The 57,671-nt window shown below is 36.7% G+C and carries 45 protein-coding genes and 2 pseudogenes; 46 read left to right on the top strand and 1 reads right to left on the bottom strand.

What is annotated here, in order from left to right; all coding sequences use genetic code 11:
- Positions 1-564 precede the first annotated feature (564 nt).
- The 36 genes and pseudogenes from ACTNDN_RS05125 to ACTNDN_RS04950 all read left to right on the top strand — a co-directional run bounded on the left by ACTNDN_RS05125 (position 565) and on the right by ACTNDN_RS04950 (position 44,484).
- Positions 565-1,341, top strand: coding sequence for an isoprenyl transferase (locus ACTNDN_RS05125; protein ID WP_031534544.1), 777 nt, complete (start codon positions 565-567; stop codon positions 1,339-1,341).
- A 17-nt stretch (positions 1,342-1,358) separates the two neighbouring features.
- Complete coding sequence (locus tag ACTNDN_RS05120) at positions 1,359-2,141, top strand: phosphatidate cytidylyltransferase (RefSeq protein ID WP_031534546.1); 783 nt, start codon at positions 1,359-1,361, stop codon at positions 2,139-2,141.
- Between the two features lie 38 nt (positions 2,142-2,179).
- Positions 2,180-3,322, top strand: coding sequence for a 1-deoxy-D-xylulose-5-phosphate reductoisomerase (gene dxr / locus ACTNDN_RS05115; protein ID WP_031534547.1), 1,143 nt, complete (start codon positions 2,180-2,182; stop codon positions 3,320-3,322).
- A 15-nt stretch (positions 3,323-3,337) separates the two neighbouring features.
- Positions 3,338-4,603, top strand: coding sequence for an RIP metalloprotease RseP (rseP, locus tag ACTNDN_RS05110; RefSeq protein WP_031534548.1), 1,266 nt, complete (start codon positions 3,338-3,340; stop codon positions 4,601-4,603).
- Between the two features lie 120 nt (positions 4,604-4,723).
- The gene (locus ACTNDN_RS05105) at positions 4,724-6,430 is read left to right on the top strand and encodes a proline--tRNA ligase (protein ID WP_441130818.1); all 1,707 of its coding nucleotides are present in this window, start codon (positions 4,724-4,726) and stop codon (positions 6,428-6,430) included.
- A gap of 155 nt (positions 6,431-6,585) precedes the next feature.
- A pseudogene (locus ACTNDN_RS05100) lies at positions 6,586-9,504 on the top strand (PolC-type DNA polymerase III); the annotation flags it as partial.
- A gap of 737 nt (positions 9,505-10,241) precedes the next feature.
- The gene (locus tag ACTNDN_RS05095; protein ID WP_031534554.1) at positions 10,242-10,460 is read left to right on the top strand and encodes a hypothetical protein; all 219 of its coding nucleotides are present in this window, start codon (positions 10,242-10,244) and stop codon (positions 10,458-10,460) included.
- 179 nt (positions 10,461-10,639) lie between these two features.
- A pseudogene (locus ACTNDN_RS05090) lies at positions 10,640-12,043 on the top strand (PolC-type DNA polymerase III); the annotation flags it as partial.
- Positions 12,044-12,319: 276 nt separating this feature from the next.
- Positions 12,320-12,793: a ribosome maturation factor RimP gene (rimP, locus tag ACTNDN_RS05085; RefSeq protein WP_192840931.1), complete on the top strand. Its 474-nt coding sequence runs from the start codon at positions 12,320-12,322 to the stop codon at positions 12,791-12,793.
- A 98-nt stretch (positions 12,794-12,891) separates the two neighbouring features.
- Positions 12,892-14,022, top strand: coding sequence for a transcription termination factor NusA (gene nusA, locus ACTNDN_RS05080; RefSeq protein ID WP_031534559.1), 1,131 nt, complete (start codon positions 12,892-12,894; stop codon positions 14,020-14,022).
- 15 nt (positions 14,023-14,037) lie between these two features.
- Positions 14,038-14,322: an RNase P modulator RnpM gene (gene rnpM / locus ACTNDN_RS05075; RefSeq protein ID WP_031534561.1), complete on the top strand. Its 285-nt coding sequence runs from the start codon at positions 14,038-14,040 to the stop codon at positions 14,320-14,322.
- Complete coding sequence (locus tag ACTNDN_RS05070) at positions 14,319-14,621, top strand: YlxQ family RNA-binding protein (protein ID WP_016201165.1); 303 nt, start codon at positions 14,319-14,321, stop codon at positions 14,619-14,621. The genes rnpM and ACTNDN_RS05070 overlap by 4 nt, the downstream gene beginning before the upstream one ends.
- 19 nt (positions 14,622-14,640) lie before the next feature.
- Positions 14,641-16,812 (top strand): translation initiation factor IF-2, encoded by a 2,172-nt coding sequence (infB, locus tag ACTNDN_RS05065; protein WP_031534562.1) that lies wholly within the window; start codon positions 14,641-14,643, stop codon positions 16,810-16,812.
- Entirely contained in the window at positions 16,809-17,090 is a 282-nt protein-coding gene (locus ACTNDN_RS05060; RefSeq protein ID WP_031534563.1) for a DUF503 domain-containing protein, read from the top strand. Before infB ends, ACTNDN_RS05060 begins: the two co-directional genes overlap by 4 nt.
- A 21-nt stretch (positions 17,091-17,111) precedes the next feature.
- Positions 17,112-17,477, top strand: coding sequence for a 30S ribosome-binding factor RbfA (rbfA, locus tag ACTNDN_RS05055; RefSeq protein ID WP_031534565.1), 366 nt, complete (start codon positions 17,112-17,114; stop codon positions 17,475-17,477).
- Between the two features lie 317 nt (positions 17,478-17,794).
- The gene (gene truB / locus ACTNDN_RS05050) at positions 17,795-18,712 is read left to right on the top strand and encodes a tRNA pseudouridine(55) synthase TruB (RefSeq protein WP_031534567.1); all 918 of its coding nucleotides are present in this window, start codon (positions 17,795-17,797) and stop codon (positions 18,710-18,712) included.
- 78 nt (positions 18,713-18,790) lie between these two features.
- The gene (ribF, locus tag ACTNDN_RS05045) at positions 18,791-19,738 is read left to right on the top strand and encodes a bifunctional riboflavin kinase/FAD synthetase (protein WP_031534569.1); all 948 of its coding nucleotides are present in this window, start codon (positions 18,791-18,793) and stop codon (positions 19,736-19,738) included.
- A gap of 316 nt (positions 19,739-20,054) precedes the next feature.
- Positions 20,055-20,324, top strand: a complete 270-nt coding sequence (rpsO, locus tag ACTNDN_RS05040) for a 30S ribosomal protein S15 (RefSeq protein WP_016201171.1) — start codon at positions 20,055-20,057, stop codon at positions 20,322-20,324.
- A 229-nt stretch (positions 20,325-20,553) separates the two neighbouring features.
- Entirely contained in the window at positions 20,554-22,674 is a 2,121-nt protein-coding gene (pnp, locus tag ACTNDN_RS05035; RefSeq protein ID WP_235247679.1) for a polyribonucleotide nucleotidyltransferase, read from the top strand.
- A 196-nt stretch (positions 22,675-22,870) separates the two neighbouring features.
- Positions 22,871-23,827: a polysaccharide deacetylase family protein gene (locus tag ACTNDN_RS05030; protein ID WP_441130817.1), complete on the top strand. Its 957-nt coding sequence runs from the start codon at positions 22,871-22,873 to the stop codon at positions 23,825-23,827.
- 344 nt (positions 23,828-24,171) lie between these two features.
- A complete protein-coding gene (locus tag ACTNDN_RS05025; RefSeq protein WP_031534573.1) occupies positions 24,172-25,410 on the top strand; it encodes a M16 family metallopeptidase in 1,239 nt (412 codons plus the stop codon).
- A gap of 467 nt (positions 25,411-25,877) precedes the next feature.
- Positions 25,878-26,774 carry a dipicolinic acid synthetase subunit A gene (dpaA, locus tag ACTNDN_RS05020; protein WP_235247678.1) on the top strand — a complete coding sequence of 299 codons (897 nt, stop codon included), beginning with the start codon at positions 25,878-25,880 and terminating at the stop codon, positions 26,772-26,774.
- Between the two features lie 2 nt (positions 26,775-26,776).
- Complete coding sequence (gene dpaB, locus ACTNDN_RS05015) at positions 26,777-27,373, top strand: dipicolinate synthase subunit B (RefSeq protein WP_031534577.1); 597 nt, start codon at positions 26,777-26,779, stop codon at positions 27,371-27,373.
- A 208-nt stretch (positions 27,374-27,581) separates the two neighbouring features.
- The gene (asd, locus tag ACTNDN_RS05010) at positions 27,582-28,628 is read left to right on the top strand and encodes an aspartate-semialdehyde dehydrogenase (RefSeq protein ID WP_031534579.1); all 1,047 of its coding nucleotides are present in this window, start codon (positions 27,582-27,584) and stop codon (positions 28,626-28,628) included.
- Between the two features lie 365 nt (positions 28,629-28,993).
- On the top strand, positions 28,994-30,211 hold the full coding sequence (gene dapG, locus ACTNDN_RS05005; protein WP_031534580.1) for an aspartate kinase: 1,218 nt from the start codon (positions 28,994-28,996) through the stop codon (positions 30,209-30,211).
- A gap of 47 nt (positions 30,212-30,258) precedes the next feature.
- A complete protein-coding gene (gene dapA, locus ACTNDN_RS05000; RefSeq protein WP_031534581.1) occupies positions 30,259-31,122 on the top strand; it encodes a 4-hydroxy-tetrahydrodipicolinate synthase in 864 nt (287 codons plus the stop codon).
- A 298-nt stretch (positions 31,123-31,420) separates the two neighbouring features.
- The gene (locus tag ACTNDN_RS04995; RefSeq protein ID WP_235247677.1) at positions 31,421-32,758 is read left to right on the top strand and encodes an amino acid permease; all 1,338 of its coding nucleotides are present in this window, start codon (positions 31,421-31,423) and stop codon (positions 32,756-32,758) included.
- 194 nt (positions 32,759-32,952) lie between these two features.
- Positions 32,953-34,626: a ribonuclease J gene (locus tag ACTNDN_RS04990; RefSeq protein ID WP_031534585.1), complete on the top strand. Its 1,674-nt coding sequence runs from the start codon at positions 32,953-32,955 to the stop codon at positions 34,624-34,626.
- A gap of 432 nt (positions 34,627-35,058) precedes the next feature.
- Positions 35,059-35,796, top strand: coding sequence for a ClpP family protease (locus ACTNDN_RS04985; protein ID WP_031534587.1), 738 nt, complete (start codon positions 35,059-35,061; stop codon positions 35,794-35,796).
- Positions 35,793-36,005, top strand: coding sequence for a YlzJ-like family protein (locus tag ACTNDN_RS04980; protein ID WP_349204033.1), 213 nt, complete (start codon positions 35,793-35,795; stop codon positions 36,003-36,005). The genes ACTNDN_RS04985 and ACTNDN_RS04980 overlap by 4 nt, the downstream gene beginning before the upstream one ends.
- A gap of 97 nt (positions 36,006-36,102) precedes the next feature.
- Positions 36,103-38,436 (top strand): FtsK/SpoIIIE family DNA translocase, encoded by a 2,334-nt coding sequence (locus ACTNDN_RS04975; protein WP_031534590.1) that lies wholly within the window; start codon positions 36,103-36,105, stop codon positions 38,434-38,436.
- Positions 38,437-38,817: 381 nt separating this feature from the next.
- Positions 38,818-39,549 carry a GntR family transcriptional regulator gene (locus ACTNDN_RS04970; protein ID WP_031534591.1) on the top strand — a complete coding sequence of 244 codons (732 nt, stop codon included), beginning with the start codon at positions 38,818-38,820 and terminating at the stop codon, positions 39,547-39,549.
- Positions 39,550-39,610: 61 nt separating this feature from the next.
- Complete coding sequence (locus ACTNDN_RS04965) at positions 39,611-40,678, top strand: BMP family lipoprotein (RefSeq protein WP_031534593.1); 1,068 nt, start codon at positions 39,611-39,613, stop codon at positions 40,676-40,678.
- 255 nt (positions 40,679-40,933) lie between these two features.
- On the top strand, positions 40,934-42,463 hold the full coding sequence (locus ACTNDN_RS04960) for an ABC transporter ATP-binding protein (RefSeq protein WP_031534595.1): 1,530 nt from the start codon (positions 40,934-40,936) through the stop codon (positions 42,461-42,463).
- Positions 42,463-43,521 (top strand): ABC transporter permease, encoded by a 1,059-nt coding sequence (locus ACTNDN_RS04955; protein ID WP_251627940.1) that lies wholly within the window; start codon positions 42,463-42,465, stop codon positions 43,519-43,521. Before ACTNDN_RS04960 ends, ACTNDN_RS04955 begins: the two co-directional genes overlap by 1 nt.
- The gene (locus ACTNDN_RS04950) at positions 43,522-44,484 is read left to right on the top strand and encodes an ABC transporter permease (protein ID WP_441130816.1); all 963 of its coding nucleotides are present in this window, start codon (positions 43,522-43,524) and stop codon (positions 44,482-44,484) included.
- A 324-nt stretch (positions 44,485-44,808) separates the two neighbouring features.
- On the opposite strand, the gene gpmA is transcribed toward ACTNDN_RS04950, so the two are convergent.
- Positions 44,809-45,600 carry a 2,3-diphosphoglycerate-dependent phosphoglycerate mutase gene (gene gpmA, locus ACTNDN_RS04945; RefSeq protein WP_048717276.1) on the bottom strand — a complete coding sequence of 264 codons (792 nt, stop codon included), beginning with the start codon at positions 45,598-45,600 and terminating at the stop codon, positions 44,809-44,811.
- 614 nt (positions 45,601-46,214) lie between these two features.
- On the opposite strand from gpmA, the gene yfmF reads away from it, so the two are divergent.
- The 10 genes from yfmF (at position 46,215) to rny (ending at position 57,515) form a co-directional block, all read left to right on the top strand.
- Positions 46,215-47,495 (top strand): EF-P 5-aminopentanol modification-associated protein YfmF, encoded by a 1,281-nt coding sequence (yfmF, locus tag ACTNDN_RS04940; protein WP_235247672.1) that lies wholly within the window; start codon positions 46,215-46,217, stop codon positions 47,493-47,495.
- Positions 47,495-48,778 carry an EF-P 5-aminopentanol modification-associated protein YfmH gene (yfmH, locus tag ACTNDN_RS04935; RefSeq protein WP_031534602.1) on the top strand — a complete coding sequence of 428 codons (1,284 nt, stop codon included), beginning with the start codon at positions 47,495-47,497 and terminating at the stop codon, positions 48,776-48,778. Before yfmF ends, yfmH begins: the two co-directional genes overlap by 1 nt.
- Before the next feature lie 83 nt (positions 48,779-48,861).
- Complete coding sequence (gene ymfI / locus ACTNDN_RS04930) at positions 48,862-49,584, top strand: elongation factor P 5-aminopentanone reductase (protein ID WP_031534603.1); 723 nt, start codon at positions 48,862-48,864, stop codon at positions 49,582-49,584.
- Positions 49,585-49,677: 93 nt separating this feature from the next.
- Complete coding sequence (locus tag ACTNDN_RS04925) at positions 49,678-49,935, top strand: DUF3243 domain-containing protein (RefSeq protein WP_031534605.1); 258 nt, start codon at positions 49,678-49,680, stop codon at positions 49,933-49,935.
- Positions 49,936-50,394: 459 nt separating this feature from the next.
- Positions 50,395-51,186, top strand: coding sequence for a DUF3388 domain-containing protein (locus ACTNDN_RS04920; RefSeq protein WP_441130815.1), 792 nt, complete (start codon positions 50,395-50,397; stop codon positions 51,184-51,186).
- Between the two features lie 19 nt (positions 51,187-51,205).
- Complete coding sequence (locus ACTNDN_RS04915; protein ID WP_441130814.1) at positions 51,206-52,093, top strand: helix-turn-helix domain-containing protein; 888 nt, start codon at positions 51,206-51,208, stop codon at positions 52,091-52,093.
- 116 nt (positions 52,094-52,209) lie between these two features.
- A complete protein-coding gene (pgsA, locus tag ACTNDN_RS04910; protein WP_441130813.1) occupies positions 52,210-52,788 on the top strand; it encodes a CDP-diacylglycerol--glycerol-3-phosphate 3-phosphatidyltransferase in 579 nt (192 codons plus the stop codon).
- 99 nt (positions 52,789-52,887) lie between these two features.
- A complete protein-coding gene (locus ACTNDN_RS04905) occupies positions 52,888-54,126 on the top strand; it encodes a competence/damage-inducible protein A (protein WP_031534610.1) in 1,239 nt (412 codons plus the stop codon).
- A gap of 201 nt (positions 54,127-54,327) precedes the next feature.
- On the top strand, positions 54,328-55,371 hold the full coding sequence (recA, locus tag ACTNDN_RS04900; RefSeq protein WP_284561325.1) for a recombinase RecA: 1,044 nt from the start codon (positions 54,328-54,330) through the stop codon (positions 55,369-55,371).
- 572 nt (positions 55,372-55,943) lie between these two features.
- Entirely contained in the window at positions 55,944-57,515 is a 1,572-nt protein-coding gene (gene rny, locus ACTNDN_RS04895; RefSeq protein ID WP_235247713.1) for a ribonuclease Y, read from the top strand.
- The last annotated feature ends 156 nt before the right edge of the window (positions 57,516-57,671 follow it).

Here is a 57,671-nt window from a genome sequence, read left to right as displayed (position 1 = left end):
AAAAGCAAGTGTGTCTGGAGCGGAAATCAACGAGATTTGTTTATATGTTGATGAAACCCTCTACTATATAGGGGGTTTTTTTCTTCATCAAATTCATGTCTTTCTTTTCTAAAATTACTTTTTGTCTATTTAAGAGTAAGTTGTTTAAAGCAGATAAGAGAGGGAATAACTTCCTCCAGCTAGCAAGAATAGTGTTAAGTGATTACGTATAAATAAATCAATTTGAAAAGGATCAAAATTGTCCAAAATATTAATTTTTGTCCAAAAATAGCCAAAACTAGCTAGTTTTTTAATTCTTAGTTGCTTAAGCTGACTATTTTCCTATAATATAGAAAGGGAACTTATTGTGTTATCTTACTAGGGGATATGATAGGTTTATGGACACGAAGAATTTAATAGAAAAGTCGATCCTTGTATTATGCAATATCGTTATTATGATGATTATCTTAAAGCTAGTTGTTTAGTAGAGAATATAAACAGATACAGTTTAAATCATATACTGTATACATATAATCACTGTTAATAGTAAGATACGAAAGGGATCTATTTTGGAGGAGCTATTTTATGTTTAACAAAATAAGGTTATGGAAAAAGAAACCAATTTCTTCTAATTTCCAAGACCGCATATCTGCATTAAAAATGCGAAATATTCCAGAGCATGTTGCGATTATCATGGATGGTAATGGGCGATGGGCGAAAAAAAGAAAATTGCCGAGAATTGCTGGACATCATGAAGGAATGAAATGCGTTAAGCGGATTACAACCATCGCAAATGATCTTGGAATTAAAGTGTTAACTCTATATGCCTTTTCTACAGAAAATTGGAAAAGGCCAAAATCGGAAGTGGATTATATACTGTCCCTTCCAGAACAATTTCTTGGTACATTTTTGCCGGAATTAATAGAGAAAAATGTTCGTGTAACAGCGATTGGCTATACAGAGGGATTGCCTGAGTCTACACTTAATGCCTTAAATCGTGCTGTGGAACAAACAAAGCATAATACTGGTCTTCAATTAAACTTTGCCTTGAATTATGGTTCTCGAGCCGAAATCATAGACGCTGTTAAAGGTGTTGTAAAAGATAGTCAATCGGGGAAAATAGAGATAGACAACTTATCAGAAGAAATGTTTGCCTCTTATTTAATGACAGAAGAGATAATAGAGCCTGATTTATTAATTCGTACAAGTGGGGAAATAAGAATAAGTAATTTTATGCTATGGCAAATAGCTTATTCGGAACTTTATTTTACAGAAGTCTTATGGCCAGATTTTAGTGGCCAACATTTAATAGAAGCAATCGAAGAATTTCAAAACAGACAACGCCGTTTTGGCGGTGTCTGAAGAGAGTTGGTTTAGAGATGAAGCAAAGAATAATTACAGCAATTATTGCAATAGCCGTATTTTTGCCGTTCGTTTTAATCGGAAAGCTACCACTGGTACTTTTCACTTTTCTACTAGTCGGAATCGGCATATTTGAAATGTTTCGGATGAGAAAAATACCGTTTCTTTCTATTCCGGGAATTATTTCTTTAGTTACTGTATGGTTGATGGTACTACCTAACCATTATTTAAATATCACAAAAGTTGAAATAGGATTAATCGCTGTTTTATTGTATTTAACGTATATGGTTTTTTCTAAAAATAAATTTACATTTGATGATGTCGCATTTTCGATATTGGCTGTTATTTACATAGGAACTGGATTTCATTTCTTTATTGAAATTAGAGAAACACAATTAGCGTATCTTATTTATTCGTTATTTATTATTTGGGCAACAGACTCTGGGGCTTACTTTATAGGCAGAGCTATTGGAAAGCGAAAATTATGGCCAGAAATCAGTCCAAATAAAACAGTCGAAGGATTTGTTGGAGGGATTATCAGTGCTTTAGTGGTAGGGGTTCTATTTAGTGTGTTTGGCTACATAGAATGGTCTATAGGCTTTGCTTTTACTACCATTATCTTATCCATTTTTGGACAAATTGGGGATTTAACAGAATCAGCTTTAAAGCGCCATTATGATGTGAAGGATTCTGGTAGATTATTACCAGGACACGGTGGGATTCTGGATAGGTTTGATAGCCTTATCTTTGTCTGGCCACTGCTTTATTTTATCTTTGAACGATTTCTTGATTTAATTTAAAATAAAAGGTAGGAAATAATGGGTGTAGGAGTGAGGTAGTGAAGTATATTAGTTTGCTTGGGGCGACTGGATCGATTGGAACACAAACGTTGGATGTTATTAAAAATCATCCTGATATGTTTCAATTAGTTGCCTTTTCATCAGGAAGAAATTTAGAACTTACAAAAAAGATTATCGAAGAATTCAGACCATCACTTGTTTCCGTTTCAGAAAAAAGCGATTATGAGCAATTAAAACAAATTTTTCCGACCATTCATTTAAGCTATGGAATGGAAGGTCTAACGGAAGTAGCTGTCTTTGATAAAGCAGATATACTAGTTAATGCAGTAATTGGTAGTGTTGGGCTACATCCAACCTTACAAGCAATCGAAGCAAAAAAGGTTATAGCGATCGCAAATAAGGAGACATTAGTAACAGCAGGGCATATTGTGATGGAAGCTGCTGCAAAATATAATGTACCTATTTTACCAGTTGATAGTGAGCATTCGGCTATTTTTCAATGTTTACAAGGGGAAAATCAAAAGAATATTGAGCGCCTAATCATTACAGCCTCGGGTGGGAGCTTCCGAGATTTAAGCAGAACAGATTTAGAACAAGTGACAGTAGAAGATGCTTTGAATCATCCGAACTGGTCAATGGGTGCAAAAATTACGATAGATTCTGCAACAATGATGAATAAAGGATTGGAAGTAATTGAAGCACACTGGTTATTTGGGCTTCCGTATGAGAAAATAGATGTATTATTACATAAAGAAAGTATCATCCATTCGATGGTAGAATTTCATGATAGTAGTGTGATTGCTCAATTAGGGACACCAGATATGCGAATACCAATCCAATACGCCCTTTCCTATCCAGAGCGCCTTTCTGTTGCGAATGGGAAACGATTAGATTTGGCTACAATAGGAAAATTGCATTTTCAAGAAATGGATATGGAGAGATTTAAATGTCTTCATTTTGCTTATGAGGCAGGAAAAGCAGGCGGCACATTGCCAACCGTTTTAAATGCAGCAAATGAAGTGGCGGTTCAAAAGTTCTTAAATAACGAAATTAGCTTTCTGCAAATTGAAGACTTAATCGAAAAAGCACTAAATAGTCATCAGAATATACTAAACCCTAGTCTTGAAGTGATCCAAGAGGTTGACTTAGAAACAAGAAAAAGAGTAAGCACACTTCTATAAAAAGGTGGTTAAATTTTGTATACAGTTATAGCTTTTATCATCATTTTTGGTGCGTTAGTATTTTTTCACGAATTAGGGCATTTCGTTTTAGCTAAGCGTGCAGGTATTTTATGCCGTGAATTTGCAATTGGAATGGGACCTAAAGTTCTTTCCTTAAAAAAAGGAGAAACCGTATATACGATTCGTCTTCTACCAATTGGTGGCTATGTCCGTATGGCAGGGGAAGATCCAGAAATGGTCGATATTAAACCTGGCCATCGAATCGGTTTAATCCTAAATGAAAAGGAAGAAGTAACCAAAATCATTATTAATAATAAAGAGAAGTATCCAAATGCACGTGTTATTAATGTTGAGGATGCTGATTTAGAACATAAGCTCTTCATTAAAGGCTATGTTGAGGATGACTTGGAGGAAAAACTGCTTGTTTTTCCTATTAAAAAAGACGCGGTCTTCGTTGAGAATGGTGTTGAAACACAGATTGCGCCATATGACCGTCAGTTTGCAAGTAAGTCATTAGGACAACGAACGCTTGCTATTTTTGCAGGTCCTGCCATGAACTTTGTACTAGCTTTCCTTATTTTTATCGTTATCGCTCTATTACAAGGGATTCCTTCGAATGAAGCTAAGCTTGGTAAGCTAACAGATGATGGGGTGGCAATTAGTGCTGGGTTACACGAAGGTGATAATGTAATAAGTATTGATGGCCAGTCGGTTGGATCATGGAAAGAAGTTGTTTCTATCATTCAAAAGAGTCCAGGGGAAAATTTAGAATTTCTTATTGATCGTAATGGACAAGAAATGACGATTGATGTTACACCGAAGGAAACAGAAGTAGATGGGAAAACAATTGGGCTTGTTGGTGTATACAGCCCAATGGAAAAATCCCCATTAAAATCTATTCAATATGGAGCAACACAAACCTATACATGGACGAAAGATATTATTGGAGCAGTTGGAAAACTAGTAACAGGCCAATTTTCGATTGATGCATTAGGTGGTCCTGTAGCTATTTATCAATCAACAGATACTGTTGCTCAATCAGGCGTCTATTCCTTAATGAATTGGGCGGCTGTCTTAAGCATTAACTTAGGAATTATGAATCTACTTCCATTACCGGCATTGGATGGTGGACGCCTATTATTCTTTGCAATCGAAGCAGTTCGCGGTAAACCAATTGACCGACAAAAAGAAGGGTTGGTCCATTTTATTGGATTTGCTTTACTCATGCTGTTGATGATCGTTGTCACTTGGAATGATATCCAACGATTTTTTATACAGTAGGATACTTTTCATTCCCCTTTTATAAGGGGAATGTTGTTTTGTGGAGAAAAAATCAATCTAATCTATAGCTTTCTTCACAATAATAACAAACACATAAAAATATTAGAGGTGCAAACATAGATGAAGCAAAGTAAAATGTTAATTCCAACATTAAGAGAAGTACCAGCAGATGCTGATATTAAAAGCCATCAGCTATTATTAAGAGCAGGATATATTAGACAAAATGCAAGTGGTATCTATTCCTATTTGCCACTAGCAAATAAAGTAATAAAGAAAATTGAACAAATTATTCGCGAAGAAATGGATGCTGCAGGAGGAGTAGAACTTTTGATGCCTGCCTTGCAACAAGCCGAATTATGGCAGGAATCAGGCAGATGGTTTACTTATGGACCAGAATTAATGCGTCTTAAAGACCGCAATAGTCGTGAATTTGCATTAGGTGCAACCCATGAAGAAGTCATCACAAGCTTAGTTCGTGACGAAGTAAAATCGTATAAACGTCTGCCACTTACCCTTTATCAAATCCAAACGAAATTCAGAGATGAGAAAAGACCACGTTTTGGAATCTTGCGCGGCAGAGAGTTTATTATGAAGGATGCATACAGCTTCCATTCTTCCCATGAAAGCTTAGGGGAAGTTTATGATGCGATTTTCAAAGCATATTGCAATATTTTCGAGCGTTGCGGCTTAAATTATCGTGCAGTTATCGCAGACAGTGGTGCAATGGGCGGGAAGGATACCCATGAGTTCATGGTATTATCTGATGTAGGAGAAGATACTATTGCGTATTCAACAGAATCCAATTATGCTGCAAATATTGAAATGGCTCCTGTTATTAATTCCTACGAAAAAATGAACGAGCCTGCAAAAGAACTAGAAAAAGTAGAAACGAAAGAGCAGAAATCAATTGAAGAAGTTTCTTCTTTCTTAAATGTAGCAGCAGATAAATGCATAAAATCTCTTTTATTTAAAGTAGATGAAAAGTTTGTTCTAGTATTAGTTCGTGGAGACCATGAAGTAAATGATATAAAAGTGAAAAACTTATTAGAAGCAAATAGTGTAGAATTAGCAGATCATGCAGATACGGAAGCTGTTTTAGGAAGCAAGATTGGTTCATTAGGTCCAATTAATGTAAAAGATGTAGAAGTAATTGCCGATCATGCTGTGAAAGCAATTGTTAATGGTGTTTGTGGGGCAAATGAAGAGCATTTCCACTATGTGAATGTGAATCCTGAACGTGATTTTGCGGTTGATCAATATGCAGACATCCGTTTCATTCAAGAAGGGGACCTTTCACCAGACGGAAAAGGCACAATTACTTTTGCAAAAGGGATTGAAGTAGGACATGTCTTTAAGCTTGGTACTCGATATAGCGAAGCAATGGGTGCAACATATTTAGATGAAAATGGCAGAAGCCAGGCGCTTATTATGGGCTGCTATGGAATTGGTGTATCTAGAACGATGGCAGCAATTGTAGAGCAATTTAATGATGACAGAGGAATTGTATGGCCAAATACTATAGCTCCATTCGATGTTCATTTAATCACTGTCAATACAAAAGACGAAGCACAAAATGAATTAACAGATAAATTATATGCATCATTAAAAGCAAATCGTTTTGATGTATTAGTCGATGACCGCGCTGAGCGTGCTGGTGTGAAATTTGCTGACTCTGATTTAATTGGTTTACCAATTCGAATAACAGTTGGGAAAAAAGCATCTGAAGGAATCGTAGAAGTGAAAGTGAGAAGTACAGGAGAAATGCTAGAAGTTCATGAAAGCGAGCTTGCAGCTACCATTCTTCGCTTAACACAAGTAGAAGGATAATTGAAAAAGATAAAAAGAAAAAGATTTAGCAATTGGCTAAATCTTTTTCTTTTTGTGTATTCGATTGTATGCTAAACTGCATTAAGTAAAAGAACAGATTTTCTGTGCTATAATTATTTTTATAGAATTTAGTAAGATTGGAAGGAGCGACATAAATGAGTGATATACAGGGGAAAGTAGATCGTTTCCAGATTTTGTTGCAGCAATTGCAATTCACAGACGACCAATATATTTCCCATTTTCGCAACGCCAGCATTGAAAAAATTGTTGTCGAAAAGCGATCCAAGAAATGGCATTTTCATTTTTTGTTTGACGATATCATTCCATTTCAAGTCTATCAATTATTTACTGCAAAGTTAAGAAGTAGCTTTTCTCATATTGCTACTATTACGTATGATATTCGAGTAAGAAATGGAATCGTCACAGATGTATTAATTCGTGACTATTGGTCTGCATGTATAGAGGAAATGCAAGGAATCTCTCCACCGCTTTTAAAATTATTAAATGAGCAAGTGCCTCAATTTAATGGAAATAAGCTAACCATTCAAGTGAGAAATGAAATGGAAGGTTTAGCGATTAAACGAAAATATGCTAACTTGATTACCGATGCCTATCAATTTTTTGGCTTTCCTACAATGAGTTTAGATACAGAGATTGTACAGGAAAAATCGAATTCAGAGTATGAACAATTTTTACTAGCGAAGCAAAAAGAGGATGAGGAGAGAGGAAAGCAAGCATTATTAGACATTCAGAAGATGGAAGCTGATAAAGAAGCCGGCGATTCTCCAATACCTAGTGGTCCATTAACAATCGGATTAACGATTAAGGATGATAGTGACTATCGTCGTATGGAAGAGATAGTGGATGAAGAAAGACGTGTGACGGTCCAAGGCTATGTCTTTTTTGCTGAAACAAAAGAGCTTCGTAGTGGACGGACACTTCTAACCTTTAAAATTACAGATTACACAAGTTCTATTCTCGTAAAAATGTTCTCTCGTGATAAAGAAGATGCAGCACTTTTCCAATTAGTCAAAAAAGGTATGTGGCTCAGAGCGCGTGGAAGTATTCAAAATGATACCTTCGTTCGTGATTTAGTGATGATTGGAAATGATTTAAATGAAATAAAGGCTGTTGAACGGAAAGATACAGCAAAAGAGGATGAAAAGAGAGTAGAATTGCATCTTCATACTCCAATGAGTCAAATGGATGCAGTTTCATCTGTTGCTACACTTGTTGGGCAAGCGAAAAAATGGGGGCATAAAGCGATAGCTATCACAGACCACGCTGTTGCGCAATCATTCCCAGAAGCGTTTGGAGCTGGAAAGAAAAACGATGTCAAAATTCTTTACGGAGTAGAGATGAATCTAGTGGACGATGGCGTACCGATTGCCTATAATCCAAAGGATATCGTGCTAGAGGATGCCACGTATGTGGTATTTGACGTTGAGACAACAGGACTTTCAGCCGTATATAACACGATTATTGAGCTTGCAGCAGTGAAGATTCATAATGGGGAAATCATTGATCGATTTGAGTCATTTGCAAATCCGCATCATCGCCTTTCTGCGACAACGATAAATTTAACCGGTATTACTGATGATATGGTAGAAAGTGCACCTGAAATTGATATTGTCTTACGTAAGTTTGCAGAGTGGACAGGCGATAGTATTTTGGTTGCCCATAATGCTTCGTTTGACGTTGGGTTTTTAAATGTCGGTTACCAGAAAGCGGGATTGCCAAAATCGACAAATGCGGTCATTGATACATTGGAATTAGGTAGATTCTTATATCCGGAAATGAAAAATCACCGGTTGAATACATTAGCGAAGAAATTTGATATTGAATTAACCCAGCATCACCGCGCGATATATGATGCAGAGGCGACGGGGTATCTTGCGTTGAAAATGCTGAAGGATGCTTCTGAAAAGGGAATTCTTAATCATAATCAATTAAATGATAATATGGGGCAGGGAAATGCATACCAAAGAGCTCGTCCTTATCACTGTACCGTCCTTGCACAAACCGAGGTTGGCTTAAAAAATCTATTTAAGCTCGTATCAATTGCCCATATTAATTACTTCTATCGTGTTCCCCGTATTCCGAGATCTGTGTTGGAAAAATATAGAGAAGGTTTGCTAGTAGGCTCAGCCTGCGATAAAGGGGAAGTCTTTGAAGCGATGATGCAAAAGGCTCCTGAAGAAGTAGAAGATATTGCCCCATTTTATGATTATTTAGAGGTAATGCCAAAAGAGGTTTATGCTCATTTAATCGAAATGGAGCTAGTGCAAGATGAAAAAGCATTAGAAGAAATAATCGGTAATATCGTAAAGCTAGGCGATAAATTAGACATACCTGTTGTCGCAACGGGAAATGTTCATTATCAAAATCCAAATGATAAGATTTATCGAGAAATTTTGGTTGGATCACAAGGTGGAGCGAATCCACTGAATCGCCATAAGCTTCCAGATGTACATTTTAGAACAACGAATGAAATGTTAGACTGTTTCACCTTCCTCGGCAAAGAAAAGGCAAAGGAAATAGTCGTCACAAATACAAATAAAATCGCTGATATGATTGATGTCATTAAACCAATCAAGGATGATCTTTATACACCAAAAATTGAAGGCTCTGAAGAAGAAATGCGGGAAATGAGCTATGGAATGGCAAGAAGGATTTATGGGGATGAACTTCCTGAAATCGTAGAAGCCCGTTTGGAAAAAGAACTGAAGAGTATTATTGGTCATGGATTTGCCGTTATTTATTTGATTTCTCATAAACTCGTGAAAAAATCATTAGATGATGGATATTTAGTAGGTTCCCGTGGATCTGTTGGTTCTTCTTTTGTCGCCACGATGACAGAAATAACCGAGGTTAATCCGCTTCCTCCTCATTATATTTGCGCAGAATGTAAATATTCGGAGTTCTTTAACGATGGTTCTGTTGGGTCTGGATTTGACTTGCCGGATAAAAATTGTCCTAACTGTGGGGCGCGGTTGAAGAAAGATGGTCATGATATTCCGTTTGAAACTTTCCTTGGATTTAAAGGGGATAAGGTACCTGATATTGATTTGAGTGCGCCACGTTATCAATTGAAAAGATTGGTCACTAGCTTTTGCTAGGAGAACTGTTAACTCAAAGTGTGGAATGATAGGGTAACGCCTTGAAACACACTCACTGAATCTGCGGCAAGCGAAGGAAATAATGTAAATAGTTAAACTCGTTTGAAGCCCGCTAAAGTCGGCTGAAGTTTACCCTAACACATAATGGTGAGGCAAGACCCTAATAGAGTTGTAAACGATAGGCCGGGTGTCTACAAAACTTCTATGGTTAGTATGGATAGAGTTATCTGGACGAATCCTCGACTGACTCTTCGTGAATGTCACTAAGTAGAAATGCTTAGGGGTCCTAATAGGACTTTCTAGTGTGGATGAGTAAACGTTAGGTTATGAAAATCCATATAGCTTTATAGGAGCTATCAAGCTAGACGGAGTTTAGAGGAAACCTACGGAAGTATGTATAGATAGAGTTAACGGAACGTGGGAAGCTTCGGAGACTTGAGGTGATTACACACCGATTGAAAGTCGTTCTTCAAAAAGCTCAGCTTGAGTATAATGAAGATTTGTCGAAGTGGCAGTAAAGCCGTAGTACCGATTGTAGGAACTGCTGATGACGACCAAATATACTGAATAGGTCCGAGGGAAAAACAGTTCTGAGGGAAGGGCTTGAGTAGTCTTTTACGATACAAATCCTACACAAGTCAGTATTCTTGTATGACTAAATAGAAACGAAAGCCTTTCTTGGAGGTGATTAGTTGGCTGACTTAATGGTTCAAAAGCTAAGAAATAACGAATATTTCAATGTTCAAGACACATTTGACCATTTGTATGCTGAAAGTAAAAATGGAAGGTATTTTAATAAGCTGTACGATTTAATCATCTCAGAAGAAAATATTCTTCTCGCTTTTCAAAACTTGAAAAGGAACACTGGAAACAGAACAACTGGTCAAACTATTATCATGTCAATACACTAGACGCCAAAGCATTAAAGAAACTCAATGCACTACGCAAGGTAGTAGGATTCCGAGCGTTAGTGATCTAATTATCGTAAATATAAAGACGATAGAGCGCCGTATGACACCGAAAGGGTCACGTACGGTGTGGGGCAGGGGAAAAGCTAGAGATGACATCAAAGGCTTACCTATTGCCATATTTTTCCGGTGAATATCAGCCAATCGCCCATAACTACACAAAAGTACTGTTTGGTGATGAGTATGTATACCGTGCAGGAACAATAGGTACTGTAGCTGATAAAACAGCATATGGTTATGTTAAGGCATATCAAAACGATAATAATTTGCAAATTCGCGGTGCGGAAATTGACCGATTAGCATCTGGCTGTACGGGTGTTAAGCGAACAACTGGACAGCATCCAGGGGGAATCATTGTTATTCCGGATTATATGGATGTTTATGACTTTACGCCGATTCAATTTCCAGCAGATGATCGAAATTCCGAATGGAAAACAACCCATTTTGATTTCCATTCTATCCATGATAATGTACTGAAGCTTGATATTCTAGGACATGATGATCCGACTGTTATCAGAATGCTTCAAGATTTAAGTGGGATTGACCCTAAGACAATTCCGACAGATGATCCAGAAGTAATGAAAATATTCAGTGGTACGGAGTCACTTGGGGTAACCCCAGAACAAATTTATTGTAAAACAGGTACATTTGGTATCCCTGAGTTTGGAACAAAATTTGTTCGACAAATGCTAGAAGATACAAAGCCGACAACGTTTTCTGAGTTAGTACAGATATCTGGTCTATCTCACGGTACAGATGTTTGGCTAGGCAATGCCCAAGAACTTATTCATAATAATATTTGTAACTTAAGTGAAGTAATAGGATGTCGTGATGACATTATGGTTTATCTAATCTATCAAGGACTGGATCCAAGTTTCGCTTTCAAAATCATGGAAAGTGTGCGTAAAGGGAAAGGTCTATCAGATGAGATGGAAGAAGAAATGAGAAAGAACGAAGTACCAGAATGGTATATTGATTCTTGCAAAAAGATAAAATATATGTTCCCGAAGGCGCATGCCGCTGCTTACGTATTAATGGCAGTAAGGATTGCTTATTTCAAAGTGCATCATGCATTGCTTTATTACGCTGCATATTTCACTGTTCGTGCCGATGATTTTGATGTTGATGCAATGGTGAAAGGCTCCCATAGTATTAAAGCAGTAATAGATGATATAAGTGCAAAAGGGTTAGACGCATCAACGAAAGAGAAGAACTTATTAACTGTAATGGAGCTAGCCTTTGAAATGGTAGAAAGGGGCTATTCCTTCAAAAAGGTTGATTTATATAAATCTAGTGCTACTGAATTTATTATTGAAGGTAATTCTCTTATTCCACCATTCAATAGTATCCCAGGATTGGGAACAAATGCTGCAATAAATATTGTGGAAGCTAGAAAAAATGGGGAGTTTTTATCAAAAGAGGATTTACAGCAACGGGGAAAAGTTTCTAAAACCATTATGCAATATCTTGACAATCACGGTTGCTTGGCAGATATGCCAGACCAAAATCAGCTTTCCTTATTCTAATAGATTTTTTAGAAGTCGGAAGAAACGTTGTAATAACGGACTTTCATTTGCATAAATGAAGTGGTTATGGTATAGTTTAATTGGAAATACTAAGGATAACTTTCGCGAATGGAGAGTGGGGCAACCCACTCTTTCCTGTTTGTATTAGGGTTTTTTCCTAAAATCAGAAGTGAATGGTATCACACTAATTTGAGAATTGAGCAACAAGTGTACATATTTTAGTTTACTAAGTTGACTCTAAAAACATAATAAGGTTCCTTGCTTAAGGAGGGAAAAATTTTGAGCAAAGTAACACAAATAGTGGAAGAAATGGCACATCCCATTTTAGATGAACTACATTTAGAATTAGTAGATGTTGAATATGTAAAAGAGGGACCAAACTGGTTTTTACGTGTTTACATTGACAAAGAAACTGGCGTGGATATTGATGAATGTGCAGTTGTTAGTGAAAAACTAAGTGAAAAGCTAGATGAAGTCGATCCGATTTCAGAGAACTACTTTTTAGAGGTTTCTTCACCTGGAGCAGAACGACCATTAAAAAAAGACAAAGATTTCGAAAAGGCAATCGGGAAAAATGTTTATATTAAAACATATGAACCAATTGAAAACGAAAAAACCTTTGAAGGAATCTTAACAGCTTTTGATGGAAAAATGGTGACAGTCGAAGTCAAAATAAAGACAAGAAAGAAAACGATTGAGATCCCATACGAAAAAGTTGCTAAAGCTAGGCTTGCAGTTACTTTTTCATAATTTATAAAGGACTTTAATTAAGAAGCTTTATGAAAAAGCTTCGCTAACTTACGGTCATTTCATTATTGATAATAGAGAATAAAGGGGGATACACGCTCATGAGCAGTGAATTAGTTGATGCTCTAGTGTTACTTGAAAAAGAAAAAGGAATATCACGAGAAGTGATCATGGATGCAATGGAAGCGGCTTTAATCTCTGCTTATCGCCGCAATTTTAACCAGGCACAAAATGTACGAATTGATTTGAATTTAGGTGCAGGTTCTATGCGTGTATTTGCTAGAAAAGAAGTAGTAGATGAGGTATTTGATCCACGTCTGGAAATTTCTTTGGAAGATGCACAAAAAATTAATCCGAACTATGAAGTAGAAGATATTGTGGAATTAGAAGTTACACCAAAAGATTTTGGTCGTATTGCAGCGCAAACTGCAAAACAAGTAGTTACACAAAGAGTTCGTGAGGCAGAAAGAGGAATTATCTATTCCGAATTTATCGATCGCGAAGAAGACATCATGACAGGGATTGTTCAACGTCAAGATAGCAAATTTATTTATGTAAGCTTAGGAAAAATTGAAGCAATCTTGCCTACAAATGAACAAATGCCAAATGAGCATTATAAACCACATGATAGAATCAAAGTGTTCTTAACAAAAGTGGAAAAGACAACAAAAGGTCCACAAATCTTTGTTTCTAGAACACATCCAGGTTTACTAAAAAGATTATTTGAGATGGAAGTGCCAGAAATTTATGATGGCACAGTAGAAATCAAATCGGTTGCTCGTGAAGCTGGAGATCGTTCCAAAATTTCCGTTCATTCAGAAAATGAAGAAGTAGATCCAGTAGGTTCATGTGTAGGTCCTAAAGGAACTCGTGTGCAGACGATTGTAAATGAGTTAAAAGGGGAAAAGATTGATATTGTTAAGTGGTCTAGTGACCCAACAGTATTTGTCGCAAATGCATTAAGCCCTTCAAAAGTATTAGAAGTAATTGTGAATGAAGAAGACAAAGCAACTACTGTGATTGTTCCAGATTATCAATTGTCATTGGCAATTGGTAAGAGAGGCCAAAATGCACGCTTAGCAGCGAAGCTTACTGGCTGGAAAATTGATATCAAATCTGAATCGGAAGCAAGAGAAGTTGGAATTTATCCAACAGAAAATTCATTAATTAAATTTGATGATGAAGTAGAAGAAGAGGATGATTTTCGTTTAAGCACGGAAGATTTCGAGTGATAGAGGTGAATGTGTGTGAACAAACCAAGAAAAGTACCAATGCGTAAATGTGTTGCTACCGGTGAAATGAGGCCGAAAAAAGAATTAGTTCGCATCGTTCGTTCCAAAGAAGGGGATGTATCCGTCGATTTAACAGGGAAAAAATCCGGTCGTGGAGCATATCTTTCATTGGATAGAGAAGCAGTACTATTAGCCAAGAAGAAGAATATTCTTTCTAATCAGCTAGAAGTTACAGTAGATGATTCTGTCTATGAAGAGCTGTTAGAACTAATAGATAAGGAGCAAAGACAATCCAAATGAACGATAACAAGTGGATGTCATTACTTGGCTTAGCAAATCGAGCACGGAAAATTACCTCAGGTGAGGAATTGACCGTAAAAGAAATTAGAAGCGGTAATGCAAAGCTAATATTATTGTCGGAAGATGCGTCACAAAACACGACAAAGAAAATCACAGATAAATGCCGTTCCTATAAAGTGCCAGTAAAGCTTGTTTCAAATAGGGAAATCCTAGGGAAAGCGATAGGGAAAGAGCAACGAGTGGTTGTCGCTGTTTTGGATAATGGATTTGCAAAAAAACTTTTAACGCTGCTCGATTAATTCTAGCGGGGGTGAAATGATGAGTAAAGTGCGAGTATACGAATACGCAAAACAATATAACATTTCAAGCAAGGATGTTATTGCTAAATTAAAAGAGATGAACGTAGAAGTCTCAAACCATATGACAACATTGGAAGAGGAAGCAATAAAAAAACTAGATCGTGTATATAATAAAAAGAACGAAGAAAATAAGCCAAAAACACCGGCTCAAAAAGCGGTTGCTAAAAATATCGCAGACGAGTATGAAAAAGAAAGCGATGAAATGGCTGAAAAGGGGAAAGTAAATCAATCTGTGAAAAATACTAAAGATAATAAACCAGGGTTTAATAAACCAAAAAACAATAACAACAATAATAACAAAAATAGAAATAACAATCGCAAAGGGAAGCAAAATGCTGCTCCAGTTGCACCACCTGCTCCGAAAAAAGAAAAAGAATTACCAGAGAAAATTACATTCAGTGAGTCTTTAACTGTTGCTGAATTAGCAAAAAAATTACATCGTGAACCATCTGAAATCATCAAAAAATTATTCCTACTTGGTGTAATGGCAACGATCAACCAAGAATTAGATAAAGATGCGATCGAGTTAATCTGTACAGATTATGGGGTAGAAGTTGAAGAAGAAATTAAAATCGATACAACGGACCTAGAAGTATACTTTGCAGATGATGAAAATGCAGAATTAATAGAGCGCCCATCTGTTGTTACAATCATGGGACACGTTGACCACGGGAAAACAACATTACTTGACAGTATCCGTAATACAAAGGTAACAGCAGGAGAAGCTGGTGGTATTACCCAGCATATCGGTGCATACCAAATTGAGGAAAATGGCAAGAAAATTACGTTTCTTGATACACCAGGACACGCAGCCTTTACTACAATGCGTGCACGTGGTGCCAAAATTACAGATATCACCATTCTTGTTGTAGCTGCTGACGATGGTGTTATGCCACAGACAATCGAAGCAATCAACCATGCGAAGGCTGCTGAGGTTCCTATTATTGTTGCAGTCAATAAAATGGATAAACCAACTGCAAATCCTGATCGAGTAATGCAGGAATTAACAGAACATGGATTAGTACCAGAAGCTTGGGGTGGGGAAACTATCTTTGTTCCACTTTCCGCATTAACTGGTGAAGGTATTGATTCTTTACTGGAAATGATTTTATTAGTAAGTGAAGTAGAAGAATATAAAGCTAATCCAAATCGTAATGCGGTTGGAACGGTTATTGAAGCAGAGCTAGATAAAGGGAAAGGTTCTGTCGCAACTTTACTAGTTCAAAATGGTACATTGCGCGTAGGAGATCCAATTGTAGTTGGAAATACATTTGGTCGCGTTCGTGCAATGGTTAACGATTTAGGTAGACGTGTGAAATCAGCAGGACCATCAACACCTGTTGAAATTACTGGTTTAAACGAGGTTCCACAAGCTGGTGATCGATTTGTTGTCTTCAATGATGAGAAAACAGCAAGACAAGTCGGAGAAGCTCGTTCTACACAAGCAATTCAAGCTCAAAGATCAGAAAAAACAAGAATCAGTCTTGATAATCTGTTTGAACATATGAAACAAGGGGAAATGAAAGATATTAATATCGTTCTTAAAGCCGATGTTCAAGGTTCAGCAGAAGCATTAGCTGCCGCTCTTTATAAAATTGAAGTAGAAGGCGTAAATGTTAAAATTATTCATACTGGTGTAGGTGCCATTAATGAATCAGATATTACACTTGCAGCTGCATCTAATGCAATTGTTATCGGATTTAACGTTCGACCTGATGTTAATGCGAAAAGAGCTGCAGATGCTGAAGAAGTAGATGTACGTTTACACCGTATTATCTATAAAGTAATTGAAGAAATCGAAGCGGCAATGAAAGGGATGCTTGACCCTGAATTCCAAGAAAAAATTATTGGTCAGGCTGAAATTCGTCAAACTTTCAAGGTTTCTAAAATCGGTACGATTGCAGGTTCCTATGTAACAGACGGAAAAATTACAAGAGATAGCGGCATTCGCTTAATCCGTGACGGTGTTGTAATTTTTGAAGGCGAAATCGATGCATTAAAACGCTTTAAGGACGATGCAAAAGAAGTAGCTCAGGGTTACGAGTGTGGGATTACAATCAAAAACTTTAACGATGTTAAAGAAGGCGATATTATCGAAGCATATGTTATGGAAGAAATTGAGCGTAAATGATAATTGGTTTAATGACAGTGGAATGCATTATTTATGATGCCCACTCATTAAAAGAAAAGCGGGCGGTCCTACAAAGGATTATGACCCGCTTAAAGCAAAAATACAATATCTCTATTTCAGAGGTAGACTTTCAAGATACTTGGCAAAGAACAAAGATTGCTATCGTTACAGTTGCTTCTGCACGTGTCTCCGTTGAAGGTGTGTTGCAGCAAGCACAGCAGTTTATCGATTCTTTCCCAGAAATAGAGAGAACGGTAACAGATATAGAATGGCTTTAATAAAATGAGGTGAATTGCGCGATGAGTCTAAGACCAAATCGTGTTGGTGAACAAATGAAGAAGGAATTGGGCGAGATTATTACTCGTAAGATAAAAGATCCTCGCATCGGCTTTGTAACCGTTACAGATGTTAACGTTACAGGTGACCTTCAACAAGCAACTGTGTATATTTCCGTACTTGGCGATGAGGAACAACGTGAAAATACACTAAAAGGATTAGCAAAAGCGAAAGGTTTTATCCGTTCAGAGATTGGACAACGCATTCGTTTACGCAAAACTCCTGAGATTACTTTTGAATTTGATGAGTCGATAGATTACGGAAATAGAATTGATACATTATTGCATCAAATCGCAAAAGAAAATCCGTCTAGCAACGACGAAAGATAAGATGTAAAAATAAGTATGCTCCTATCGGACTTTTTCCATGATGGTTATGGATATGGACGATAGGAGTTTTTTTATAGAGGCTTAAATAAAGTTAACTTTCGAACAAAGCGCGTTGATTTCCGTTACAGGAACTTGCTTTCCGCGGGGAGGGATGAGAGCCTCCTCGGCTTTGCCTGCGGGTCTCTTATTTCCCTCATCTCCCGCAGGAGTCAAGTTCCCTCAATCAACTCAGAATTTTAAATGACATTACAAGTAAAGAGCAAGATCTATTTTCGCATTAATTATTTAAATTTATAAATGAATAAAGGATGAGGTATATGGAAGGGATTTTACCGTTATGGAAGCCGAAGGGGCTTACTTCGCATGATTGTGTTTTTCGTTTGCGAAAGATATTACATATGAAGAGGATTGGTCATACTGGCACACTCGATCCAGATGTAACAGGGGTATTGCCGATTTGTTTAGGAAGAGCGACGAAAGTAGCGGAATATATAACAGATGCTGGCAAAGAATACGTAGGAGAAGTAACGATAGGCTACTCTACTACTACAGAAGACCGTTCTGGAGAAAAGGTAGAGGAAAAGGAAGTAACAGAAACGATTACGAGAGAAAGAATCGAGGCAATATTACAAGAATTAACAGGGACAATTACGCAAACACCGCCAATGTATTCTGCCGTAAAAGTAAATGGAAAAAGGCTTTATGAATATGCAAGACAAGGATTAGTGATTGAACGACCTTCAAGACAAGTGACTATTTATTCTTTAGAATTAATAGAAGAATGGAAAGAATTAAAGGGTGATATCGTATCCTTTCGATTTAAAGTAAGCTGCAGTAAAGGAACATATATCAGAACGCTCGCTGTGATGATTGGAGAAAAATTAGGGTATCCTGCCCATATGTCAGACTTAAGTCGAACACGTTCTGCAACATTTACGGAAAAAGAATGTGTGACCTTTGAAGAGCTTGAAGAATATGTAGAAAAAGGGATTGTTGATAAGCTTATTTATCCGATTGAAGACGCGCTTTTACATTTGCCGAAATATGAAATAAATGATACATTAGCAATGAAGGTACGAAACGGAACGGTATTAGAAACTCCTGCTCATTTAGTAGAAGAACAGGAGCCAATTGTCATTCAAACAACAACAGGTGAAGCGTTAGCTATCTATGTTCAGCATCCAACAAAAAATGGTTTAATAAAACCGTCAAAAATATTGAAAATTTTGGAATAGTGAATAATGCGTCGTACACCTTGAAACAGTGTGACAAAAGGGATAAAGAAATTAGAGCTAGAAAAGGTGAGTAGCGTAGTGAAAATAGTTAGAATCAATCATTCAGAACGAAATAAAGAGCAAGATTATCCGCCAATTTCCATTGCGTTAGGTTCTTTTGATGGTGTACATCTTGGTCACCAAAAAGTAATCGGAGAAGCAAAAAATATAGCAGATCAAAATGGATGGAGCAGTGCTGTTATGACGTTCGATCCCCATCCTTCTATCGTGCTAGGTGGAAAAACGAAAAAAGTAGAGTATTTAACCTCTTTTGAATCCAAAGTGGAAGAATTAGCAAAATTAGGAATTGATTATTTATTCATTGTTGATTTCACTATTGAATTTGCTAGTTTGCCACCGCAAGAATTCGTAGATACGTATTTAATTGACTTAAATGTGAAGCATGTTGTAGCAGGTTTTGATTATACTTATGGCAAGAAAGCTCAAGGAACGGCTGGAACACTTTCGGAACATTCACGAGGTAAATATGAAACAACCATTATTGGAAAAGAAACCATTGGGGGAGAGAAAGTAAGTTCCACATTGATTCGTTCCCTTATTAATAATGGAGATATGGAAAAAGTTCCTTCCCTATTAGGCAGATATTATACGATAAAAGGCACTGTCATTCATGGCGATAAGCGGGGAAGAACAATCGGTTTTCCTACAGCAAACGTAAAGCAAGCAAGTGATGTTATTTTGCCACCACTTGGTGTATATGCGGTCCGATTATTAGTAAATGGAAAGTGGTATGAAGGGGTATGTAATTTAGGCACAAAACCAACCTTCACTCCAGAAGAGAAAACAGCCAGCATTGAAGTCCATATTTTCGATTTCCATCAAGACATCTATGGACATTCCGTAACAGTAGAATGGCATAAACGAATCAGAAGTGAACAAAAATTCAATGGAATCGATGAACTAGTAGCCCAAATAGAAAAAGACAAGCAAACGGCATTACAATATTTTTATGATAACGCACAATAAGAAAAAAATGAAAGTAATACGGAATATTCTAAATAGATTTGGAAATACTGGTTAAATATATTCCAACAGGTAAATAGAAAGAAACAAGTAATAGTAAGGAAACTTTTATTTGTTTCTATTAGAATCGATGTTTGGCCAGACTCTCTTTTGTGTTCTTTGCTTATTTTAAAAAATAAAAGGTTATGTCTTGATTTTTCACAAGAAAACAGGTATTCTTAAATACGTACTAAAAACAACCTTTGCTTGGCAAATCGAATCACCAACGTTTTGCTCGGTAAATGGGGATTAGTGTAATAGAAATAGGAGGTGAAACAGGATGGCAATCACTCAAGAACGTAAAAACGAACTTATCAATGAGTACAAAACGCATGAGAACGATACTGGATCTCCAGAAGTTCAAATCGCTGTCCTTACTGAGTCAATCAATAACTTAAATGAACATTTACGTACACATAAAAAGGATCATCACTCACGTCGTGGTCTTTTGAAAATGGTAGGTAGACGTCGTAATCTTTTAACTTACCTACGTAATAAAGACGTTCAACGTTACCGTGTTTTAATTAACAAACTTGGTCTACGTAGATAGTTAAAAAAGCGGGATATTTTTCCCGCTTTTTTATTGTAAATAAATGCGAATCTAACATATGGTTTCTATAGATTACATAAATTAATTTCGTTTTTTAGTTACATAAAATGTGTATACTAGTAGAAGAGAAAATTTAAAGGTAGTATTCTTTATTTTATAAAATAGTAGGTTTTAGGTAGTATTTAACCGGAAACCTCCATGAAGTGAATGAGTAGAGAGGGGTTTATGAATGGGACAAGATAAGCATGTCTATTCCATTGACTGGGCTGGAAGAAAGCTTACAGTCGAAATTGGACAATTAGCAAAACAAGCAAATGGCGCAGTACTTGTACGATATGGTGATACTGCTGTATTAAGCACAGCGACTGCTTCAAAAGAACCGAAAAACTTAGACTTCTTTCCATTAACAGTAAACTATGAAGAACGCCTATATGCAGTTGGTAAAATCCCAGGTGGCTTTATAAAAAGAGAAGGACGTCCAAGCGAAAGAGCGATTCTTGCAAGCCGTTTAATCGACAGACCGATTCGACCATTATTTGCTGATGGCTTCCGTAATGAAGTGCAAGTAGTCAGCATGGTTATGAGTGTGGATCAAGATTGTACATCTGAAATGGCAGCAATGTTTGGGTCATCACTCGCATTATCTGTTTCTGACATACCATTTGGCGGTCCAATCGCTGGTGTATATGTTGGAAGAATCGATGGCGAATTTGTCATCAATCCAACAGTAGAACAAGCAGAGAAAAGTGATATTAATCTTGCTGTTGCAGGTACAAAGGATGCAATCAACATGGTTGAGGCTGGTGCAGATGAAGTGCCAGAAGAAGTAATGCTTGAAGCAATTATGTTTGGTCATGATGAAATTAAACGTCTAATTGCTTTCCAAGAAAAAATTGCTGAAGAGATTGGCAAAGAGAAAACGGAAGTTGTTCTATACGAATTGGATAAAGACATCGAAGCAGATGTGCGCGCATTATGTGAAAACGAAATGCTAGAAGCCATTCGAGTACAAGAAAAGCATGCTCGTGAAGCAGCTATTAAAGTGGTAAAAGATTCTGTTATTGCAAAGTATGAAGCAGAAGAAACAGAAGAAGAAGAATTAAAGCAAGTGAAAGCAATTTTAGATAAATTAGTGAAAAATGAAGTTCGCCGTTTAATTACGGAAGATAAAGTTCGCCCAGACGGACGTGGATTAGAAGAAATCCGCCCACTATCTTCAGAAGTTCATTTATTACCAAGAACACATGGATCTGGTCTGTTCACTCGTGGACAAACGCAAGCATTAAGCATTTGTACATTAGGTGCTCTAGGAGACGTACAAATCTTGGACGGTCTTGGAGTAGAAGAAGAAAAACGGTTTATGCATCACTATAATTTCCCTAACTTCAGTGTTGGTGAAACAGGACCAATGCGTGGACCTGGACGAAGAGAAATCGGCCATGGCGCACTAGGGGAAAGAGCCTTAGAACCGATCATTCCTTCTGAAAAAGACTTCCCATATACTATTCGCCTTGTATCAGAAGTATTAGAATCCAATGGTTCTACTTCACAAGCTAGTATTTGTGCAAGTACGCTTGCTATGATGGATGCTGGGGTGCCAATTAAAGCACCAGTTGCAGGTATTGCAATGGGTCTGATTAAATCTGGTGAACACTACAGTATTTTAACAGACATACAAGGAATGGAAGATCATTTAGGAGATATGGACTTTAAAGTTGCTGGTACTTCTAAAGGGGTTACAGCACTTCAAATGGATATTAAAATTGATGGACTATCTCGTGAAATTTTAGAAGAGGCATTACAGCAAGCAAAAATTGGTCGTATGCAAATTTTAGAATCCATGATGGCAACAATCAATACTCCTAGAGAATCTTTATCTTCTTATGCGCCAAAAATCTTAATGATGTCTATTAACCCAGACAAAATTCGCGATGTAATTGGACCAAGTGGTAAACAAATCAATAAAATCATTGAAGAAACTGGCGTTAAAATTGATATCGAGCAAGATGGTACAGTATTCATTTCTTCTATTGATGATGAAATGAATAACAAAGCAAAACAAATTATTGAAGATATTGTTCGTGAAGTAGTTGTCGGACAAATGTATCTTGGCAAAGTAAAACGAATCGAGAAATTCGGTGCATTCGTTGAAATCTTTAACGGAAAAGACGGCCTTGTTCATATTTCTGAGCTTGCTGAAGAAAGAATTGGCAAAGTAGAAGACGTCGTAGCAATTGGTGATGAAATCCTTGTGAAAGTAACAGAAATTGATAAACAAGGAAGAGTTAACTTATCACGCAAAGCGGTTTTAAAAGAACAAAAAGAACAAGCTGAGAATGCTAAAAACTAACTAAATAACAAAAAGAAAAAGATGACTTTGATAAAAGCTGTTAATGGTTTAACAGATATTTTATCAAGTCATCTTTTTTGTGGAATGAAATGATTCATCTTGAACCAAAATAAAAAATAAGGATAAGCAATGTCCATATTTCTGCGTTCTACCTTGTCCTTGATTATCATATTGTAATAACTAGGGGGGGAAGGTGATGAAGAAAATAGTTTCACTAGTAGGGATTGTTGTTGTCTCTTGGTTTTTAGTTAATAATCCTTTAGCAGATACATATGTTAGCACCTTGCAAGAAAAATCAGTAACCGTAACAGCAAATGGTTCCTTATACACAACTATTAGTGAAAAAGCAAAAGAGTTTGAAAAAGCACCAATAGATGCAAAGTTAGATCCAGTATGGAAAGCAATTCCTGGATTAAACGGGCTAAAGGTCGATATAGATGCATCATATAAAAATATGAAAAAAGAGAAGATATTCAATGAACAAAAATTAGTTTTCCAACAAGTGAAACCAGAAATTACTTTAGCTGATTTGCCGCCTGCTCCTATTTATAAAGGAAATCCAGACAAAGAGACAGTTAGTTTTATTATAAATGTAGCATGGGGCAATGAATTTTTGCCTGATATTCTAGCTACCTTGAAAAAACATCATGTGAAGGCTAGTTTTTTCTTAGAGGGTAGATGGGTTCAAAAAAACCCAGATCTTGCAAAAATGATTGCAGAAGCTGGGCATGAAATCGGAAATCATTCCTATACACATCCTGATATGAGTAAAATTAGTAGCAGCAAAATTCATGAGGAAATAGTTAAAACAAATGATGTGATAGAAGCAACAACAGGAGAGCAAGTCACGTTGTTAGCACCACCAAGCGGATATTTTAATAATGAAGTAGTAAAGATTGCAGATCAGCAGAAGTTGAAAACAGTAATATGGTCTGTAGATACAATCGATTGGCAAAAACCAAGCCCAGATACATTGCTTAATCGAGTTCTTGCAAAAATCCATAATGGGGCACTTATCCTCATGCACCCTACAGAAGTAACGACAAATAGTCTCGAGCGATTAATTATTGAAATTGAGAATAAAGGGTATAAAATTGATACGGTTAGTGACATGCTTAGTGAGGAGCGGGAAAGCTATAATACAAAAAAATAGTAGTTCCATCCATCTTATAGTATTCTATAAGATGAAATGTATTTTAAATGCTGTTGCTTTATTTTTATGAAGGCTTGAATTAATGGATGTGTAAGGAATAGTTTCTTCGGGAATGAAGGAAATGGGAGCGGCGCCAGTAAAGCGGAAATCAACAGGGAGCATACGAAAAGTAAAAATAACATACTTATCTTCTCTTCATACGGGAATGAAACGTTATTCATCTTTTAAACCTTCCTATGTTATGATTATAATCAAACAATGTTTTGGAAAAAATAAGAGGAATAAGATATACTAGCAGTCGCAGCTATATTTAACAACTTGGTAGAAGAACAGGAGGAACATAATTGATCAAAAGATATACTTGCCAAAATGGAGTAAGAATAGTATTGGAAAACATTCCAACCGTTCGCTCTGTAGCTATTGGCGTATGGATAGGAACAGGATCACGGAAAGAGGATGAAAAAAATAATGGTGTATCCCATTTTTTAGAGCATATGTTTTTTAAAGGAACAAAAACACGTAGTGCAAGAGAAATAGCAGAATCATTTGACAGTATTGGTGGTCAAGTAAATGCTTTTACTTCAAAGGAATATACTTGCTATTATGCAAAGGTGTTGGATACACATGCTGATATGGCATTAGAAGTGTTAGCAGACATGTATTTTAACTCAACTTTTGATGAAGAAGAGTTAAAGAAAGAGAAAAATGTTGTATATGAAGAGATTAAGATGTATGATGATACACCAGATGATATTGTCCATGATTTATTAAGTCAGGCAATCTATGATAAACATCCATTAGGCTATCCAATTTTAGGTACAGAAGAGACGCTTGCTACCTTTAATGGAGATACGTTAAGAGAATATATGTTTAATCATTATACACCAGATAATACAGTTATTTCGATTGCTGGAAATATTACAGATACATTTATTTCCCAGGTAGAGAAGTATTTTGGAACATATGAAGCGGGTAAATCAGAAATAGAAATTGTGAAACCTTCTTTCCATGCCAATAATTTTTCTCGAAAAAAGGAAACAGAGCAAGCCCATCTATGCCTAGGCTTTAATGGATTACAAGTGGGCGATGAGAAAATGTATACACTTGTTTCCTTAAACAATATTCTCGGTGGTAGTATGAGCAGTAGACTGTTCCAAGATGTTCGTGAGCAAAAAGGCTTAGCTTACTCGGTTTTCTCTTATCATTCTGCATACCAAGATAGCGGGATTGTAACAATATATGGCGGTACAGGAGCAAAACAGCTAGATGAACTATTTGATACGATTCAAAGTACGCTTGCTACCTTGAAAAAAGAAGGAATTACTGAAAAGGAGCTTCTAAATAGTAAGGAGCAATTGAAAGGTAGCTTAATGCTAAGTTTAGAGAGTACAAATAGCCGAATGAGCAGAAATGGCAAAAACGAATTATTATTAGGTAAACATCGTTCCTTGGATGATATTATTGCTGATATAGACCGAGTTACGAAAGCGGATGTCGATCAAATGGCAAAAGATATTTTCACTGACACATTCTCTGTGTCTTTAATCAGCCCAGACGGACAACTGCCAAAACCACTTCAATAAATGGCACTACATATATAAAATAAAAACTAGGAAACAGAATTTATTTCTGAATTCCTAGTTTTTTTGTGCCCCTACCTTTGAACTAGTAGATTGCTTTCTACAACGAAATGATGGCATTGTTTCGTTTTGTCCTCCATTCTATCCGCTTTTACAACTTCCCGTGGGTAACTTATTTTATGAAGGTAATGAAGAACAGAAAGATAAAGGGATGCATAAATCGAATTAGATGAGAAATTTTGAAGTAAAAAAGGCTTTTAAGTAGCGGACGCTCGAGCTAGTTCGATTAGAAACTAGGACAGGAAGGTTACGAAGCTTTCCCTTCTTAGTTAGTTGTTCTAAATAAAGAAGAAATCCTTCTTTTTGAGGAATTCCTCGAAACAACTCACCTAATAATATGTAATCACATAAGATGTTGAAGTAGCGAGCTATGAAAACAGGATCTTTAAAAAAAAGAAGGTGAAATATTCATGCTGAAAGGGATGAAAATCGCGGTTACCGGCGGTGATGCAAGGCAGCTAGAAATTGTTCGCAAGTTAACCGAACAAGAGGCAATCCTTTCATTAATTGGGTTCGAGCAGTTAGACCATGCATTCACCGGAGCTACAAAAGAAAAAATCGATAACGTAGATTTTTCGAAAATAGATGCTATTATCTTACCCGTTAAAGGTACCGATTTAAATGGGCAAGTTGATACAATCTTTTCGAACGAAAAGGTTTTTTTAACAAAAGAAATACTAGAAAAAACCCCAGAGCATTGCACCGTATATTCAGGAATAACGAATGAATATTTAAATTTGCTAATTAAAGAAACAAACCGAAAACTCGTTCAATTATTTGATCGAGATGATGTAGCAATATTAAATTCCATTCCAACAGTAGAAGGTACGATTATGATGGCAATCCAACATACAGATACAACGATTCATGGTTCTAAAGTAATCGTGCTAGGGCTAGGACGTGTAGGAATGAGTGTTGCTCGAACTTTCCACGCATTAGGTGCGAAAGTAAAGGTTGCAGCTAATCAAAGTGAACATATTGCACGCATTATAGAAATGGGATTAAGCCCTGTACATTTAGATGATTTACAAATCGCGGTGGAAGAGATCGATATATGTATCAATACGATTCCCCATCTTGTCGTAACTTCTGATGTCATTGAAAAAATGCCTCTACACACTTTGGTGCTCGATTTGGCATCTAAACCAGGTGGAACGGATTTTCAATATGCAGAAAAAAGAGGGGTTAAGGCATTACTTGCACCAAGTTTACCAGGAATTGTAGCCCCGAAAACAGCAGGGAATATACTCGCAGATGTCTTAGCTCAATTACTTGCTGATCAACCGCAACAAGGAAAGGAGAAATAAGCATGAGTAGTTTACAAGGAAAAAGAATAGGATTTGGAATTTCAGGATCCCACTGCACATATGCAGAAGTAGTACCACAGGTAGAGAAATTAGTATCACTTGGCGCAGAAGTAGTACCAGTTGTCACAGGAAATGTTAAAAATACAGATACTCGTTTCGGCAAGGGGAAGGATTGGGTTAGCAAAGTAGAAGAAATAACTGGGCAGCCAATAATCGATAGCATCGTAGCAGCAGAGCCTCTTGGACCGAAAGCACCACTCGATTGTATGGTAATCGCTCCATTAACAGGAAATAGCATGAGCAAATTTGCTAATGCTATGACAGACAATGCAGTACTAATGGCAGCTAAAGCTACATTAAGAAATCAAAAACCAGTTGTGTTAGGAATATCAACAAATGATGCATTAGGATTAAACGGCATGAATCTTATGCGCTTGATGGCAACAAAGAATATTTTCTTTATCCCATTTGGTCAGGATGATCCAGAAAAAAAACCAAATTCCATGGTAGCAAGAATGTCTATGCTTGCAGAAACAATTGAAGCAGCATTAGAATATAAACAGATTCAGCCAGTAATTGTAGAGAAATATTTAGATTAACGAGTGTTTTTTTATAATCACCGATAAAACAAGGCGCTTTTTGTAATCCAATTGGAGCTCTTTAGCGCCAATCGGTGTTTTTTGAAAGAATCTGATAAAAGTTTCTTTTATTGCTGCTTGAATATGTTAAAATAGATAATATTATTTAAGGCGGTGCATGACGCTAGCCTATTATTATTAGAGAAAGCCTTTGGAAGGAGAACCATTAATGGATCAATTAAAAGGATATAACGTAGCAGTAGTTGGAGCAACAGGGGCTGTTGGTCAGCAAATGATCAAAACATTAGAAAGCAGAGATTTTCCTATTTCAACATTAACACTTTTGTCTTCAAAACGTTCAGCAGGGACAAAAGTTCTTTATAAAGATAAGGAAATAGTTGTACAAGAAGCAACTCCAGAAAGCTTTAAAGGAATCGATATTGCGCTATTTAGTGCAGGTGGCGGGGTTTCAAAGGAGCTAGCACCACATGCGGTAAGACATGGAGCAATTGTTGTTGATAATACAAGTGCATTCCGTATGGACAAAGATGTGCCATTAGTAGTACCAGAAGTAAATGAAGAAGATCTTCGCAACCATAACGGAATTATTGCAAATCCGAACTGTTCTACTATTCAAATGGTCGTAGCTCTACAACCATTGAAAGAAAAATATGGACTATCTAAAGTATTAGTGTCGACATATCAAGCTGTGTCTGGATCAGGAGCAGCAGCAGTAGAGGAATTAAATAGCCAAACGCAAGCGATTCTTAACAACGAAGCATTTGAGCCAAAAATTCTTCCAGTTAAAAGTGATAAGAAACATTATCAAATTGCTTTTAATGCGGTTCCGCAAATTGATGTGTTCACTGAAAATGGATTTACTTATGAAGAAATGAAAATGATTAACGAAACAAAGAAAATCATGCATGCAGAGGACTTAAAAGTTGCGGCAACATGTGTACGTATACCAGTTGCAACAGGTCATTCTGAATCTATTTATTTTGAATTAGACAATGACCAAGTAACAGCTTCAGAAATAAAAGAGTTATTACAAGTTTCTCCTGGCATTGTGCTACAAGATGATCCGAATAATCAAATCTATCCAATGCCTGCAGATTGTGTAGGGAGCAATGATGTTTTTGTCGGACGTATTCGTCAAGATTTAGACGTGAAGAACGGATTTCATATGTGGGTAGTATCAGATAACTTATTAAAGGGTGCCGCATGGAACTCTGTTCAAATCGCAGAAAGCCTAATTAAATTAGGACTTGTATAAGTAAATTAAGAAAGGCAAGACTTAAAAAGGATTAGAATGCAGGAAAATGCCTGTAAGTAGAGTTCTAATTTTTCTACATACAGGAAGTACAAGTTTGGACACAGCAATATACGCATCGTTTCCAAAATCTTGTCTTTCTTAACAAATGAGTATTTTTAGAAGAAAGAGATCCTTTTTTTAACGAATACTACAATTAAATGGCTCAAAGCTTAACTAGAGTCAAACAACAAGGGATCCTCCTAGTAATATGATGTCTGAGGTGAATCTAATCTATAGAGTTAAGGATTTTGAGAATCCTCCAATTGTTCTAGAAAAAGGCACCCTTATATTTACACTCATTTAGAAAGTGTTCAGAGGTGTTTACTGTGAAAATAATGGTTCAAAAATTTGGTGGAACATCCGTAAGAGATGAAAAAAGCCGAATTCAAGCAAAAGATCATATTAAAGATGCATTAAGTGAAGGGTATAAAGTGGTTGTAGTTGTTTCAGCAATGGGCCGTAAAGGAGAACCATATGCAACGGACACACTATTATCATTAGTTGGCGGAGCAGAAACAAGTATCAGCAGAAGAGAAAATGATTTGCTAATGTCATGCGGCGAAATTATTTCAAGTGTTGTGTTCACACAGCTATTGCTAGAAAATCAGATTTCAGCTACAGCTTTGACAGGTGCTCAAGCTGGATTTAAAACGAATAATGATTTTACGAATGCAAGAATAATGGAAATGGACTGCAGCCGTATTCTACAAGAATTGGAAAACCATGATGTAGTCGTGGTAGCTGGCTTTCAAGGAGCAGCACTAAATGGAGATACGACAACATTAGGAAGAGGCGGAAGTGATACTTCAGCAGCCGCTTTAGGATCTGCCCTAAACGCAGAATATATTGATATATTCACAGACGTAGAAGGAATTATGACAGCTGATCCAAGAATTGCTGAAAATGCTCGACCATTATCAGTGGTCACGTATTCAGAGGTATGTAATATGGCATACCAAGGGGCAAAAGTAATACATCCGCGAGCAGTGGAAATTGCGATGCAGGCAAAGGTGCCAATTCGAATTCGTTCTACGTATTCAAAAGGTACTGGTACCCTCGTTACATCTAGTAATGCAGAGAACAGAGGTAGCGACATTAAAGAAAGACCTGTTACTGGTATTGCGCATGTAGCGAATGTAACACAGATTAAAGTATTTGCAAAAAAAGATCAGTATGATTTGCAGGCACAAGTATTTAAAGCAATGGCAAATGAAGAAATAAGTGTCGACTTTATCAACATATCACCAAACAGTGTTGTCTATACCGTAACAAATGAAATGACCAATAAAGCAATAGCTGTTCTTGAAAATATGGGCTACGAACCTGTTATGGAAAGAGAGTGTGCGAAAGTTTCAGTAGTTGGTGCTGGAATGGCCGGTGTACCAGGTGTTACATTTAAAATTGTGACGGCACTATCAAATAAAGGAATTCGAATCCTACAATCAGCTGATAGCCATGCAACGATATGGGTCCTTGTGAAGCAGGATGATTTAGTAAACGCGGTGAATGTACTACATGATGCGTTTGAGCTAGAAAAAGAATAGAATAGATATAGATACGACAAGATCGAGATGAGAATAGGAGTGGAACGATGGGTTTATTTGGTAGGGTGTCAACGGCCATGATTACACCATTTGATGCCAAGGGACATATAGATTTTCCAAAAACAACACAGTTGATTAATCATTTAATTGAAAACGGAACGGATTCTTTAGTAGTAGCTGGTACAACTGGAGAATCACCCACATTATCCAAACAAGAGAAGATTGCGTTATTTAAACATGTGGTAAAGGTAGTGGAAAAGAGAGTTCCAATTGTTGCAGGAACAGGTAGTTATAACACATATGAGTCCATCGAATTGACGAAACAAGCTGAACTTGCAGGTGTGGACGCTGTTATGGTAGTTGGACCATACTATAACAAGCCAAACCAAGAGGGATTGTTTCAGCATATTAAAGCAGTTGCAGAATCTACAAAACTACCCGTTATGATATATAATATTCCAGGTCGTTCTGTTGTTAATATTGAACCAGATACTATTATTCGATTGTCTGAAATTGAAAATATAGTAGCAGTAAAAGAAGCTAGCGGAAATTTAAATAACATCACGAAAATTATTGCGTCAACCCCAGATGATTTTTACGTTTACAGTGGCGATGACGGTTTAACATTACCGTTATTATCTGTAGGGGGAACAGGAATAATCTCTGTTGCGTCCCATATTATCGGCAAAGAAATGAAAGAAATGGTGAATTCTTTCTTAGCTGGGAATATAGAGGAAGCTTCAAAAATGCATCAGAAATTACTTCCGCTTATGTTAGCCTTATTTAAAGCACCTAACCCTGTGCCTGTAAAAACGGCGCTTCAATTAAAAGGATTTGATGTTGGTTCTGTTCGATTACCATTAGTTCCTTTAACAGAGGAAGAACGCAAAGAACTAGCAGAGTTTTTATAAGGTGTTAGTCTTTATCCGCAATTAGGATTAACATGATAAAACAGCTTGTTTTGCAAGGTTAAAAGAATGTTACTAGTCAGAAGAGTTCAGCTATCTCTTATTACTAAGAATGTACCAATGCTAAAATTGGTTCGTTCCACCGTGAGATAACTAGCTCTTCTGACTTTTTTGTTTGATTCCATAATAAGAAGAACTTGTTTCTAATTCAGTAATTGATTATGATTGGATACATAGTAAATGTTCGATTTATGGAAAAATCTTAATTGCAAGTAAATGGAAGAAGTACGGAGGAGAAAGTATGACGAATAATAAGTTACAGAAAAATTTATTGCCAAGACATATCAGTTTAATGGCAATGGGAGGAGCTATTGGTACTGGAATATTTAAAGGAAGCGGCGAAACCGTATCGATTGCTGGCCCAGGCGTTATCTTTACATACATATTTGCAGGGCTATTATTACTCGTAGTAATGGGAAGCATTGCGGAAATGGCGATTATTTATCCAAATACAAATATGAAAGGCTTTATCGGAAAAGCTTTTGGCGATCGAATGGCATTCATCATTGGCTGGATGTATTGCATTTTATGGCTTGCTGTATGCGTGATTGAGGTTGTTGTAGCCGGAAGCTTTTTACAATTTTGGTTACCAGACGTACCACTTTGGATATTAAGCATTATTTGTTCCATTATTTTAATCGCTGTAAATACAATGAATGTGAAAAATTATGGTGAATTTGAGTTTTGGTTTGCAGGAATTAAAATTGGGATGATTATTCTCTTTATTATTCTAGGAGCAGCTGTTTTATTCGGTATTATTCCATCTGGCGAAACCAATTATTTGCAAAATTACACAGAAAACGGTGGGTTTTTCCCAAATGGCTGGATGCCTGTCTTTTCAGCATTATTAATTGTTATGTTTTCCTATGGTGGCTCTGAACTTATTGGGGTTACCGTAACAGAAGCAAAAGATGCAGAGAAAATACTACCGAAAGTAATTAAAAGCTTTATCTTACGAATCATATTATTTTACACACTACCAATATTAATTATTTGTGGTCTTATTCCTTGGAATAAGCTAAATGATGCTTCTAGTCCATTTGTACAAGTGCTGACTATTTCAGGATTATCTGGCGCAGCTCATATTATGAACTTTGTCTTGATTATTGCGGTGTTATCTGCGGCAAATTCGGGTATATATGGTTGTACAAGAATGATGTATTCTCTTGCGTTAGAAGGACAAGGACCAAAGGCGTTCAGCAAGGTAAATAAAAATGGAGTTCCTTTATATAGTTTAATGCTTACAGCTATTATTTTAATTGCTGGCTCCATGATTGCGTTAGTAAAGCAAGAGGAAGTATTCGCTTTGCTTATGGCATTCCCAGGTTTTGTCGTTTCGATTGTTTGGATTACTATTTGTTTAGCCCAAGTAAAGCTTCGAAAATCTTATCCTTTTGAACCAAGCTTTAAAATTTGGGGATATCCGTACATACCTATAATTACGGTTATTTGTTTAGCTATTATTAGTATCAGTTTCTTGTTTGATGAAGCAAATCGAATTAGCATCATGGCATGTTTAGCCTGTTTCTTTGTTGTAATCGTTATTTCTATTTTTAAATTTAAGTCAAATAAGCGTTAAAAAATGATTATTACTATGGAAAAGCCGATAAAATAAGGAAAAATCCAATAATGGAAATGCTTTATTTTCTGAAAAAAACATTTTTAAAAAAGAAGATTTCATAAAATTGGTTGTAAACATTTTTAAACATCAAGTATAATAAGCATAACTGATCAATGGTCGGCTTAACTCAACATAGGAGGAAACAAAAATTTATGAAGAATGAAAAAATAAAGCTCGTTGCACTCGGTGGAGTGGGCGAGAACGGAAAAAATATGTTTGTAGTCGAAGTAGATGAAGACATATTTGTAATTGATGCTGGATTAATGTATCCACAAAATGAAATGCTGGGGATTGATATCGTTATTCCGGATATATCGTATTTAAAGCAAAACAAAGACAGAGTAAAAGGGATTTTCTTAACCCATGCACATGAAGACCATATAGGAGGTTTATCTTATATATTAAGAGATTTGGACGTGCCCGTTTTTACGACGTTTTTAACAGCTGAACTAACAAAGGAAAAGATGAAAGAGCAGGATTTCAAAGGACAAGCACAATTTGAAATTATTACCTCTAAATCAGTTCTTACGTTTGCTTCATCAAAAGTGTCCTTCTTTAAGACGAATCATAGTATCCCAGATAGTATTGGTATCGTTATTCATACATCAGAAGGTGCAATCGTACATACAGGAGATTTCAAATTTGACCAGACAGCAAGTGATTTATATAAGCCCGAGTATGGTGAGATGGCAAAAATTGGAGAAGAAGGCGTTTTAGCATTATTATCTGATAGTACAAATGCAGATAAACCAGGCTATTCAACTACAGACTTTGTCGTAACGCAAAGCTTAATTGACGCCTTTTTACAAACTAACGGCCGAGTCATTGCAGCGTGTTTTGCAACAGACTTAAATCGAATTCAGCATATCATTGACGCTGCAGAGAAAACGAATCGCAAAGTTGCCATTATCGGAAAAAATTTACAAAGAGTATTGCAGATTGCGATAAAGAACCAGTATTTAGTAGTAGATGAGGAAACAATCGTTACCTATAATGAGCTTCAAGCGTATGCACAGGATCAAATGGTCATTATCACAACTGGAACAAAAGGGGAGCCAATTGAAGCCCTACAAAAAATGGTGAGAAAAAATCATAAGCAAGTGAGCATTATGCAAGGGGATACCGTGTTATTTGCAGCATCTTCTTTCTTAGGCAGTGAAGTGTTTGTCGGAAAAACAATTGATAAACTATATAGAGCTGGTGCAACACTTCTTGCAGGCTATAAAACATTTAATAGCTCCAATCATGGCAGCCAAGAAGAATTAAAATTCATGATTAATATGATGAAGCCGAAATTTTTCTTGCCAATTCATGGTGAATATCGTTTATTAAAAGCCCATGAAAAAATTGCGGTCGAATGTGGGGTTGCTCCTCAAAATATTTATCTTCCTGAACAAGGAGAGGTTCTTGAATACAAAGAAGATACACTTCGAGTGGGTGGAAAGATTTCAGCAGGCAATGTATTAATTGATGGCAGTGGTGTTGGCGATGTCGGCAATATTGTCCTAAGAGATCGTAAGCTATTGTCGCAGGATGGTATCTTAACAGTTGTCGTAACCTTAAATAAGATAGAGAGAAAGATTTCTGCTGGTCCAGAAATTATTACAAGAGGATTTGTATATGTTCGCGAATCAGAGAAATTACTTGAAGAAGCGTCTGACCGAGTAAGAGATATTGTAGAAAAAAGCATCAGCAAGGACAGTTTTGACTGGACTGGTATAAAGCAAGATATAAGAGATACATTAAACCAATTCCTATATGAAAAAACAAGACGCAGACCAATGATTCTGCCGATTATAATGGAAGTAAAACCAGTTAGAAAATAAAAGTTACAGCCTCCTTTGGTTAGGGGGCTGTTTTTTTGTAATGGAGGAATGGCTTAGTAAACAGAGGAAGAGTTGAACACTTTAATGTGGAGAGAGGAAAGAAAAAGAGGTGTTCAAAAGGCGATGAAAACCATTATGTGGTGAGAGGTGAGATAAAATGGTGTTCATCAAGAAAATCTAACCACATAATATCGAGACATCCAGAAAAAGGCAGTGCTCATAATAGCTAAAACCCCTCCACTATTCCAAGCCCTCCCTAATAAAAATACATCCATAGCAATGCTCCCCGTCTATTGATTCAAATAACCCCTTTTATAATGCTGTTCCTTCCATCATTACTATAAACCCGATTTGTCTTTTGATTTCAACCGCATGAAATAGTGTCTCTCGCTTCATACTAATATTATTATGGTTTTAGGAAGGGAGAACATCATGGTTTCAGTAAATAATAATCAGCCTGAAGAACAGCCGAAAGAGGATAAACCAACAGGTGGTTTAATGGAAAAAATCCAACAGTTGGGTCAAACCAATGTCCCACAGCTTTCTCAGGATTCCAAAATACATTGTTTAACGATTGTTGGTCAAATTGAAGGACACTTACAATTACCACCTCAAAATAAAACGACGAAATATGAGCATTTAATTCCGCAAATTGTTGCAATTGAACAGAACCCGAAAATCGAAGGGGTACTGGTTATTTTAAATACAGTTGGAGGAGATGTAGAAGCTGGGTTAGCTATTTCCGAAATGCTTGCATCTCTTTCTAAACCAACTGTTTCTCTTGTCTTAGGTGGAGGACATTCTATCGGTGTACCAATCGCTGTATCCTGTGATTATTCTTATATTGCAGAAACTGCAACGATGACCATACATCCAATACGATTAACAGGGCTCGTTATTGGAGTGCCTCAAACATTTGAGTACTTAGATAAAATGCAAGAAAGAGTCGTTAATTTTGTTACAAAACATTCCAAAATAACCGAAGAAGATTTCAAAGATCTTATGTTTGCAAAAGGGAATTTAACAAGAGATATTGGAACAAATGTAATTGGGATAGATGCTGTTACTTCGGGGCTTATAGATGATGTTGGTGGGGTAGGAAATGCAATGAAAAAGCTCAATGAGTTAATTGATGCAAATAAAGAACAGACAGAAGGGATTATTCAATGATTATGTATACAATGATGCCCGAAGAATTGATTTTTCCAATGAGTCAAGACATATATGAAAAGCAACAAGTTATAAATTATAATGGAATACCTTTATTAGTAGCAAAAAATGAAGCAAATGAATTAGAAGTGGTGAGAGTGCTTAGCACTGACCCTAGTCATTTTCTCCATATAGGCATGCAGCCCGGAACAAAAATTCCAAACATATAATCTGATTTTCCTAAACTATGGTATAATATAGTAATCAATAAAGAAGCAGCCTAAAGGCTGCTTCTTTATTACAAATGATTATATTAGGTGATATAAAATGGCGAAAAGGAAGAGAAGAAAAAAAAGACAAAAACAAGCGCTAAAATTAACAATACAATATGAACTTGCAGCACTTGTCATTATGGCGTTAAGTTTTATCTCCATTCTACAGCTTGGTGCAGTTGGTGCAACAATGGTATCCTTTTTCCGTTTCTTCTTCGGAGAGTGGTATATGCTTTGTCTGATTGGACTAATCGTATACGGTGGTTATTTAATGTGGAAACGAGAAAAACCATATATGTTTCATACTAAATTGAATGGCATCTATTTAATTGTTGCAGCTATTTTGTTATTAAGCCATGTGACATTATTTAAACTACTGGCAAGTCAAGGAGCTTTTACGAATCCGAGTGTAATTTATAACACATGGGAATTGTTTTGGATGGAAGTAGATAAACAAGCTACAAATATTGATCTTGGTGGTGGAATGATAGGAGCTGTTTTATTTGCCCTATTCCATTATTTATTTGATACAGTAGGTACACAAATCATCAGCTTTATTGTGATTGTGATTGGCTTTATCTTATTGACAGGCAAAACTTTAAGTGGTGCCTTTAAAAAGGTATTATCAGGTATTTGGAATTTTATTCAGGATCAATGGTCTGCGTTTGTGCAGGATTTGAAGGATTGGAAAGAATCCATGCAAAAAAATAAGGAAAAACGCCAAGCGGATAAACAAGCAAAGAAGGAAAGCAATCAGCAGGAGGAAAATACGAGTCCGCAGATTATCGTGAATACTCCGCAAGAAGAAGAGCCCTACATACAAGAGCCAATTATCAACACATTTGCAGAGAGAGCATATCAAGATGAAATCATTCAGGAAGAGCCTGTTTCAAAGACGGAAGAACCGCTGGATGAAGAGGATGTTGTTGTTCCAATAACATTTACAGAACTAGAAAATAAAGATTATAAGCTTCCTCCATTAAAACTATTGAAGCTACCAAGAAAGGCAGATCAGAGTGGGGAATATGAACAAATCCATGCAAATGCTGCTAAACTAGAAAGAACCTTTCATAGTTTTGGTGTAAAAGCAAGAGTGACAGAGGTTCATTTAGGTCCCGCTGTAACAAAGTATGAAGTTCATCCAAGTGAAGGGGTAAAAGTAAGTAAAATTGTCAATTTAAGTGATGATTTAGCATTAGCATTAGCAGCAAAGGATATTCGGATTGAAGCGCCGATTCCTGGGAAATCAGCAATCGGGATAGAAGTGCCAAATTCAGAAGTTGCTGTCGTTTCCCTTAGAGAAGTGTTGGAATCTAGTAAAAATGATAAGCCAGATTCCAAGCTGTTGATTGCATTTGGACGGGATATAACAGGTGAAGCAGTATGTGCAGAATTAAATAAGATGCCTCATTTACTTGTTGCCGGAGCAACGGGAAGCGGAAAATCAGTCTGCATTAATGGAATCATTACAAGCATTTTAATGAGAGCAAAGCCTCATGAAGTAAAATTGATGATGATTGACCCAAAAATGGTGGAATTGAATGTGTATAATGGGGTGCCTCATTTGCTTGCACCTGTTGTGACAAATCCGAAAAAAGCATCGCAAGCATTGATGAAGGTAGTAAGTGAGATGGAAAGAAGATATGATTTATTCTCCCATACGGGCACAAGAAATATTGAAGGCTATAATGAATATATAAAACGCATTAATGCAGAAGAACAGGAAAAGCAGCCACTTCTTCCATTTATTGTTGTGATTGTGGACGAGCTTGCTGACTTAATGATGGTAGCATCGTCTGATGTAGAAGATGCCATTACGAGACTTGCTCAGATGGCTCGTGCAGCGGGTATCCATCTTATTATTGCAACACAACGTCCTTCTGTTGATGTCATCACAGGTGTGATCAAAGCGAATATACCATCTCGAATTGCGTTCGCCGTATCCTCTCAAACAGACTCACGCACGATTTTAGATATGGGTGGAGCAGAAAAGCTATTAGGAAGGGGAGATATGTTATTTTTCCCTTATGGGGCTAGTAAACCGGTTAGGGTGCAAGGTGCTTTCCTATCAGATGAGGAAGTAGAGGAAGTAGTTGACTTTGTAATTGGACAGCAGAAAGCACAATATCAAGAAGAAATGATTCCTGATGAAATTGTCGAAGTTACAGGGGCAGTTGAAGATGAATTGTATAATGATGCGGTGGAATTAATCGTTGAAATGCAAACAGCTTCTGTCAGTATGCTACAAAGAAGATTCCGTATCGGCTATACAAGAGCGGCAAGATTAATTGATGAGATGGAAGCTCGCGGAGTAGTAGGACCATATGAAGGTAGTAAACCGAGAAACGTCCTTATTCCAAAGGGGTCGGAAGAAATGAACATCCAGTAAAGAACAAGCTAAATTAGTATGGATTAAATAAAATCCTAGCAGTTTTAGTATGAAAATTTTTGTTTAAATTAGATAGAAAATAATCATATTTAAGAAGAGAACCTGAAATAGTATAGCCTATTTCAGGTTCTCTTTTTATCGTATATTCGGAACAATCCTTCGAGTGGCGGAAGAAAAAGAGTAGAAATGCCTGGAATTTTTACAGGAATATACAAATGAAACCGATTGATTTCCGAACAATCCCTCATTTCTGTTTTTTTTCGACGAAATTCTTAAAAGTCTATTTATTTATTAGTCAAAAAGTGTTATAGTATTTTCGATTAGTAGGAATGATTGAACATCAGAGGTCTGATGTCTTAGAAATGTTTGGAGGAACATCATATGCTAATTAAATCGGATACGAGACATTTATATTTGCAAGTGGTTGATCGTCTAAAGAAAGATATTCAGAAGGGAATATTCAAAGAAAAAGAAAAATTCCCCTCAGAATTCGAGCTTGCAAAGACTCTAGGTGTAAGTCGTGCCACTTTAAGAGAGGCATTACGTACATTAGAAGAAGAAAATGTGATTGTCAGAAGACATGGCGTTGGCACTTTTGTTAACAGTAAACCATTGTTTAATTCTGGCATCGAACAATTGAATAGTGTCACGAATATGATTAAGCAGGCAGGAATGAATCCAGGCACCATATTTCTAAGTTCAAACACGATGTTTGCCACTGAAGAAGATACGACACGCTTCTCTACTGTGCAAGAGGAAGAACTACTCGTTATTGAAAGAGTTCGAACAGCTAATGGCGAACCGGTTGTTTATTGTATTGATAAATTGCCACAGAAAATCTTACCTGAACGTTTTTCATACGATCAAGAATCGATCTTTCAATTCTTGGAATCGGATAGTCAAAGACATATTACATACGCTGTTGCACAAATCGAACCAATTGGATATCACGAGAAAATATCTCCCATTCTGCAATGTGAGCCCGAAACTGCTCTGCTTGTTCTAAAGCAGATGCACTATGATGAGAAGGATGAACCGATTCTTTATTCAGTAAATTACTTTCGATCAGATAAGTTTAGCTTTCAAGTATTAAGAAAACGAATTTATTCGTAAAGGCTGGACAAACTAATCACAAACGTTCTTTAAATTACAAAAAATCTAGGGGGTACAAGCTTTGAAGAAGCGTAAATTTGGCTTAGCACTATCTTTAGTATTAGCTGCTGGTACTGTATTAAGTGCTTGTGGAAGTAATGACAAAGGTAACGACAATGCAGCAGAGGATGATAAAGAGAAAGACTCATTTCAAGTTGCAATGGTAACAGATGTCGGTGGAGTTGATGATAAATCATTCAACCAATCTGCTTGGGAAGGTTTACAAGCGTTTGGTGAAGACAATGGTCTTTCAAAAGGTAATGGTATTGATTACCTACAATCACAGTCAGATGCAGATTATGCTACTAATTTAAATAGCTTAACTCGCCAAGGTAATGATTTAGTATTTGGTATTGGATTTATGATGGAAGGTGCAATTTCAGAAATTGCTCAACAACAAACAGATGCTCATTTTGCAATCGTTGACGCTGTAGTAGATCAACCAAATGTAGCAAGTATTACATTTAAAGAGCAAGAAGCTGCTTTCTTAGCTGGTGTAGCAGCTGCCCATGCAACAGAGTCGAAGAAAATCGGTTTTATCGGTGGGGTTGAAGGAGAAGTTATCGGTCGCTTCGAAGCTGGATTTGTTGATGGAGTTAAAGCAGTAGACCCTGATATTGAAGTAGATGTACAATATGCTGGTGCTTTTGATAAACCTGAAATTGGTAAAACAATTGCAAGTAAAATGTACTCTTCTGGTGCAGATGTAGTATTCCATGCTTCAGGTGGTACTGGTGCTGGATTATTCTCTGAAGCACGTGATTTAAAAGAAAAAGATCCTGAAAAATACATCTGGGCAATCGGAGTTGACTCTGATCAATCAGCTGAAGGTGCTGTTGGGGATCATAACATTGTGTTAACTTCAGCATTAAAAGGTGTTTCAACTGCAGTACAAGATATCTCTACAAAAGCAAAAGAAGGTAATTTCCCTGGTGGCGAAACTACTGTTTACGGCTTAAAAGAAGATGGTGTTGGACTTGCAGCAATCAATGAAGAAGTAGAAAACAAAGCAGAAATCGATGCAGCTGTTGAAGAATGGACTGCAAAAATTAAAAACGGTGAGTACACTGTTCCTGATACTGTTGAGTAAATAGCATATGCTAATTTTCCAGGAATAAGTGGTTTGCATTGCAAACACTTATTCCTTTTTTACGACAAAAAATAGAATTTTAACTAAAGAGTAGAAGTATTATTCTAGTCTTTATTAAAAATTTTATAGGATGAAATTATCGTGGTATAAAATTACATAATTTCTTTGTGGATGGTTTTAGAACATTATTTCTTTGACATCATACGTATTTTTTAGCTTTATAATTTGTAAGGCAAGTAAGAAGGAGTGGATTAGATGGAATATGTAATCGAGATGTTAAATATTCGAAAAGAATTCCCTGGTATTGTTGCAAACAACAATATCACCCTTCAAGTTAAAAAAGGTGAGATTCACGCGCTTTTAGGGGAAAATGGTGCAGGAAAATCTACGCTTATGAACGTACTTTTTGGGTTATATCAACCAGAAAAAGGCGAAATTCGTGCGCGTGGGAAAGTCGTTAATATTTCAAATCCGAATATTGCTAATGATTTAGGAATTGGAATGGTCCATCAGCATTTTATGTTGATTGATACCTTTACAGTAACGGAAAACATTATTTTAGGAAAAGAAACAGTTAGCAAAGGAAAAATCGATCTAAAAAAAGCAGAAAAAGAAGTGCAGGAAATCTCTGAGCGATATGGCCTAGCGGTAGATCCGAAAGCAAAAGTTGCCAATATTTCTGTAGGGATGCAACAAAGAGTAGAGATTTTAAAAACTTTATATCGCGGTGCAGAAATTTTAATTTTTGATGAACCGACAGCTGTTTTAACACCACAGGAAATTACAGAATTAATTGGCATTTTCCGCAAGTTAATTGAAGAAGGAAAGTCCATTATCTTAATTACTCATAAATTAAAAGAAATTATGGAAGTTTGTGACCGAGTGACCGTTATCAGAAAAGGGGAAGGTATCGGCACATATAATGTTAAAGATACAAACCCAAATGAGCTTGCAAATTTAATGGTTGGTCGTGAAGTTTCCTTTAAAACAGAAAAGAAAGCCCCAAATCCGAAAGATACGGTATTAAAAATTTCTGATTTAACGGTGAAAGACAATCGTGGTGTTCATGTAGTGAATTCTCTCAACCTAGATGTAAAAGCAGGGGAGATTGTCGGAATTGCTGGAGTAGACGGAAATGGTCAGTCTGAATTGATTGAGGCAATTACTGGTTTAATGAAAAAAAATAATGGCAGCATCACCCTTAACGGTAAGGATATTAGTGTCCTAACACCACGTAAAATAACGGAAAGTGGCATTGGCCATATCCCGCAAGATAGACATAAACATGGTTTAGTACTTGATTTTTCGATTGGCCAAAATATGGCATTGCAAACGTATTATAAAAGACCATTTTCTAATTATGGCTTCTTGAATCAAACAGAAATGGAGAAAAAAGCAAGTGAATTAATTGAAGAATTTGATGTGAGAACACCAAGTATTCACACACCTGCAAGAGCTCTTTCTGGCGGAAATCAGCAAAAAGCGATAATTGGTAGAGAAGTAGATCGTGATCCTGATTTGCTTATAGCAGCTCAGCCAACGAGAGGACTGGATGTTGGTGCGATTGAATTTATCCATAAACGTTTAATTGAACAACGAGATAAAGGAAAGGCAGTCTTGTTAATTTCTTTCGAATTAGATGAAATTTTAAATGTGAGTGATCGAATCGCAGTTATTTTCGACGGGGAAATCATTGCAACTGTGGATCCAAAAACAACAACAGAACAAGAATTAGGGCTATTAATGGCAGGATCGAAAGCTAAAAAAGTGGGTGTGGAGAAATAATGTCTAATACAATAAAGAAAATTAGCATTCCAATTATTTCCGTATTATTAGGGGTTATTGTTGGTACAATTATAATGCTTGCAACAGGATACAATCCTGTTGAAGCATATACTGCGCTATGGAATGGTGCATTTGGCGAAATCTATTTCACTGGAGAAGTTGTTCGTCAAATTACACCATTGATTCTTGCAGGTCTTGCAGTTGCCTTCGCTTTTCGTACCGGACTATTTAATATTGGGGTAGAAGGACAATTAATCGTTGGCTGGCTTGCTGCAGTTTGGGTAGGTATTGCTTTTGATTTACCAAAAATCATTCACTTGCCACTTGCTGTATTAGCGGCTGCTGTTGCTGGAGCGCTTTGGGCATTTGTGCCAGGCTTCTTAAAGGCAAGATTTAGAGTTCATGAAGTTATCGTAAGTATTATGATGAACTATGTTGCGTTACATGTATCCAATTATTTAATTCGAAATGTCCTAACAGATAAGGCAGACCGTACAGAAACGATTCCACCATCTGCTAGCTTGCGCTCTGATTTTTTAGCTAGCATTACGGACTATTCTCGCCTTCACTGGGGAATTTTAATCGCCATCGGCTGTGTGATTCTAATGTGGGTTATTTTAGAAAAGACGGTAAAAGGATATGAGTTAAAATCGGTTGGTTTTAACCAAAATGCATCTCAGTATGCTGGAATGAACGTAAATCGCAACATTATTCTATCCATGGTTATCTCTGGTGCTTTTGCAGGTCTTGCAGGAGCGATGGAAGGTTTAGGAACCTTTGAATATGTAAGTAATAAAGGTGGATTTACAGGTGTAGGATTTGATGGAATTGCCGTTGCCTTGCTTGGAGCAAATGGCCCTGTGGGAATCTTGCTAGCTGCTTGCTTATTCGGTTTCTTAAAAGTAGGAGCATTAAATATGCCACTTGAAGCGGGTGTTCCAAATGAGATGGTGGATATCATCATTGCTTTAATTGTATTCTTTGTTGCTTCAAACTACATGATTCGCTTATTCCTGGACAGATTAAGTAAAAATAAAAGTAAAAAGGGGGAGAAGTAAATGGGATTAATGGATGTTTTATTAATTGTCATACCCTCTTCGCTATTGTTTGCTGCTCCACTAATATTTACTGCACTCGGCGGTAACTTTTCCGAACGAGCTGGAGTTGTAAATATTGGATTAGAAGGTTTAATGGTTATGGGGGCTTTCTCTTCCATTGTGTTTAACTTAACTTTTGCAGATAGTCTTGGTGATTGGACACCTTGGATTTCATTGCTTGTTGCAATGGTTGTTGGTGCGATTTTCTCTGTGCTACATGCCGTGGCAAGTATCACATTTCGTGCCGATCAAACCGTTTCTGGTGTAGCGATTAACTTGCTTGCTGCTGGACTTGCTATGTTTTTAGTAAAATTAATCTATGATGGAAAAGGACAAACAGGTACCATTCGTTATAGCTTTAAAAAAATTGATATTCCGATATTAAAGGATATCCCTGTGATAGGTGATTTATTTTTCTCTAACACGTATTGGACTTCTTACTTAGCAATTATAGTTGCAATTATTGCATGGTATGTGATGTATAAAACGCCGTTTGGTTTGCGTTTACGTTCTGTTGGGGAACATCCTATGGCAGCAGATACGATGGGAATTAACGTAATAAAAATGCGCTATATCGCAGTTATTCTGTCAGGTGCTTTTGGCGGAGTTGGCGGTGGGGTATTTGCCCAGTCTATTACGAATGATTTTACACACGCTACAATTAGTGGACAAGGGTTCATGGCGCTTGCTGCCCTTATTTTCGGAAAATGGAATCCACTAGGTGCAATGGGAGCTGCGATTTTCTTTGGCTTTGCTCAAAGCTTAAGTATTGTTGGAAGCAGCTTACCATTCTTAGAAAGCATTCCAAATGTATATCTATTAATTGCACCTTACGTACTAACAATAATAGCTTTAACTGGCTTTATCGGTCGCGCAGATGCACCGAAAGCTTCAGGTGTACCTTATATTAAAGGTAGTAGATAATATGAATTTTTAGGAAATGAGAAGAGGCTGGGGCGTAGGTACTCCAGCCCAAGTTATAGCCAAACAATTACACGAAACCTTCGTATAATTGTTTGGCTTTTTTTGAAAATAATGTTCCATGAAGTTGCTATTACGCGCAGCTAAAATACACTATTTCTGGTATGACCGCTCGCTTTGCATGGGGAGAGCGCCGAGTCTCTTCACAGTTCACTGAGGGAATGAAAACCACTTTTGATAATTATTCGCTCTTACAGATCTTCTATTTAGTTATTTTCCATTCTCGTTCCTATTCTCGGAAAAAAATCCTTTCTAACCTATGATTTCTTATTCCTCATGTGTATTAATCGCTTTCGTCTTTATTTCTTTATCTAATAATTCAATTGGAATATGTTTTGGAATGACGTTGGCTGGAACTTCCCCGTTCATATCTAAATAATAATGATGAATAGGCTTAAGGGTGCTATCATCTAGTTCATAAACCAATGGAATGCTTGTTGGGATGTTCAAAGAGGCGATGCCATCTGATGAAACATTGTCTAAATACTGAATAATAGCCCGAATAGTATTGCCATGTGCAGCAATGATAACTTTTTTGTTTCTCTTTAACATTGGGGCGATTTCTTGATCCCAGTAGGTTAAAACTCGTTTTTCCGTATCGGCAAGATTTTCTGTTAACGGAAATTCTCCTTCTTTTAGCTGCCCATAGCGAGGATCATTGATTGTGTATCGAGGATCTTCTTTACTGAGAGCAGGTGGCCGAACATCCATGGACCTTCTCCACAGCTGTACTTGATCTTCGCCGAATTTCTCCGCTGTCTCTGCTTTATTAAGCCCTTGTAAAGCGCCATAATGGCGTTCATTTAACTTCCATGTTTTATGGACGGGAATCCACATACTGTCCATTTCATCAAGGATAATCCATAGGGTGCGGATAGCCCTTTTTAAATAGGAAGTAAAGGCAGTATCAAAGTAAAAGCCATTCCTTTTTAAAATCATCCCCGCTTCTCTTGCTTCTGTTAATCCCGTTCCGGATAGCTCGACATCAGTCCATCCGGTAAAACGGTTCTCTACATTCCAAACACTTTCCCTGTGGCGAATTAAAACAAGTTTTGGCATCATCATTTCTCCTTTTCATCTTATTCGCTTCCTTTATTTTTTTCCTATTTTTGAATAAATAATCTTTTGAACTTGTTCGTGGCATAAAATAAATGGGATTATATTCATTTTTGGTTGAAATAGACGTAATCCAAATGATATGTTGAATATACAATATTGCATAAACGTTATTAGCAGGGAAAAAATAGAATGGTTGATTTTACTAATGGAGAAGGACAGGTCTTTATTATTAAGTTTGAAAAAGATTCTAGAGGGAATTATACGTACCTTGGTATGAACTATAAATGTGCTGCGGAACTCTGTAAGCACAACCTAAACAGCTTTTAGTAGATGAGCAGAACACCACTTTTTAATTTTTATCCGATTAACAAAAAATCAGGTCGTTTAGGTCATTTTTTGGTGCAGCCGTTTCATGAGTCTTTTTGGTGTCAGAAGAGAAAGTATTTTTATGTGGTGTTTAAACTATACGATAAAGCAGGAAATGAAATAAGTGAAATAGAATCATAAGTGGAAGGAAAATTAACGAATCCATCCTTTATAAGAATAACCTTATAAATAGAGTAAATACTAGTAAGTAGTGTATGACTAGCGCAAGTATACGTAGGAGGTATGTTATGAGTGTAGCATCGGAAAAAATCACGAAGTATGGAGGCTTTCAATTACATACAGTAAAGACAGAAAAATTTAAAACAAACAATATTGTGGTGAAATGGCGAACCCCCATAACAAAAGAAAATGTAACACACCGGGCACTTCTTCCATATGTGATGCAAAATAGTACCGAGAAATATCCCACAACAGCAAAGCTTCGTTCCTATATCGAAGAGTTATATGGAGCGACCTTTTTTATCGATCTTGCTAAAAAAGGCGAATATCACATTGTTTCGTTTTCATTAGAAATTGTGAATGAAAAATTTTTATCAGATCCGACTCCTTTATTAAAAAAAGGATTGGAATTTTTAGCGGAGGTTATTTTTCATCCGAATGTCACAGACAATGGTTTTGATCAAAATGTTATAGAAAATGAGAAGCGTGCTTTAAAGCAAAGAATTCAATCAATCTATGATGATAAAATGCGTTATTCTAATCAACGTGTGATTGATGTAATGTGTGAAAACGAACCGTATGCACTAAGCGTATATGGAGAAAAAGAAGAGGTGGATAGCATTACACCACAATCCCTTTATTCCTATTATCAAAAGGCACTCGCAGAGGATCAAATAGATTTGTATATGGTGGGGGATCTAAATGAAGAAGAGGTTGCTTCCTATATCGAAGAGTTATTTCCGTTTAAGGAAAGAACCGCAAAGTCCATTGACCGCAGAACCCCTCATGAAACAAGAGAAGTGAAGGAGGTACGCGAGGTTCAGGATATTAAACAAGGGAAATTAAATATGGGATTCCGTACTCAGATTGTCTATGGGGACCCTGAATATTTTGCGCTGCAAGTACTAAATGGCATATATGGAGGCTTCTCACATTCAAAATTGTTTATTAATGTCAGAGAAAAAGAAAGCCTCGCTTATTATGCAGCAAGTCGTCTCGAAAGCCATAAAGGTCTATTGCTAGTTATGTCAGGGATTGATAATCAAAACTACGAGAAAGCAGTGAAAATTATTAAAGAACAATTGGATCTCATGAAAAAAGGAGAGTTTTCTGATCAGGAAATCATGCAGACAAAAGCAGTGATTCATAATCAAATGCTGGAAACATTAGATACCTCCCGTGGGATGATTGAGTTGTTCTATCACAATAGTGTAAGTGACAAATATATCGAAATGGGCGAATGGCTGCAGCAGATGAGTAAAGTTTCTAAAGAAGAAATTATCGAAGCTGCCAAGAAAATCGAATTGGATACTGTTTATTTCTTAACCGGATCGGAGGGGAATGCATAATGGAAAAAATAGAATTTGCTCAATTGCAAGAAGAGTTATATTATGAAAAATTAGCGAATGGTCTAAAAGTGTATATTTTACCGAAAAAGGGCTTTAATAAAACATTTTGTACATTTACAACAAACTATGGTTCGGTAGATAATACTTTTGTTCCCCTTGATGGTTCTGATTTCACACAAGTCCCTGATGGAATTGCTCATTTCTTAGAGCATAAGCTTTTTGAAAAAGAAGATGGAGATGTTTTTCAAGATTTCAGCAAGCAGGGAGCAAGTGCGAATGCATTTACTTCTTTTACAAGAACGGCCTATTTATTCTCAAGCACATCCAATGTTGCCAATAATTTAGAAACATTGATAAACTTTGTGCAAGAGCCTTATTTTACGGAAAAAACAGTGGAAAAGGAAAAAGGAATAATCGGGCAAGAAATTACGATGTATGATGATAATCCAGATTGGCGCTTGTATTTTGGATTAATTGGAAATATGTTTGTCAATCATCCAGTGAAAATTGACATTGCTGGAACGATTGAATCGATTTCCCATATAACGAAAGATATGCTTTATGAGTGCTATAATACATTTTATCACCCAAGCAATATGCTTCTTTTCATCGTGGGACCAGTTGATCCAGAAGAATATATGGCCCAAATAAAAGAAAATCAAAACCAAAAAGACTACACGAATCACAGTGAAATAAAACGTAAATTTGCGGAAGAACCAAAACATGTAAATAAGGAAAAGCAAGTGTTGAAAATGAATGTCCATACGTCTAAATGCCTTGTTGGAATTAAAGGGATTGACGTAGAGCAATCAGGGAAAGAAATGATGAAACAAGAGTGGAGTATTAATTTATTACTCGATTTTCTTTTTAGTGAAAGCTCAGAGAATTATCAAAACCTTTTCCAAAGTGGTTTAATTGATGATACTTTTGCTTATGATTATACGCAGGAGCATGGCTTTGGGTTTGCGATGATTGGTGGAGATACAAGTGATCCTGATGAGTTGGAAGCTTCCATCAAAGATATCCTCATGAAAGCGAAAACAGGTGATTTTACAAGCGAGACATTAGAAAGAACAAAGAAAAAGAAAATTGGTTCATTCTTGCGTGCGATTAATTCACCAGAATATATTGCGAACCAATTTACACGCTATGCATTTAATGAGATGAATTTATTTGATGTAGTGCCTACTGTGGAGGAAATCACAGTAGAAGATATTAAAAACGCGGCGACTAAATTATTGGAGGAAGACAGAATCACGACATGCCAAGTAGTGCCGAAATAATGGGAATGCAGACACAAAGGATGGCTTGCTTTGTGTCTGTTGCTGTTTAGATAAATAAGGGTGTATATGGAGTGAAAAAAGGAATGGGGCAATGGATTTTAGTTACGGGCGCATCTGGTGGAATAGGACAAGCAATAGCGAAACAGTTGGCTGAAGAAGGGTATTCCCTTTATTTACATTTTCATCAAAATCAACCTGCAATGGATAAGTTACTTGCAGCGTTATCAGGATATGGGGGAGAATATGTTCCCATTCGAGCAGATTTAAAACAACCAGACGCTTATAAGAAAATGGTCGGAAATATTTTTACAATCGATGGCATTGTTCATGCGAGCGGCATTAGTACATATGGGTTATTTACAGATTTACAGGATAAAGAAATGATGGATTTATGGAGTGTCCACGTTCAATCGATGATGTGTATAACAAGAGAGCTATTACCAAAAATGCTTTCAAAGCAAAGTGGAAATATTATCGTAATAACAAGTATATGGGGGCAGGTAGGGGCTGCGATGGAAGTGGCTTATTCCGCTGTAAAAGGAGCACAAATAAGCTTTGTGAAGGCGTTAAGCAAGGAGCTTGCCTACAATGGTATTCGGGTAAATGCAGTTGCGCCTGGCGCCATTGAAACAAATATGCTTCAGTCATTTTCGCCAGAGGAAATGCAAATAATCGAAGAAGAAATCCCAATGGGAAGAGTAGGAAGGCCGAAAGAGGTGGCAGAATGCATATCATTCTTATTATCAGAGAAATCCTCCTATATGACAGGACAAGTTCTTTCCCTAAATGGAGGATGGCATATGTAATACTTTTTCCAATTGCTTTTCATGCATATTATTTCAGGAACTATCCAAAATAATGATGTAATGCACACTTAAGCAATGAAAGGAGTATTTCATATGTCTATCTTAGAAAATTGGGATCAATGGAAAGACTTTTTAGCAGATCGTCTTCATCATGCTGAAAACGAGGGAATGAACCAAGCGGTAATAGGAGATCTTGCTTTTCAAATAGGAGATTACCTATCCAATCAAGTTCAACCCAAAAACGAACAAGAAAAAATTCTATCTGATCTATGGTCAGTTGCAGATGAACAAGAACAACATGCAATCGCTAATATGATGGTAAAACTAGTTCATAATAACGGAACAAAATAATTAGGTGATAAAGAAGCTCGATGAATAGAGGAATATTTATCGAGCTTTTTCTGTTGGGGATAGGAGGTGGATGGTGTTTGTTGAATTAGTGACCGTCTCTGAGCCCGAGAGAAAGAAAAGTAGGGAGAAAGGTAACAGAGAGAGCGTCTCTAAGCCTGAAAGCAAGAAAAAGTAGCACACAAGTTAACAGAGCAATCCAGTCTAAACCACCAGTAAAAATACAGCCATTCCCCAAAGCAAAAGCACCTATAAAGAGCAACCATCATCACAACCGTGCAAGAAGAAAGTATCCCCACTAAACCTCAAATAAAGCACCATTTTTCTAGAAAACAGCTTTTCTGCAAAAAGTCTATCTTTTTTTCTATTTTTATCCCTTTTTTCTTGATTATTTATACTATTCCTATATGATAGAAATTAAAAGACTAGAAATTTTCACTTGATATTTGTAGGAGGATTTTTTTGGAACAGAAGGAATGGTATTTAGAATACGAAATTCAAAAAAACCGACCTGGTCTATTAGGGGATATCTCCTCTTTACTAGGGATGCTTTCTATCAATATTATTACGATTAATGGGGTAGACGATGGACGTCGCGGCTTATTAATGTTAGCGAAAAATAAAGAACAAATAAAAAGGTTAGAATCTATTCTCTATACTATGGACACAATAAAAGTAATCAAGCTTAGAGAACCTTCTTTAAGAGATAAACTTGCGGTGAGACATGGTCGGTATATTCAAAGAGATGCGGATGATAAAAAGACATTTCGATTTGTTCGCTATGAGCTTGGATTGTTAGTAGATTTTATGGCTGAATTATTTAAAACAGAAGGTCATAAACTAATCGGCATTAGAGGAATGCCACGTGTAGGCAAAACCGAATCTATTGTTGCGGCCAGTGTTTGTGCAAATAAAAGATGGCTTTTAGTAAGCTCCACCTTGTTAAAGCAGACAATCCGCCATTCCTTAATGCAAGGAGAATATAATGAAAACAATTTATTTATCATTGATGGAATTGTATCTTCTAAGCAAATCAATGAGCGACATTGGGCCGTAATTCGAGAAGTGATGCGCCTGCCCTGTATCAAAGTGGTAGAACATCCTGATGCCTTTGTACATAATACAGAATACACTTTAGACGATTTTGATTATATTATTGAACTAAGACATGAGCAGGGTGAGGAGATTCTTTATGACGTTCATAAAAAGAATGCTCTTGCCATAGAAAGTGGATTCGAGGGTTTTGATTTTTAGTAAGTTGGAAGGTGTTATCTTGAGTGAATTAGGAAATCGATTAAAGGAAGCTAGAGAAGCAAAAGGACTAACATTAGAGCAATTACAGGAGATTACAAAAATCCAAGTTCGTTATTTAGTTGGCATTGAAGAAGGTAATTATAGTATGATGCCAGGTAAATTTTATACACGGGCATTTATCAAACAATACGCTGAAGCGGTCGATTTGGTGCCAGAAGAATTATTTGAAGAATATAAAGAGGAAGTACCGACAACGGCAAATGATGAGTTACCGCAAAATTTATCGAGAGTGAACTCAAGGAGATCGTTAGACGGAGCGAGTTCCAAGGTACTTGATATCCTGCCAACTATACTTATAGCTATATTGGTTTTAGCTGTCGCCTTTTTGTTCTGGTATTTTGTGTATGCAAAAGATTCCGATCCAGAAAAACAGTCTAGTAATGATACGGAACAAAATTCTGTTTATATGAAATCAGATGCATTAAATGAAAAAGAACAAGAAAAAGCAACAGAAGAGAATGCAAATAAAGATGAAGAGAAAGTAGTAGAGGAAGAAGAGAAAAAGGTAGAAGAGGAAGAAAAACCAAAACAAGAGATTACTAAAAAAGAAACAGAGGGAAGAACAACTACTTATGAGGTAGAAAATGCGGAAAAGTTTGTTGTGAAGCTTGTTCCCACTGGAAAAGTTTGGGTCGATATCCAAAATGGGAAGAACTATTCGTTTTTCCAAGGTATTCTTGAAAAAGATGGATCTGATACCAAAGAAGTAGATCTATCAAAAGAGACTGAAGCTAATATCATTATCGGAAATAGTCAGGTAGATGTTTTTGTCAATGATGAGAAATTAGAGTTAGGTGATTCTTCCTCTAGACAAGATCTTGTCATTAAATACGTAAAAGAAGAATAGTCATCCATTCGATGACTATTTTTTCGCTATTCTAACGTATTTAGGTTATAATACTAATGGTTTTAATTTATTTTTATGGAAGTGGCGATGATCGTCATGGTAATGGAGGATGTAAGATGAATTTACCAAATAAGATTACGGTAGCAAGAATTTTATTAATCCCTGTCTTTCTAGTAATAATGCTAGTAGATTTTTCTTGGGGAGAGCTAACACTTTTAGGAGTTACCTTACCGATGACACATTTTATCGGTGCCTTGATTTTTATTATTGCATCCACAACGGATTGGATTGATGGACACTTTGCAAGAAAATATAATCTAGTAACTGACTTAGGGAAGTTCCTAGATCCTTTAGCAGATAAATTATTAGTTTCTTCTGCACTAATTGTTTTAGTAGGATTAGATATGGCGCCTGCGTGGATTACTATTGTTATCATCAGTAGAGAATTTGCGGTAACTGGCTTGCGATTAGTACTTGCTGGTGGCGGCGAAGTTGTCGCAGCAAATATGCTAGGAAAAATTAAAACATGGGCGCAAATTGTTGCGATATCAGCACTTTTACTACATAACATGATTTTCGAGCTTGTTTCACTGCCATTTGATATCCTTGCACTATGGGTTGCTTTGATTTTTACAATCTGGTCTGGCTGGGATTATTTTGCAAAAAACAAACAAGCTTTTGTTTCATCCAAATAAAATAGAGGAATAAAAATGAGGACATCGATTTTACAAGCGAATATTGCTTTATTAATGATGTCCTTTCTTTATGAGCGACAAAAAGGGGGAGCACAAGAGATGAATGCAGAAATTATCGCGGTTGGCTCAGAATTATTGCTTGGACAAATTGCCAATACAAATGCCCAATTTATTTCCAAGCATTTAGCCGACTTAGGAGTAAATGTTTATTATCATACCGTTGTGGGAGATAATGCTGCTCGTTTAAAGGAGGCGATTAAAATTGCAGAAAGTAGAGCGCAATTGCTTATTTTTTCAGGAGGACTTGGGCCGACAAAGGACGACTTGACAAAAGAAACGATTGCAAATCATCTAGGAAAAGAGCTAGTCTTTGATAAAGCTGCACTTCAATCAATTGAAGACTATTTTATAAAGACAAAACGGACAATGACCGAAAATAATAAAAAACAAGCGTTAGTTTTAGAAGGGTGTGAGGTTCTTCCAAATGACCATGGAATGGCTCCTGGTATGTTTCTGAAAAAAGACAATCATTTTTATATGCTATTACCTGGACCACCAAAAGAAATCCAGCCAATGTTTGTAAAATATGGATTTCCAGCGGTACAAGAGCAAATGACAAGTAAAGATGTCATCATTTCGCGTGTGCTTCGCTTTTTTGGTATTGGGGAGTCTTTATTAGAAACAAAAATTGAAGATTTAATTGATGCACAGACAAACCCGACGATTGCACCACTTGCAGGCGATGGGGAAGTGACATTGCGTATTACGTGTAAGCATGATTCAGTGGAAGAAGCAGATAAATTAATTGCAAAGACAGAAGAGGAAATATTCTCTCGAGTAGGCGAATTCTTCTATGGATATGATGACACAACGTTAATGAACGAACTCGCACACGTATTATTAAAGAAAAACTTGACTCTTGCTGCTGCAGAAAGCTTAACTGGTGGCTTATTTCAACAAGAGGTTACGAGCATTCCTGGTGCCGGAAACATTTTCCAAGGAGGAGTTGTCTGTTATACAAATGAGGTGAAGAATCAAATCCTTCATGTAAAAGAGGCAACCATACAAGAACATGGCGTTGTTAGTGAACAATGTGCAAAAGAGCTAGCGGAAAATGTTGCAAGCTTATTAAATGCTGATATTGGCATAAGCTTTACAGGTGTTGCTGGTCCAGATGAACTCGAGGGAAATCCAGTTGGTACCGTTTTTATCGGGATAGCCAAAAAAGGGGAGCCGACAAAAGTGGAAGCTCTAGTGCTAAGTGGTACTAGAGCTGGTAACCGAATTAGAAGTGTAAAATATGGTCAATATTTTTTATTGAAAATGTTGCAGCAATAGACTAAATAGACGGAAGTAAGGGTTTCTTGCTTGCGTCTTACTAGAATAGTGCTTCTCCCACTAGAAATAAAAAAACGAATGAATGTTCGATTTTTTGCTGTACAAATGAAAAGAAAAAAGGTATATTAAGTATATAATCTTTTAAACAACGAATGAATCATGTTAGTTAGATTCATTTTTTATATAAGGAGGAGAACGTATTTGAGTGATCGTCAAGCTGCATTAGAAATGGCGTTAAAACAAATAGAGAAACAATTCGGTAAAGGTAGTATTATGAAGCTGGGAGAACAAGCTGATAGAGTCATTTCTACTAGTCCAAGTGGATCATTAGCTTTAGATGCAGCCCTAGGTGTTGGTGGATATCCAAGAGGTCGTATTGTTGAGATATATGGTCCTGAAAGTTCAGGTAAAACAACAGTAGCGCTACATGCTATTGCTGAGGTTCAGGCAAATGGCGGACAAGCAGCATTTATTGATGCAGAGCATGCATTGGATCCAGTATATGCACAAAAGCTTGGCGTTAATATCGATGAATTATTACTTTCTCAACCAGATACTGGGGAGCAAGCGCTAGAAATTGCAGAGGCTTTAGTTCGAAGTGGTGCAGTTGATATATTAGTAATTGACTCTGTAGCTGCACTTGTACCAAAAGCAGAGATTGAAGGAGAAATGGGAGATTCACATGTTGGACTTCAAGCACGCTTAATGTCACAAGCCCTTCGTAAATTATCTGGAGCAATTAATAAGTCAAAAACAATTGCTATTTTTATCAACCAAATTCGTGAAAAAGTCGGAGTTATGTTCGGAAACCCTGAAACAACTCCTGGCGGACGTGCTTTGAAATTCTATTCATCTGTTCGTCTAGAAGTTCGTCGTGCTGAAACGTTAAAACAAGGGACAGACATGGTAGGAAACAAAACAAAAATCAAAGTGGTTAAAAATAAAGTAGCACCACCTTTCAAAGTGGCAGAAGTAGATATCATGTATGGAGAAGGTATCTCTAAAGAAGGCGAGATTATTGATCTTGGATCAGATCTTGATATTGTTCAAAAGAGTGGCGCTTGGTATTCCTATAATGATGAAAGATTAGGACAAGGCCGTGAAAATGCAAAACAATTCTTGAAAGAAAACAAAGAAATGCGTCTAGAAATTCAAAAGAAAATACGTGATCATTACGGGCTAGATAAAGAATTAACACTAAAACCTGAAAATGACGACCAAGAACAATTTGAATTAATCGATTAATTGTTTACCAAAAGATGGTATAGTGGCATATCCACTTTACCATCTTTTTTTGATTGATTATGAATAAAGTGACGATTAGACTAGCTAATAGAATCTATCGTTTATTCGATGATATTTTATTATAGTTTCAGGCTGCGGGCGATAGCAACAAACTTTACGAAAACAGCCTAATTTTAATGAGATTTCTAGAGAAAAACATACAGAATAAAAGACTCAATTAGGTTTAACAACCCTATTTTCTGACCATAATACGGATGATAGGTTAGAATATGATAATCTATTATGTTTAATAGGGAGAAATTTCATACATATATAGGAATAATAGAGCAATTGTTAGAGAAAAAGGCTAACAAGATAGCCAATGAGAAATAGGTTAATCCTACTAGTTCAAAGTCTTGACAATAAATTGGTACAACTATACAATTGAATTGTATATTTTACATTTTTATAAGTATGAAAACCTAGAAAACGATAAAATGACTAGGGAAAATTTCGATTGAAAAAAGGAACATTAAGCCAATACTTTTAAAATCGTAACAAACACAATTTGATAGCAAGAGGAGGTGAAAATGATGGATCCACTATTAAAGATCATCTCCATTTTGCTTATTCTAATCGTTATTGCCGTTGTTGGCTTTGTTGTATATTTTATTCGAAAGTCCAATGCTAATGCAAAAATTAGCAATGCAACAATGACTGCTGAACAAATTATTGAAAATGCAAAGCGTGAAGCAGACGCATTGAAAAAAGAAGCTTTGTTAGAAGCAAAGGATGAGATTCACAAGCTTCGTAGTGAAGCAGAACTAGAAGTTCGTGATCGAAGAAATGAACTACAAAAACAAGAAAATCGTTTATTGCAAAAAGAGGAAAATCTTGATCGCAAGGGAGAAGCGTTAGACAAACGTGAATCAGTTTTAGAAAAGAGGGACGATTCTCTTAATAAAAGACAACAGCATATGGAAGAGATGGAAAGCAAAGTGGACGAGATGGTTCGCAAGCAACAAACAGAACTAGAGCGCATTTCTGGCTTGACTCGAGAAGAGGCAAAGTCCATCATTTTAGACCGTACAGAGCAAGAAGTTGCTCATGATATTGCGGTAATGATCAAAGAAAGTGATACTAGAGCAAAAGAAGAAGCAGATAAAAAGGCTAAAGAAATTCTGTCACTTGCAATCCAACGTTGTGCGGCCGATCATGTTGCAGAGACTACAGTTTCCGTTGTAAACCTTCCAAATGATGAAATGAAAGGGCGAATTATCGGTCGTGAAGGTCGAAATATTCGAACACTTGAAACATTAACAGGAATTGATTTAATTATTGATGATACACCAGAAGCAGTTATTCTCTCTGGTTTTGATCCAATAAGACGTGAAACTGCAAGACTTGCGTTAGATAAGCTCGTTCAGGATGGGCGTATCCATCCAGCTCGTATTGAAGAAATGGTTGATAAAGCGCGCCGGGAAGTGGATGAACATATACGTGAAATCGGGGAACAAACTACGTTTGAAGTCGGAGTTCATGGATTACATCCAGATTTAATTAAGATTCTTGGACGTTTAAAATTCCGTACAAGCTATGGACAAAATGTCTTAAAGCATAGTATGGAAGTGGCTCAATTATCAGGAATTTTAGCTGCTGAACTTGGGGAAGATCAAACCCTTGCCCGCAGAGCTGGACTACTACATGACATTGGGAAAGCTATTGACCATGAAGTAGAAGGAAGCCATGTGGAAATTGGTGTCGAGCTTGCTACCAAGTATAAAGAGCATCCTGTTGTAATCAATAGTATCGCATCCCATCATGGTGATACAGAACCAACTTCAATTATCGCTGTACTAGTAGCAGCAGCTGACGCACTTTCAGCTGCAAGGCCAGGAGCACGAAGAGAAACATTAGAAAATTATATTCGCCGACTTGAGAAATTAGAAGAGATTTCTGAATCTTATGATGGAGTAGAGAAATCATTCGCAATCCAAGCAGGACGTGAGATTCGAATCATGGTGAAACCAGATCTTGTGGATGATTTAGAGTCACATCGATTAGCTCGCGATATTCGTAAGAAAATCGAGGAGGAATTAGATTATCCAGGTCATATAAAAGTAACGGTCATTCGTGAAACAAGAGCGGTTGAATATGCAAAATAAGAAACGGTGCTATTGCACCGTTTTTTTTATCTCCAAAAATGAAGGGCATACTAAAACGTTCCTTAAGGAAAGTATGAGTAAAATGTTTGTGGGAGAATAAATATCCTTTTTGTCTAGTTGGGGGACTCGTCCCCCAACTAGACAAAAAGGCCACCA

This window comes from Niallia sp. HCP3S3_B10 (assembly GCF_052064465.1).
In the GTDB taxonomy this organism is placed as follows: Bacteria; Bacillota; Bacilli; order Bacillales; family Cytobacillaceae; genus Niallia; species Niallia hominis.
The sequence above is the reverse complement of the archived record's forward strand: the minus strand, read 5'-3'. Positions and strand labels throughout refer to the sequence as shown.

Bases quoted from the DNA above. Each gene is read 5' to 3' on its own strand.
- ACTNDN_RS05125 (WP_031534544.1), top strand. From the start codon at position 565: ATGTTTAACAAAATAAGGTTATGGAAAAAGAAACCAATTTCTTCTAAT.
- ACTNDN_RS05120 (WP_031534546.1), top strand. From the start codon at position 1,359: ATGAAGCAAAGAATAATTACAGCAATTATTGCAATAGCCGTATTTTTG.
- ACTNDN_RS05105 (WP_441130818.1), top strand. From the start codon at position 4,724: ATGAAGCAAAGTAAAATGTTAATTCCAACATTAAGAGAAGTACCAGCA.
- nusA (WP_031534559.1), top strand. From the start codon at position 12,892: ATGAGCAGTGAATTAGTTGATGCTCTAGTGTTACTTGAAAAAGAAAAA.
- ACTNDN_RS05070 (WP_016201165.1), top strand. From the start codon at position 14,319: ATGAACGATAACAAGTGGATGTCATTACTTGGCTTAGCAAATCGAGCA.
- infB (WP_031534562.1), top strand. From the start codon at position 14,641: ATGAGTAAAGTGCGAGTATACGAATACGCAAAACAATATAACATTTCA.
- ACTNDN_RS05060 (WP_031534563.1), top strand. From the start codon at position 16,809: ATGATAATTGGTTTAATGACAGTGGAATGCATTATTTATGATGCCCAC.
- rbfA (WP_031534565.1), top strand. From the start codon at position 17,112: ATGAGTCTAAGACCAAATCGTGTTGGTGAACAAATGAAGAAGGAATTG.
- truB (WP_031534567.1), top strand. From the start codon at position 17,795: ATGGAAGGGATTTTACCGTTATGGAAGCCGAAGGGGCTTACTTCGCAT.
- rpsO (WP_016201171.1), top strand. From the start codon at position 20,055: ATGGCAATCACTCAAGAACGTAAAAACGAACTTATCAATGAGTACAAA.
- pnp (WP_235247679.1), top strand. From the start codon at position 20,554: ATGGGACAAGATAAGCATGTCTATTCCATTGACTGGGCTGGAAGAAAG.
- ACTNDN_RS05030 (WP_441130817.1), top strand. From the start codon at position 22,871: ATGAAGAAAATAGTTTCACTAGTAGGGATTGTTGTTGTCTCTTGGTTT.
- dpaA (WP_235247678.1), top strand. From the start codon at position 25,878: ATGCTGAAAGGGATGAAAATCGCGGTTACCGGCGGTGATGCAAGGCAG.
- dpaB (WP_031534577.1), top strand. From the start codon at position 26,777: ATGAGTAGTTTACAAGGAAAAAGAATAGGATTTGGAATTTCAGGATCC.
- asd (WP_031534579.1), top strand. From the start codon at position 27,582: ATGGATCAATTAAAAGGATATAACGTAGCAGTAGTTGGAGCAACAGGG.
- dapA (WP_031534581.1), top strand. From the start codon at position 30,259: ATGGGTTTATTTGGTAGGGTGTCAACGGCCATGATTACACCATTTGAT.
- ACTNDN_RS04995 (WP_235247677.1), top strand. From the start codon at position 31,421: ATGACGAATAATAAGTTACAGAAAAATTTATTGCCAAGACATATCAGT.
- ACTNDN_RS04990 (WP_031534585.1), top strand. From the start codon at position 32,953: ATGAAGAATGAAAAAATAAAGCTCGTTGCACTCGGTGGAGTGGGCGAG.
- ACTNDN_RS04985 (WP_031534587.1), top strand. From the start codon at position 35,059: ATGGTTTCAGTAAATAATAATCAGCCTGAAGAACAGCCGAAAGAGGAT.
- ACTNDN_RS04980 (WP_349204033.1), top strand. From the start codon at position 35,793: ATGATTATGTATACAATGATGCCCGAAGAATTGATTTTTCCAATGAGT.
- ACTNDN_RS04975 (WP_031534590.1), top strand. From the start codon at position 36,103: ATGGCGAAAAGGAAGAGAAGAAAAAAAAGACAAAAACAAGCGCTAAAA.
- ACTNDN_RS04970 (WP_031534591.1), top strand. From the start codon at position 38,818: ATGCTAATTAAATCGGATACGAGACATTTATATTTGCAAGTGGTTGAT.
- ACTNDN_RS04960 (WP_031534595.1), top strand. From the start codon at position 40,934: ATGGAATATGTAATCGAGATGTTAAATATTCGAAAAGAATTCCCTGGT.
- ACTNDN_RS04955 (WP_251627940.1), top strand. From the start codon at position 42,463: ATGTCTAATACAATAAAGAAAATTAGCATTCCAATTATTTCCGTATTA.
- ACTNDN_RS04950 (WP_441130816.1), top strand. From the start codon at position 43,522: ATGGGATTAATGGATGTTTTATTAATTGTCATACCCTCTTCGCTATTG.
- gpmA (WP_048717276.1), bottom strand. From the start codon at position 45,600: ATGCCAAAACTTGTTTTAATTCGCCACAGGGAAAGTGTTTGGAATGTA.
- yfmF (WP_235247672.1), top strand. From the start codon at position 46,215: ATGAGTGTAGCATCGGAAAAAATCACGAAGTATGGAGGCTTTCAATTA.
- yfmH (WP_031534602.1), top strand. From the start codon at position 47,495: ATGGAAAAAATAGAATTTGCTCAATTGCAAGAAGAGTTATATTATGAA.
- ymfI (WP_031534603.1), top strand. From the start codon at position 48,862: ATGGGGCAATGGATTTTAGTTACGGGCGCATCTGGTGGAATAGGACAA.
- ACTNDN_RS04925 (WP_031534605.1), top strand. From the start codon at position 49,678: ATGTCTATCTTAGAAAATTGGGATCAATGGAAAGACTTTTTAGCAGAT.
- pgsA (WP_441130813.1), top strand. From the start codon at position 52,210: ATGAATTTACCAAATAAGATTACGGTAGCAAGAATTTTATTAATCCCT.
- ACTNDN_RS04905 (WP_031534610.1), top strand. From the start codon at position 52,888: ATGAATGCAGAAATTATCGCGGTTGGCTCAGAATTATTGCTTGGACAA.
- rny (WP_235247713.1), top strand. From the start codon at position 55,944: ATGGATCCACTATTAAAGATCATCTCCATTTTGCTTATTCTAATCGTT.